Source organism: Streptomyces polygonati, assembly GCF_042650325.1.
Lineage (GTDB): Bacteria > Actinomycetota > Actinomycetes > Streptomycetales > Streptomycetaceae > Actinacidiphila > Actinacidiphila polygonati.
In genome coordinates, this window is sequence record NZ_JBHSBB010000006.1 from 1 (window position 1) to 55,929 (window position 55,929).

Annotated in this window: 47 protein-coding genes, 2 tRNA genes, 2 pseudogenes and 1 riboswitch (1 of these 52 only partly in view); of the genes and pseudogenes, 25 read left to right on the plus strand and 26 right to left on the minus strand. The window is 73.8% G+C overall.

The window, feature by feature from the left end:
* Positions 1-306: pseudogene (locus ACFO3J_RS05410) on the plus strand (hypothetical protein); the annotation flags it as partial.
* Positions 307-412: 106 nt separating this feature from the next.
* Here the strand turns inward: ACFO3J_RS05410 and ACFO3J_RS05415 are convergent.
* Positions 413-799: a hypothetical protein gene (locus ACFO3J_RS05415; protein WP_386426623.1), complete on the minus strand. Its 387-nt coding sequence runs from the start codon at positions 797-799 to the stop codon at positions 413-415.
* A gap of 86 nt (positions 800-885) precedes the next feature.
* Positions 886-2,526 (minus strand): ABC-F family ATP-binding cassette domain-containing protein, encoded by a 1,641-nt coding sequence (locus ACFO3J_RS05420; RefSeq protein WP_386426625.1) that lies wholly within the window; start codon positions 2,524-2,526, stop codon positions 886-888.
* 190 nt (positions 2,527-2,716) lie between these two features.
* On the opposite strand from ACFO3J_RS05420, the gene ACFO3J_RS05425 reads away from it, so the two are divergent.
* From ACFO3J_RS05425 to ACFO3J_RS05455, 7 genes are all read left to right on the plus strand, one after another.
* Positions 2,717-3,550, plus strand: coding sequence for a TIGR03084 family metal-binding protein (locus ACFO3J_RS05425; protein WP_386426627.1), 834 nt, complete (start codon positions 2,717-2,719; stop codon positions 3,548-3,550).
* A complete protein-coding gene (locus ACFO3J_RS05430) occupies positions 3,547-5,133 on the plus strand; it encodes an acyl-CoA carboxylase subunit beta (RefSeq protein WP_386426628.1) in 1,587 nt (528 codons plus the stop codon). The genes ACFO3J_RS05425 and ACFO3J_RS05430 overlap by 4 nt, the downstream gene beginning before the upstream one ends.
* 123 nt (positions 5,134-5,256) lie before the next feature.
* Positions 5,257-7,317, plus strand: a complete 2,061-nt coding sequence (locus ACFO3J_RS05435) for an acetyl/propionyl/methylcrotonyl-CoA carboxylase subunit alpha (RefSeq protein ID WP_386426924.1) — start codon at positions 5,257-5,259, stop codon at positions 7,315-7,317.
* A complete protein-coding gene (locus ACFO3J_RS05440) occupies positions 7,314-8,504 on the plus strand; it encodes an acyl-CoA dehydrogenase family protein (RefSeq protein WP_386426630.1) in 1,191 nt (396 codons plus the stop codon). The genes ACFO3J_RS05435 and ACFO3J_RS05440 overlap by 4 nt, the downstream gene beginning before the upstream one ends.
* 70 nt (positions 8,505-8,574) lie before the next feature.
* Complete coding sequence (locus ACFO3J_RS05445; protein WP_386426631.1) at positions 8,575-9,318, plus strand: enoyl-CoA hydratase family protein; 744 nt, start codon at positions 8,575-8,577, stop codon at positions 9,316-9,318.
* Entirely contained in the window at positions 9,306-9,932 is a 627-nt protein-coding gene (locus tag ACFO3J_RS05450; protein ID WP_386426633.1) for a TetR/AcrR family transcriptional regulator, read from the plus strand. Before ACFO3J_RS05445 ends, ACFO3J_RS05450 begins: the two co-directional genes overlap by 13 nt.
* A 264-nt stretch (positions 9,933-10,196) precedes the next feature.
* Positions 10,197-10,478 carry a DUF6343 family protein gene (locus tag ACFO3J_RS05455; RefSeq protein ID WP_386426634.1) on the plus strand — a complete coding sequence of 94 codons (282 nt, stop codon included), beginning with the start codon at positions 10,197-10,199 and terminating at the stop codon, positions 10,476-10,478.
* Positions 10,479-10,569: 91 nt separating this feature from the next.
* Here ACFO3J_RS05455 and ACFO3J_RS05460 read toward each other — a convergent pair.
* Positions 10,570-10,643 (minus strand) — tRNA-Met (locus ACFO3J_RS05460).
* Between the two features lie 168 nt (positions 10,644-10,811).
* Here ACFO3J_RS05460 and ACFO3J_RS05465 point away from each other — a divergent pair.
* Together ACFO3J_RS05465 and ACFO3J_RS05470 are read left to right on the plus strand one after the other, a co-directional pair.
* Positions 10,812-11,783, plus strand: coding sequence for a pseudouridine-5'-phosphate glycosidase (locus ACFO3J_RS05465; RefSeq protein ID WP_386426635.1), 972 nt, complete (start codon positions 10,812-10,814; stop codon positions 11,781-11,783).
* A 14-nt stretch (positions 11,784-11,797) separates the two neighbouring features.
* Positions 11,798-12,733, plus strand: a complete 936-nt coding sequence (locus ACFO3J_RS05470) for a carbohydrate kinase family protein (RefSeq protein WP_386426926.1) — start codon at positions 11,798-11,800, stop codon at positions 12,731-12,733.
* A 7-nt stretch (positions 12,734-12,740) separates the two neighbouring features.
* Here the strand turns inward: ACFO3J_RS05470 and ACFO3J_RS05475 are convergent, their stop codons facing one another.
* On the minus strand, positions 12,741-13,535 hold the full coding sequence (locus ACFO3J_RS05475; RefSeq protein ID WP_386426637.1) for an aminotransferase class IV: 795 nt from the start codon (positions 13,533-13,535) through the stop codon (positions 12,741-12,743).
* Positions 13,532-13,942: a RidA family protein gene (locus ACFO3J_RS05480; protein ID WP_386426639.1), complete on the minus strand. Its 411-nt coding sequence runs from the start codon at positions 13,940-13,942 to the stop codon at positions 13,532-13,534. The genes ACFO3J_RS05475 and ACFO3J_RS05480 overlap by 4 nt, the downstream gene beginning before the upstream one ends.
* Positions 13,943-14,560: 618 nt before the next feature.
* Between ACFO3J_RS05480 and ACFO3J_RS05485 the strand changes: the two genes are divergently transcribed.
* The 4 genes from ACFO3J_RS05485 (at position 14,561) to ACFO3J_RS05500 (ending at position 18,723) form a co-directional block, all read left to right on the plus strand.
* The gene (locus ACFO3J_RS05485) at positions 14,561-15,529 is read left to right on the plus strand and encodes an amino acid ABC transporter permease (protein ID WP_386426640.1); all 969 of its coding nucleotides are present in this window, start codon (positions 14,561-14,563) and stop codon (positions 15,527-15,529) included.
* Positions 15,526-16,302, plus strand: coding sequence for an amino acid ABC transporter ATP-binding protein (locus ACFO3J_RS05490; RefSeq protein ID WP_386426642.1), 777 nt, complete (start codon positions 15,526-15,528; stop codon positions 16,300-16,302). The genes ACFO3J_RS05485 and ACFO3J_RS05490 overlap by 4 nt, the downstream gene beginning before the upstream one ends.
* A gap of 141 nt (positions 16,303-16,443) precedes the next feature.
* Positions 16,444-17,460 carry an ABC transporter substrate-binding protein gene (locus ACFO3J_RS05495; RefSeq protein WP_386426644.1) on the plus strand — a complete coding sequence of 339 codons (1,017 nt, stop codon included), beginning with the start codon at positions 16,444-16,446 and terminating at the stop codon, positions 17,458-17,460.
* A 57-nt stretch (positions 17,461-17,517) separates the two neighbouring features.
* Complete coding sequence (locus ACFO3J_RS05500; protein ID WP_386426645.1) at positions 17,518-18,723, plus strand: MFS transporter; 1,206 nt, start codon at positions 17,518-17,520, stop codon at positions 18,721-18,723.
* Between the two features lie 39 nt (positions 18,724-18,762).
* Here the strand turns inward: ACFO3J_RS05500 and ACFO3J_RS05505 are convergent, their stop codons facing one another.
* From ACFO3J_RS05505 to ACFO3J_RS05545, 9 genes are all read right to left on the minus strand, one after another.
* Entirely contained in the window at positions 18,763-19,317 is a 555-nt protein-coding gene (locus tag ACFO3J_RS05505) for a GNAT family N-acetyltransferase (protein ID WP_386426646.1), read from the minus strand.
* Positions 19,314-20,450 carry an LLM class flavin-dependent oxidoreductase gene (locus ACFO3J_RS05510; protein WP_386426648.1) on the minus strand — a complete coding sequence of 379 codons (1,137 nt, stop codon included), beginning with the start codon at positions 20,448-20,450 and terminating at the stop codon, positions 19,314-19,316. The genes ACFO3J_RS05505 and ACFO3J_RS05510 overlap by 4 nt, the downstream gene beginning before the upstream one ends.
* Positions 20,451-20,498: 48 nt before the next feature.
* Complete coding sequence (locus ACFO3J_RS05515; RefSeq protein WP_386426649.1) at positions 20,499-22,205, minus strand: dipeptide ABC transporter ATP-binding protein; 1,707 nt, start codon at positions 22,203-22,205, stop codon at positions 20,499-20,501.
* Positions 22,198-23,187 carry an ABC transporter permease gene (locus ACFO3J_RS05520; protein ID WP_386426651.1) on the minus strand — a complete coding sequence of 330 codons (990 nt, stop codon included), beginning with the start codon at positions 23,185-23,187 and terminating at the stop codon, positions 22,198-22,200. Before ACFO3J_RS05520 ends, ACFO3J_RS05515 begins: the two co-directional genes overlap by 8 nt.
* Positions 23,188-24,267, minus strand: coding sequence for an ABC transporter permease (locus ACFO3J_RS05525; RefSeq protein WP_386426652.1), 1,080 nt, complete (start codon positions 24,265-24,267; stop codon positions 23,188-23,190).
* Complete coding sequence (locus tag ACFO3J_RS05530; protein WP_386426654.1) at positions 24,264-25,904, minus strand: ABC transporter substrate-binding protein; 1,641 nt, start codon at positions 25,902-25,904, stop codon at positions 24,264-24,266. Before ACFO3J_RS05530 ends, ACFO3J_RS05525 begins: the two co-directional genes overlap by 4 nt.
* A 201-nt stretch (positions 25,905-26,105) precedes the next feature.
* On the minus strand, positions 26,106-26,234 hold the full coding sequence (locus ACFO3J_RS05535) for a putative leader peptide (protein ID WP_386426656.1): 129 nt from the start codon (positions 26,232-26,234) through the stop codon (positions 26,106-26,108).
* A 33-nt stretch (positions 26,235-26,267) separates the two neighbouring features.
* A riboswitch (SAM riboswitch) is annotated at positions 26,268-26,375 on the minus strand.
* 115 nt (positions 26,376-26,490) lie between these two features.
* Positions 26,491-26,575: transfer RNA gene (locus ACFO3J_RS05540), tRNA-Leu, on the minus strand.
* Positions 26,576-26,707: 132 nt separating this feature from the next.
* A complete protein-coding gene (locus tag ACFO3J_RS05545) occupies positions 26,708-27,055 on the minus strand; it encodes a chorismate mutase (RefSeq protein ID WP_386426658.1) in 348 nt (115 codons plus the stop codon).
* Positions 27,056-27,169: 114 nt separating this feature from the next.
* On the opposite strand from ACFO3J_RS05545, the gene fdhD reads away from it, so the two are divergent.
* Positions 27,170-28,024, plus strand: a complete 855-nt coding sequence (gene fdhD / locus ACFO3J_RS05550; RefSeq protein WP_386426660.1) for a formate dehydrogenase accessory sulfurtransferase FdhD — start codon at positions 27,170-27,172, stop codon at positions 28,022-28,024.
* Positions 28,025-28,088: 64 nt separating this feature from the next.
* Here the strand turns inward: fdhD and ACFO3J_RS05555 are convergent, their stop codons facing one another.
* On the minus strand, positions 28,089-28,652 hold the full coding sequence (locus ACFO3J_RS05555; RefSeq protein WP_386426662.1) for a DinB family protein: 564 nt from the start codon (positions 28,650-28,652) through the stop codon (positions 28,089-28,091).
* A gap of 321 nt (positions 28,653-28,973) precedes the next feature.
* Here ACFO3J_RS05555 and ACFO3J_RS05560 point away from each other — a divergent pair, with 321 nt between their 5' ends.
* Positions 28,974-30,800, plus strand: a complete 1,827-nt coding sequence (locus ACFO3J_RS05560) for an AMP-dependent synthetase/ligase (RefSeq protein ID WP_386426663.1) — start codon at positions 28,974-28,976, stop codon at positions 30,798-30,800.
* 7 nt (positions 30,801-30,807) lie between these two features.
* Here the strand turns inward: ACFO3J_RS05560 and ACFO3J_RS05565 are convergent, their stop codons facing one another.
* The 3 genes from ACFO3J_RS05565 to ACFO3J_RS05575 are packed head-to-tail and all read right to left on the minus strand — an operon-like array spanning position 30,808 to position 38,098.
* On the minus strand, positions 30,808-32,859 hold the full coding sequence (locus ACFO3J_RS05565) for a metallophosphoesterase (RefSeq protein WP_386426664.1): 2,052 nt from the start codon (positions 32,857-32,859) through the stop codon (positions 30,808-30,810).
* Complete coding sequence (locus ACFO3J_RS05570; protein ID WP_386426666.1) at positions 32,856-37,394, minus strand: FtsK/SpoIIIE domain-containing protein; 4,539 nt, start codon at positions 37,392-37,394, stop codon at positions 32,856-32,858. The genes ACFO3J_RS05565 and ACFO3J_RS05570 overlap by 4 nt, the downstream gene beginning before the upstream one ends.
* Positions 37,394-38,098, minus strand: coding sequence for an SLATT domain-containing protein (locus tag ACFO3J_RS05575; protein WP_386426667.1), 705 nt, complete (start codon positions 38,096-38,098; stop codon positions 37,394-37,396). The genes ACFO3J_RS05570 and ACFO3J_RS05575 overlap by 1 nt, the downstream gene beginning before the upstream one ends.
* Positions 38,099-38,319: 221 nt before the next feature.
* Between ACFO3J_RS05575 and ACFO3J_RS05580 the strand changes: the two genes are divergently transcribed.
* Positions 38,320-39,051 carry a class I SAM-dependent methyltransferase gene (locus ACFO3J_RS05580; protein ID WP_386426669.1) on the plus strand — a complete coding sequence of 244 codons (732 nt, stop codon included), beginning with the start codon at positions 38,320-38,322 and terminating at the stop codon, positions 39,049-39,051.
* Positions 39,052-39,102: 51 nt separating this feature from the next.
* Here the strand turns inward: ACFO3J_RS05580 and ACFO3J_RS05585 are convergent, their stop codons facing one another.
* Both ACFO3J_RS05585 and ACFO3J_RS05590 read right to left on the minus strand, forming a co-directional pair.
* Positions 39,103-39,822, minus strand: coding sequence for a Clp protease N-terminal domain-containing protein (locus ACFO3J_RS05585; RefSeq protein WP_386426671.1), 720 nt, complete (start codon positions 39,820-39,822; stop codon positions 39,103-39,105).
* Between the two features lie 31 nt (positions 39,823-39,853).
* Positions 39,854-41,965 carry a phage holin family protein gene (locus ACFO3J_RS05590; protein WP_386426673.1) on the minus strand — a complete coding sequence of 704 codons (2,112 nt, stop codon included), beginning with the start codon at positions 41,963-41,965 and terminating at the stop codon, positions 39,854-39,856.
* Between the two features lie 128 nt (positions 41,966-42,093).
* Here ACFO3J_RS05590 and ACFO3J_RS05595 point away from each other — a divergent pair.
* Positions 42,094-42,858, plus strand: a pseudogene (locus ACFO3J_RS05595) (MBL fold metallo-hydrolase); the annotation flags it as partial.
* A gap of 122 nt (positions 42,859-42,980) precedes the next feature.
* Positions 42,981-43,679 (plus strand): DedA family protein, encoded by a 699-nt coding sequence (locus ACFO3J_RS05600; RefSeq protein WP_386426675.1) that lies wholly within the window; start codon positions 42,981-42,983, stop codon positions 43,677-43,679.
* A gap of 91 nt (positions 43,680-43,770) precedes the next feature.
* Here ACFO3J_RS05600 and ACFO3J_RS05605 read toward each other — a convergent pair whose 3' ends face one another.
* The 3 genes from ACFO3J_RS05605 to ACFO3J_RS05615 form a co-directional block, all read right to left on the minus strand.
* Positions 43,771-44,763: an MBL fold metallo-hydrolase gene (locus ACFO3J_RS05605; RefSeq protein ID WP_386426677.1), complete on the minus strand. Its 993-nt coding sequence runs from the start codon at positions 44,761-44,763 to the stop codon at positions 43,771-43,773.
* Between the two features lie 89 nt (positions 44,764-44,852).
* Positions 44,853-46,064 (minus strand): aminotransferase class I/II-fold pyridoxal phosphate-dependent enzyme, encoded by a 1,212-nt coding sequence (locus ACFO3J_RS05610; RefSeq protein WP_386426678.1) that lies wholly within the window; start codon positions 46,062-46,064, stop codon positions 44,853-44,855.
* A 127-nt stretch (positions 46,065-46,191) separates the two neighbouring features.
* Complete coding sequence (locus ACFO3J_RS05615) at positions 46,192-46,875, minus strand: HAD family hydrolase (RefSeq protein WP_386426679.1); 684 nt, start codon at positions 46,873-46,875, stop codon at positions 46,192-46,194.
* Between the two features lie 55 nt (positions 46,876-46,930).
* Between ACFO3J_RS05615 and ACFO3J_RS05620 the strand changes: the two genes are divergently transcribed.
* Entirely contained in the window at positions 46,931-48,430 is a 1,500-nt protein-coding gene (locus tag ACFO3J_RS05620) for a bifunctional phosphatase PAP2/diacylglycerol kinase family protein (RefSeq protein WP_386426680.1), read from the plus strand.
* 74 nt (positions 48,431-48,504) lie between these two features.
* Here the strand turns inward: ACFO3J_RS05620 and ACFO3J_RS05625 are convergent, their stop codons facing one another.
* Positions 48,505-49,005, minus strand: coding sequence for an SseB family protein (locus ACFO3J_RS05625; RefSeq protein WP_386426682.1), 501 nt, complete (start codon positions 49,003-49,005; stop codon positions 48,505-48,507).
* A 222-nt stretch (positions 49,006-49,227) separates the two neighbouring features.
* On the opposite strand from ACFO3J_RS05625, the gene ACFO3J_RS05630 reads away from it, so the two are divergent.
* Together ACFO3J_RS05630 and ACFO3J_RS05635 are read left to right on the plus strand one after the other, a co-directional pair.
* Positions 49,228-49,833: a GNAT family N-acetyltransferase gene (locus ACFO3J_RS05630; RefSeq protein WP_386426684.1), complete on the plus strand. Its 606-nt coding sequence runs from the start codon at positions 49,228-49,230 to the stop codon at positions 49,831-49,833.
* Positions 49,834-49,879: 46 nt separating this feature from the next.
* Complete coding sequence (locus tag ACFO3J_RS05635) at positions 49,880-50,863, plus strand: ketopantoate reductase family protein (protein WP_386426686.1); 984 nt, start codon at positions 49,880-49,882, stop codon at positions 50,861-50,863.
* Positions 50,864-50,887: 24 nt separating this feature from the next.
* On the opposite strand, the gene ACFO3J_RS05640 is transcribed toward ACFO3J_RS05635, so the two are convergent.
* Positions 50,888-52,987: a DUF5107 domain-containing protein gene (locus ACFO3J_RS05640; protein ID WP_386426687.1), complete on the minus strand. Its 2,100-nt coding sequence runs from the start codon at positions 52,985-52,987 to the stop codon at positions 50,888-50,890.
* A 226-nt stretch (positions 52,988-53,213) separates the two neighbouring features.
* On the opposite strand from ACFO3J_RS05640, the gene ACFO3J_RS05645 reads away from it, so the two are divergent.
* From ACFO3J_RS05645 to ACFO3J_RS05655, 3 genes are read left to right on the plus strand one after another with little or no spacing between them, the layout of a single operon-like run.
* The gene (locus tag ACFO3J_RS05645) at positions 53,214-53,999 is read left to right on the plus strand and encodes a maleylpyruvate isomerase family mycothiol-dependent enzyme (RefSeq protein ID WP_386426689.1); all 786 of its coding nucleotides are present in this window, start codon (positions 53,214-53,216) and stop codon (positions 53,997-53,999) included.
* Positions 54,000-54,031: 32 nt separating this feature from the next.
* Positions 54,032-54,679, plus strand: a complete 648-nt coding sequence (locus tag ACFO3J_RS05650; RefSeq protein ID WP_386426691.1) for a hypothetical protein — start codon at positions 54,032-54,034, stop codon at positions 54,677-54,679.
* A 9-nt stretch (positions 54,680-54,688) separates the two neighbouring features.
* Complete coding sequence (locus tag ACFO3J_RS05655) at positions 54,689-55,132, plus strand: ankyrin repeat domain-containing protein (protein ID WP_386426692.1); 444 nt, start codon at positions 54,689-54,691, stop codon at positions 55,130-55,132.
* A 46-nt stretch (positions 55,133-55,178) separates the two neighbouring features.
* On the opposite strand, the gene alc is transcribed toward ACFO3J_RS05655, so the two are convergent.
* Positions 55,179-55,929, minus strand: partial view of an allantoicase gene (gene alc, locus ACFO3J_RS05660; protein WP_386426694.1) — the 3' portion only. Its footprint extends 473 nt past the window's final position; 751 of the gene's 1,224 nt are visible here — the last part of the coding sequence; its start codon lies off the right edge, out of view; its stop codon occupies positions 55,179-55,181.

A 55,929-nucleotide genomic window follows, 5' to 3' on the forward strand; every position in this document is an offset into this window, starting at 1 on the left:
ACCGACACGCTCTCGCAGTCGGTGACCATCCCGGCCTCCTGCACGCAGGCGACCTTCAGCTTCTACCTCTACATCGACTCGTCGGAGACCACGACCAGCACCGCCTACGACAAGCTGACCGTCGCGGCGGGCTCCACCACGCTGGCCAGCTACTCCAACGTCAACAAGGGCACCGGCTACGTCCAGCGCACGGTCAGCCTGACCCCGTACATCGGGCAGACCGTCACCCTGAAGTTCACCGGCACCGAGGACTCCTCGCTCCAGACCTCGTTCCTGGTGGACGACACCGCGGTCAACGCCAGCTGAACCACCGGCCGACCGTATGACCCGTCATCGGCGGGTCAGTCTCCGACGGAAGGACCCGGACCGGCCCCCACTGCCGGTCCGGGTCCCTTCGTCGGCCGGGGCCGGGTCAGTTCGCCTCGACCACCCGCACGGTGACCGTCCAGCCGGCGATGGCGTGGCAGGACAGACCGCCGGGTTTCGCGCGCGGGCAGGCATGCCGGAAGCCGCTCAGCTCGGCGCTGCCGGCCCGCGCGCCGCGATAGACCCCCGGTGCGACCCGGGTGAGCGCGGCGCCCTTCTCGGCGCCGGGCTGATCACCGCGGCCGAGCGCCAGCCGCAGCGTCCGGCCGACGTCCAGGCAGACGTCGTGGGTGACACCCGGGGTCACCACGGTGTTCCCGCAGGCCGGCCGGGCCGGAGCGCTGTGCGCCGGCTTCGCCGTGCCGGCGCCGCAGCCGGCCAGCAGGAGGACGGCGGCGACCGCCGCGAGGCCGGCCGGGGTACGCGTGCGCATCCGTGTCCTCCTCCGGTGGGAACCAGGTCACGGGTTCGACGCGGCGGCGCCGTGATCGGTTCCCCCGCGGCGGCGCAGCCGCGCGTTCAGTGCTCGGTGATCCGTCCGCCGGCGACCTCGATACGGCGGGTGACCTGGACCGCGTCCAGCATCCGCCGGTCGTGGGTGACCAGCAGCAGCGTGCCCTCGTACGTGGCCAGCGCCGCTTCCAGCTGCTCGATGGCCGGCAGGTCGAGGTGGTTGGTCGGCTCGTCCAGCACCAGCAGATTGACCCCGCGGGCCTGTAGCAGCGCCAGCGCGGCCCGGGTGCGCTCACCGGGCGACAAGGTGGCGGCCGGCCGCAGCACATGGGCGGCCTTGAGGCCGAACTTCGCCAGCAGGGTGCGGATCTCGGCCGGGTCGAGCTCGGGCGCCGGCGCCCGGAAGGCGTCCAGCAGCGGTTCGCCGCCGCGGAACAGCCCGCGGGCCTGGTCGACCTCGCCGACCAGCACCCCGGGGCCGAGCGCGGCGTTGCCCTCGTCCAGCGGCAGCCGGCCCAGCAGGGCGGCCAGCAGGGTGGACTTGCCGGAGCCGTTGGCGCCGGTGATCGCGACCCGGTCGGCCCAGTCGATCTGGAGGTCGACCGGCCCGAAGGCGAAGTCGCCGCGCCGGACCCGGGCGCCGCGCAGGGTGGCCACCACGGCGCCGGAGCGGGGGGCGGCGGCGATCTCCATCCGCAGCTCCCACTCCTTGCGGGGCTCGTCCACCGTGTCCAGGCGCTCGATCATCCGATCGGTCTGCTTGGCCTTGGCGGCCTGCTTCTCGCTGCTCTCGGTCCGGGCCTTGCGGGCGATCTTGTCGTTGTCGGGCGCCTTGCGGACCGCGTTGCGCAGTCCCTTGTCCATCCAGCCGCGCTGCATCCGGGCCCGGGCCTCCAGACCCGCCCTGGTGTCCGCGTACTCCTCGTACTCCTCGCGGGCGTGCCGCCGGGCGGTCTCGCGCTCCTCCAGATAGGAGGCGTAGCCGCCGCCGTAGACATTGACCTGCTGCTGGGCCAGGTCGAGTTCGACGACCCGGCTGACCGTACGGGTCAGGAACTCGCGGTCGTGGCTGACCAGGACGGTGCCGGAGCGCAGGCCGGTGACGAACTTCTCCAGCCGTTCCAGGCCGTCGAGGTCGAGGTCGTTGGTCGGCTCGTCCAGCAGGAAGACGTCATAGCGGCTGAGCAGCAGCGAGGCGAGTCCGGCGCGGGCGGCCTGGCCGCCGGACAGGGCGTACATCTCCTGGTCGAGGCTCACCCCGAGGCCGAGCGCGGCGGTGGCCTCCTCGGCGCGCTCCTCCAGGTCGGCGCCGCCCAGGGCGAGCCAGCGCTCCAGTCCGGTGGCGTAGGCGTCGTCGGCGCCCGGCGCCTGGTCGACCAGCGCCTGGGTGGCGGCGTCGAGTTCGGCCTGCGCGGCGGCGACCCCGGTACGCCGGGCCAGGAACTCACCGACGGTCTCTCCCCCGGGCCGCCGTTCCGGCTCCTGCGGCAGATGGCCGATGGTGGCGGACGCCGGGCTGAGCCGCAGTGTGCCGTCCTCCGGCGTGGCGAGCCCGGCCAGCAGTCTGAGCAGGGTGGATTTCCCGGCGCCGTTGGCACCGACAAGACCGATCACGTCGCCGGGGGCGACGACCAGGTCGAGACCGGAGAACAGCACCCGGTCACCGTGTCCGGCGGCGAGGTTCTTCGCTACGAGGGTGGCACTCATGAGGGGCCGTATCTTATCGGCCGATCCCGCCCGGGAAAAAATGCAAGCACGCTTGATTGTTTCCCGGGGCGCTGCCAGGCTCGTCGCGCCGACCCCGCGCACCGCTCACCGCGCCCGCCCCTTCCGGCGGCGCCCCGGGCGCCGCTCCGGGCGGCGCTCGCATCGCCGGGACTCGTCCGAGGGGTGGCCGATGGCCGATCCGCAGTCCGTACGTACCGTGCTCGACGATCTGCGCGCCGAGGGCGACGCGCTGGACCGGCTGGTGGCGGGGCTCGCCCCCGCGGACTGGGCCCGGCCCACCCCGGCCGAGGGCTGGACGGTCGCCCACCAGATCGCCCATCTCGCCTGGACCGACCATCGCGCGCTGCTCGCGGTCGGCGACCCGGACGGCTTCGCGCTGGAACTCGCGACGGCGGTGGCCCACGTGGACACCCATGTGGACGACGGCGCCCGCACCGGCGCCCGGCTCCCCCCGGAGGAACTGCTGGAGCGGTGGCGGGACGGGCGGGCCCGGCTGTGGGCGGAGCTGGGTGAACAGCCGCCGGGGGTGCGATTCCCCTGGTACGGGCCGCCGATGAGCACCGGGGCGATGGCGAGCGGGCGGCTGATGGAGAGCTGGGCGCACGGCGAGGACATCGCCGACGCGCTCGGGGTGTCCCGGGTGCCCACCGCCCGGCTGCGGCACGTCGCCAGGATCGCGGTGAGCGCCCGCGACTACGCCTTCGCCGCGCACGGCCGGCCCGCTCCCGCCGAGGAGTTCCGGGTCGAACTCACCGCGCCCGACGGCTCGTTGTGGACGTATGGACCACAGGACGCGACCGGTCGGGTGTACGGACCGGCGCTCGACTTCTGCCTGCTGGCGGTCCGGCGCAGACACCGCGACGACGTGGACGTGCGGGCCGAAGGGGCGGACGCGCAGGCGTGGTTGTCGGTGGCGCAGGCGTTCGCGGGGCCGCCGGGGAAGGGGCGCGCTCCTCGGGAGGCGGGGCAGGCCCGCCCGGCCGGCGAGGGGGCGGCCGGATGAGTTCGCTCGATGTCCTCGGGGCGGAGTTCGCCGAGCGGCGGGCGGTGATGCTGGAGCGGCTGGCCGAGGTCGGGGCCGCGCACGCCGAGGCGCTGGCCGGCGGCGGCCCCGCCTACCAGCGGCGGCACCGCGAGCGCGGCAAACTGCTGGCCCGGGAGCGGATAGAGCTGCTGCTCGACCCGGACACGCCCTTCCTGGAGCTGTCGCCGCTGGCCGGCTGGGGCAGCGACTTCACCACCGGCGCCTCGATCGTCACCGGCATCGGGGTGATCGAGGGGGTCGAGTGCCTGGTGACGGCCAACGACCCGACCGTACGCGGCGGGGCGAGCAATCCGTGGACGCTGAGGAAAGCGCTGCGGGCCAATGAGATCGCCGCCGCCAACCGGCTCCCGGTGGTGAGCCTGGTGGAGTCCGGCGGGGCCGATCTGCCCAGTCAGAAGGAGATCTTCATACCCGGCGGCGCCCTCTTCCGCGATCTGACCCGGCTGTCGGCGGCCGGGATCCCCACCGTGGCCGTGGTGTTCGGCAACTCGACGGCCGGCGGGGCGTATGTGCCGGGCATGTCGGACCACGTGATCATGGTCAAGGAGCGCTCCAAGGTCTTCCTCGGCGGTCCGCCGCTGGTCAAGATGGCCACCGGCGAGGAGAGCGACGACGAGTCGCTGGGCGGCGCCGGCATGCACGCCCGGGTCTCCGGCCTCGCCGACTACTTCGCGGTGGACGAGCCGGACGCGCTGCGTACCGCCCGCCGGGTCGTCGCCCGGCTCAACTGGCGCAAATCCGGACCCGATCCGCGCCCCGACCCGCTCCCGCCGCTGTTCGACGCCGAGGACCTGCTGGGCATCGTGCCCGGCGACCTGCGGACCCCCTTCGACCCGCGCGAGGTGATCGTACGGATCGCCGACGGCTCGCAGTTCGACGAGTTCAAGCCGCTGTACGGGCCGAGCCTGGCGACCGGTTGGGCTGAGGTCCACGGCTATCCGGTGGGCATCCTGGCCAACGCGCGGGGGGTGCTGTTCAGTCCGGAGTCCCAGAAGGCCGCGCAGTTCATCCAGCTGGCCAACCAGCGCGATATTCCACTGCTGTTCCTGCACAACACCACCGGCTACATGGTGGGCCGCGAGTACGAGCAGGGCGGCATCATCAAGCACGGCGCGATGATGATCAACGCCGTCTCCAACTCGCGGGTCCCGCACATCTCGGTGCTGATGGGGGCGAGTTACGGCGCCGGGCACTACGGCATGTGCGGCCGCGCCTACGATCCGCGCTTCCTGTTCTGCTGGCCGAGCGCCAAGTCGGCCGTGATGGGCCCGGCGCAGCTGGCCGGGGTGCTCTCCATCGTGGCCCGCCAGTCGGCGCTGGCCAAGGGCCGGCCCTACGACGAGGCGGGCGACGCGGCGCTGCGGGAGATGGTGGAGCGGCAGATCGAGGCGGAGTCGCTGCCGATGTTCCTCTCGGGGCGGCTCTACGACGACGGGGTGATCGACCCCCGCGACACCCGTACGGTCCTGGGCCTGTGTCTGTCGGCCGTGCACGGTGCCCCGGTCGAGGGCGCGCGCGGCTTCGGCGTCTTCCGGATGTGAGGTGCGGCGATGGTGAGTGATGAGGGCGGGCGTGCCGCGGGGGCGGGTGCCGCGCCGGAGGTCGCGGCGGACGCCGTGGTGCCGGGGTCCGGGGCTTTTGCTCCGGAGCGGCCCGGGCCGGCGGTGATCCGGTCCGTGCTGGTCGCCAACCGGGGGGAGATCGCCCGCCGGATCTTCCGCAGCTGCCGGGAGGCGGGCATCGCCACGGTGGCCGTCTTCTCGGACGCCGACGCGGACGCGGCCCATGTACGGGAGGCGGACGCGGCCGTACGGCTGCCGGGCAGCGCTCCCGCCGACACCTATCTGCGGGCCGATCTGCTGGTGGCGGCGGCCCGGGCGGCCGGGGCCGACGCGGTGCACCCCGGCTATGGATTCCTCTCCGAGAGCGCGGAGTTCGCCCGTGCGGTGACGGCGGCGGGCCTGGTGTGGATCGGACCGCCCGCCGAAGCGGTGGCCGCGATGGGGTCCAAGACCCGGGCGAAGGAGCTGATGGCGGCGGCCGGTGTCCCGCTGTTCGCCGCGCTCGACCCGGCGGCGGTCACGGCAGCCGAACTGCCGGTCCTGGTCAAGGCGGCGGCGGGCGGCGGCGGGCGCGGGATGCGGGTGGTGCGCGAACTGGCCTTGCTCCAGCGGGAGTTGGCGGCGGCGCGGGCCGAGGCGGCGGCGGCCTTCGGGGACGGCGAGGTGTTCGTCGAGCCGTACGCGGAAGGCGCCCGGCACATCGAGGTGCAGGTGCTCGCCGACCGGCACGGCACCGTATGGGTGCTGGGCGAGCGGGACTGCTCGCTCCAGCGCCGACACCAGAAGGTGATCGAGGAGACCCCGGCGCCGGGCCTCGCCGAGGAGGTGCGGCGCACGCTGCACGAGGCGGCGGCCCGCGCGGCCCGCGCGATCGGTTACACGGGCGCGGGCACGGTGGAGTTCCTGGTCACGGCCCCGGCCGGCGACTCGGCGTCACCCGGCTCGGGACAGCCCTGCTTCCTGGAGATGAACACCCGGCTCCAGGTCGAGCATCCGGTGACCGAGTGCGTCACCGGGCTCGATCTGGTGGCCTGGCAGATCCGGATCGCCGAGGGCGAAGCCCTGCCGCCGCGACCGCCCGAGCCGCACGGCCACGCCGTCGAGGCCCGGCTGTACGCGGAGGACCCGGCCCGTGGCTGGCAGCCGCAGGCAGGACCGCTGTATCTGCTGGACGTCCCGGGCGTGGACACCGAGTTCGCGGTCGCGCCCGGGCGCCCGGCGGGACTCCGGCTGGACGCCGGGGTGACCGGCGGCGAGGAGATCGGGGTGCACTACGACCCGATGCTCGCCAAGGTGATCGCCTGGGCGCCCACCCGGGCCGAGGCCGTGCGCCGGCTCGCGCACGCGCTGGAGCGGGCCAGGCTGCACGGGCCGGCGACCAACCGCGGCCTGCTCGTACGGGCGCTGCTGCACCCGGAGTTCGCGGCCGGGCGGCTGGACACCGGCTTCCTCGACCGCCACGCGGACGCGCTGGGCGTGGGGCGGGCCGGCGGCTCCGGGGAGGAGCCGTCGGAAGGGGCCTCGGGCGGATCGCCCGGCGGGCCCTCGCCGGCCGAGCGGTTCGCGGTGCTGGCCGCCGCGCTGGCCGACGCGGCCCGGCGCACGGCGTCGGCGACGGGGCCGGTGGCGGTGCGGCTCGGCGGCTGGCGGAATGTCCCGTCGCAGCCGCAGACGAAACGCTTCCGGGGCGAGCCGGGCGGCTGGGAGCACGAGGTGCGCTACCTGCTGCACCGCGGTGTGCTGTCCGCCGACGAATACCCGGGCCTGGCCCTGGTGTCGGCCGCCGCCGACCGGGTGGTGCTCGACATCGCGGGTGTGCGGCGGTCGTTCGGCGTCACCGCGTACGCCGAGCGGGTGTTCGTCGATGCGCCGTTCGTCTCCCTCGCGCTGACCGCTCTCCCCCGGTTCACCGACCCGCGCGACCGGGCCGTACCGGGTTCGCTGCGGGCGCCGATGCCCGGCACCGTCATCCGGGTCGGTGAGTCCCGGGCCGGTGACCGGGTCGCGGCCGGCCAGCCGCTGCTGTGGCTCGAAGCGATGAAGATGGAGCACGTGATCACCGCGCCCGTCACCGGGACGCTCACGGAGCTCACCGCCGAGGTCGGCCGCCAGGTCGAAGTCGGCGCCGTACTGGCCGTCGTCAAGGAGGAATCAGGACCATGAGCACCGTCCGGGGCACCTTCGACAGCGCACTGCTCGAAAGCGAGGAGCGGCGCGCGCTGCGCACGGCCGTCGGCGATCTCGCCCGCCGCTACGGCCGGGACTACTTCACCGCGACCGTCCGCGCGGGCAAGCAGACCGACGAGTTGTGGCAGGAGGCGGGCCGGCTCGGCTACCTCGGGGTCAATCTGCCCGAGGAATACGGCGGCGGAGGCGGCGGACTCGCCGAACTCTCCATCGTGCTGGAGGAGTTGGGCGCGGCCGGCTGCCCGCTGCTGCTGATGGTGGTCTCCCCCGCCATCTGCGGGACGGTGATCGCCCGCTTCGGCACCGAGGAGCAGAAGCAGCGCTGGCTGCCGGGCATGGCCGACGGCTCGCTGCGGATGGCCTTCGGCATCACCGAACCCGACGCCGGCTCCAACTCGCACCGCATCACCACCACCGCGCGCCGCGACGAGGCGACCGGCGGCTGGCTGCTCACCGGCCGCAAGGTCTTCATCTCCGGGGTGGACACCGCGGACGCCACACTGATCGTCGGCCGCACCGAGGACGCCCGCACCGGCAAGCTCAAGCCGTGCCTGTTCATCGTGGACCGGCAGACGCCCGGCTTCGAGTACCGCCAGATCGAGATGGAACTCGCCGCGCCCGAGAAGCAGTTCCAGCTCTTCCTGGACGATGTGGCGCTGCCCGCCGAGGCGCTCGTCGGCGACGAGGACGCGGGGCTGCTCCAGCTCTTCGCCGGGCTCAACCCGGAGCGGGTCATGACCGCCGCCTTCTCCATCGGCATGGGCCGCTACGCGCTCGGCAAGGCCGTCGAGTACGCCGGCGGCCGCCAGGTCTGGGGCACTCCGATCGGCGCCCACCAGGCCATCGCGCACCCGCTGGCCCAGGCCCATATCGAGCTGGAACTCGCCCGGCTGATGATGCAGAAGGCCGCCTTCCTCTATGACGCGGGCGACGACATGGGCGCCGGCGAGGCGGCCAACATGGCGAAGTACGCGGCGGCGGAGGCCGGGGCGAAGGCCGTCGACCAGGCGGTGCACACCCTCGGCGGCAACGGGCTGACCGCGGAATACGGTCTCGGCTCGCTGCTCACCGCGTCCCGGGTGGGCCGGATAGCGCCGGTCAGCCGGGAGATGATCCTCAACTTCGTCTCGCACCACACACTGGGCCTGCCCAAGTCCTACTGACCGGACCGGACCGCTCTCCCTCCCCGTTCCCGTCCCCCGTCCCATTCTTCTCGCCGACAGGAGTCCACACGTGACGACCGCACCGCTGGTGCGCCGGGAGCACGACCGCGGCGTCGCCGTCCTCACCCTCGACTCCCCGCACAACCGCAACGCGCTGTCGGCCCGGCTGGTGCGTGAACTCACCGGGGAACTGGCCGCGGCCGCCCGCGACACCGCGACCCGGGCGATCCTGCTCACCCACACCGGCGGCACTTTCTGCGCCGGCGCCGATCTGCGGGAGGCGGGCGCCGCCGCCGACGGCCCGCGACAGCTGGTGGACCTCCTCCGGGCGATCGCGGAGACACCCAAGCCCGTGGTGGCGGCGGTGCGCGGGCACGCCAGGGCGGGCGGTCTGGGGCTGATCGCCGCCTGCGACATCGCGGTGGCCACCGCGGCGGCGACCTTCGCCTTCACCGAGGTCAGGCTCGGTCTGGCCCCCGCGGTCATCTCGCTGCCGGTGCTGGCCCGGGCCGATCCGAGGGCGGTCGCGCGGTATTTCCTCACCGGCGAGACGTTCGGCGCCGACGAAGCGGTGGCCATGGGGCTGGTGACCGCCCCCGAGGAGGCGCTGGAGGCGATCCTGGCCGGGCTGCGGGCGGGTTCCCCCCAGGGGCTCGCCGAGTCGAAGGCGCTCACCACCGGCCCGCTGCTCGCCGCGCTCGACGAGCGGGGCGCCGAGGTGGTCGAGGTCAGCGCCCGGCTGTTCGGCTCCGCCGAGGCAGCCGAGGGCATGCGGGCCTTCCTGGACAAGCGGAAGCCGTCATGGACGCCGTGACCGACCGCGCCCCGAAGCAGGACCGCAGCCGGGCCACCCGGCTGCGGATCCTGGAAGCGGCCGTGGCCTGCCTGGCCGAGCGCGGCTGGTCCGGCAGCACGCTCGCGGCGGTCTCCGCCCGGGCCGGCGTCTCCCGGGGCGCCGCCCAGCACCACTTCCCGACCCGCGAGGAACTCTTCACCGCGGCCATCGCGCATGTGGCCGAGCAGTGGCTGGCCGCGGTACGGGACCGGGCCGCCGCCCTCCCCCGCGAGGGCCCGGACCGGACGTTCGCGGTCGTGGACATGCTGGTGGCCGTCCACACCGGCCCGCTCTTCCGGGCCGCGCTCCACCTGTGGGTCACTGCCGCCGAGGAGGAGGCACTGCGCCCCCGGGTGCGCTCCCTGGAGTCGCGGATCGGCCGCGAGGCCCATCGGCTGGCGGTGGAGTTCCTCGGCGCGGACGAGTCGGTGCCGGGCGTCAGGGAGACCGTGCAGGCCACCCTCGACATGGCCCGCGGCCTGGGCCTGGCCAATCTGCTCACCGACGATTCGGCCCGCCGCGCGCGGGTCGTCCGCCGCTGGGCGCGGATCTTGGACGCGACGCTGTACGGGGCGCAGGGCGGAGGCCACTGACCGGCCGGAACGGTCCGTCCGGGGCGGCCGGCCCAGTATCCGGCCTGCGTCCCCGCCGCCGGTGTCCGCGCCCCGATCCCGTCCCGGGTGTCGGGCCCGATGTCGAGGTCTGCCTCCGGGAGGATTTTCCATGATTTTTCCCGGTTTCCGGGCCGTTTTACCCGCTCGGCGCGGATGCCGGGGCCGCCGACCGGGCAGGCGCGAGCCGAGGAGGTAGCGCTCGGCGGCGACCGGGCCGATGCTGGAAGCAGGGAGATGGCGCCTATGCGCAGAAGCGGATCAGAACCTACTCAGGCCCGCAGCCCACTGCGGCTGCGGCTGGGGCTGGCCCTGCTCGGAGTCGTCTGGGGGGTGGCGGCGGCGATCGGCTTCGGTTTCGGCGACGAACCGGGCTGGGCGGCCGTCTTCGCCGTGATCGGGGCACTGGCGGCGATCGACGCGGTGCTGGTGATCCGGCACTTCCGCCAGGGCTCCCGCTATCAGCCGGGCCGCGATGTCCCGCCCTTCCACCCGCGCTCCCGCCAGCGGGACAAACACCGGCGCTGAGCGGGCGGGCAAGCCCCCTCGACCGACCGGCTCGACCGGCCCGCGCGACAAGCGAAGGGCCCGGCGCACTGGCGCCGGGCCCTTCCTTTTGTAGCGGGGACAGGATTTGAACCTGCGACCTCTGGGTTATGAGCCCAGCGAGCTACCGAGCTGCTCCACCCCGCGTCGGTGAACACCACACTACGGGGTGCCCACGCGCAAACCAAATCGATTCCCTTTTCGCCGCATTTCGGCAGCGGATGGTGCCTCCGAGGAGCGTCCGGGCGCGGACACGAGCCGGGGTGCCGCCCCGCCCGAGGTTTGGCGGGGGCCGTGACGTGCCAGTTAAGGGCCATGACCACTGAACGATCCGTACCGCTCCCGACGGCGCGCCCGATAGCCCACAGCCCGGCCCTGGCCCTGTCCGAGGAGGTCGCCGAGGCTCTCGCCCGCCGTGCCCCGGTGGTGGCCCTGGAGTCCACCATCATCTCGCACGGCCTGCCCCGCCCCCGCAACCTCCAGGTCGCCCGCGAGCTGGAGCGGATCGTCCGGGACGCCGGCGCGGTGCCGGCCACTGTGGCGGTGCTGGACGGGGTGGCGCGGGTGGGGCTCGGCAAGGACCAGGTGGAGCGGATCGCGGAGGACCCGTCGCTGCGGAAGCTGGGATTCCGCGATCTGGCGCCGGCCCTGGCGGCGGGCGCGAGCGGGGCGACGACGGTGTCGGGCACGGCGTTCCTGGCCGCGCGGGCCGGGATCAGGGTGTTCGGCACCGGCGGCCTGGGCGGGGTGCATCGCGGCTGGGTGAGTGTCCAGGACGAGTCGGCCGACCTGGGGCTGCTGGCCAGGACCCGGATCACCGTGGTCTGCGCGGGTGTGAAGTCCATTCTGGACGTGCCCGCCACCCTCCAGCGGCTGGAGACCCTCGGCGTGGGCGTCCTCGGCTACGGCACCGACCGCTTCCCCGGCTTCTACCTCACCGACTCCGGTGAGCCGGTGGACTGGACGGCCGGCGATCCCGAGCAGGTCGCGGCGGTGATGGCGGCGCAGGACGCGCTCGGCGGGCACGACTCGGCGCTGATCGTCGCCAATCCGGTGCCCAGGGAACTGCAACTCGACCCGGCGCTGCACGACCGGGTGCTGGCCGACGCGCTGGCCGCCGCCGACCGGGACGGTGTCAGCGGTCAGGCGATCACCCCCTTTCTGCTGGCGTATCTCACCGAGCACACGCGGGGCGCCTCGCTGGAGGCCAATCTGGCGGCCGTACGCGGCAATGTGGCGCTGGCGGCGGAGATCGCGGTGCGGTGGTCCCAGCGGCCGTCGGCGTGAGCGGCGCGGGCGGCGTGCCCGGACTCGCGGCCGCGGTCGGGCCCACGGCGCCGGGTGAGCCGGAACGCGCGCTGCTGGTCGTCGGCGATGTGGTCACCGACGTGGTCGCCCGGCACGCCGAGCCGCTGGCCCCCGACACCGACACGGCGGCCCGTATCGCGCTGCGGCCGGGCGGTGCGGGCGCCAACGTGGCCTGCTGGGCGGCTCGTTGCGGCGCGCGGGTACGGCTGCTGGCGCGGGTCGGCGCGGACAGCGCGGACTGGCACCGGGCCGCGCTGCGTGCGGCGGGCGTGGACCCGGTGCTGCGCGTCGATCCCGAGCTGCCCACCACGGTGGTGATCGCGCTGGTGGACGCGGCGGCCGAACGCACCCTGGTCACCGACAGCGGCGCGTCCCTCCGCCTCGGCCCGGCGGACTGGACCGAGGATCTGCTCGACGGCGCCGGGCATGTCCATCTGTCCGGCTATCTGTTCTTCTCCGCGCCGGGCCGTGAACTGGCCGCCGTGGTCGCCAAGGCGGCGCGCGCCCGCGGCCTCCCGGTGAGCGTCGACCCGGCGTCGGCGGGCTTCATCCGGCGGCTCGGGGTGCCCCGCTTCCTCGACGCCGTCGCCGGTACGGATCTGCTGCTGCCCAACGAGGCGGAGGCCGCCCTGCTGTCCGGGCGGGCCGAACCGGCGCGAGCGGCGGCGGAGTTGAGCGCCCGCTGCGGCGCCGAGGTGATGGTGACCCTGGGCGCGGGCGGCGCGCTGGCCGCCGCGCACGGGCGACTGACCGCCCGCGCACCGGCCGTACCGGCGAGCGCGGTGGACACCACCGGCGCGGGCGACGCCTTCACCGGCGGCCTGCTGGCCGCCCGGCTGTCCGGCGCCGACCTGCCCTCGGCCCTGGCCGCGGGCTGCCGCGCGGGTGCGGCGGCCGTGACGGTGGTGGGCGGACGGCCGCCCTCCTGATCTTCCGTCAGATCGGGTCCCACGGGGCCGCTTCGTACAACGACTCGACCCGGGCCAGCAGTTGGGCGTCGATGGGTACGGTGGTGGCGTCGATACCGCTGACCGCCACCGTCCCGCGCGAGTTGCCGACGAAGGCGCCGTCGTAGCCTCCTACATCGGCGAGCCGCACCGGGCGGGTGGTCTGCGGGAGGCCGGCCGCGGCGAGTTCGCGTTCCAGCACCTGGAGGGTGACGCCCCGCAGCAGCGGAGCTTCCGGCCAGACCACGGTGTCGCCCGCGATGAAGCCGATGTTCGTGACGGCGCCCTCGGAGATCGTGCCGTCCGGGCCGGTCAGCAGCGCCTCCTGGAAGCCCTCCGCCTCGGCCTGCCGCACGTAGTAGCCCTGGCCGAAGCCCCCGACGTGCTTGAGGTGCGCCACCGGCCGCTGATAGGGGACGGACTTGAGGCGGTACGGCCCCACCGGCTCTGGCACCGGTGGCCGCACCGCGACCAGGACCGCGACGGGCGAGCCGGGTCCCTCGACCGGCTGAAAGACATTGACCCGCACCGACCCGTCGGTGTGTCCGGCGGACGCCAGGGCGTGCCGTACCAGCGCCCGGACCCGTTCGCCGTCCAGTCCGCCGCCGAACAGTTCCCGGGTCGCCCCGTCCAGCCGCGCCAGATGGAAGCCGAGCCCGCGGACCCGGCCGCCCCGCACCTGCATCGCGGTGAAGTGCCCGTAGCCGCCCAGCACGGGCGCCATCGCCGCCACGGTGGCGGCCTCGCCGTCGATCTCGATCAGCGGTCCGGAACCCGGCGTCATCCCGCCGCCGCCGCGGTCAGATCCAGCTCGACCAACTGCCCCTCGAAGCCGAGCCGCACCACCCCGAGCAACGTACTGGCCGTACTGAACGCCTCCCCCAGCGGCGAGGCGTTGAGCGCGTCCCACACCGCCGACAGTGTCTCCCGGTCCTCGCCGACCACGTAGATCACCGACCTCAGCACATCCCCGGGTCCCGCCCCGGCCGCCGCCAACGCCACCATGGCGTTGGCCGCCACCTGCCCGGCCTGCACGACCGGATCCCCCGGGCCGACCAGCACCCCGTCCTCGTCCAAAGGGCATTGCCCCGCCAGATACGCGACCGGGCCCGCCGCCGCCACCGTCACATGGTGATATCCCGGCGTCGGATGCATCCCCGCCGGATTGAGCTTGACGATCTTCGCCTTCATACCGCCGAGTCTTCCGCACGCCCCGCGCCCGCGCCCACCGCTTTTCCCGGGCCCCGCGCGGGGCATCCCGGGAGACAAAAGGCTCTTTCGGCCTCGCACTGTTGCGTGCGTATGAACATCCTCGCCACAGCCGGGCGGTGCGGGCGACCGGCATGACATGGTTCTCCGAGTTCGTCTGCTTTACCGCGCGGAACGATGTCGCGCGGGTCCGAAAGGCGACCGGTCGGCGCGCCGGCAGCGGTGCGGCCCGGACGGTGAGCCGGCTGATGGACATGTGCCCGATGTGAGGCCCCGCGGGGCGTGACGAGGTGGAGGCGGCGATGTACGCAGGTCCGGGGATGGCTGCTTGGCGGCGGCACGGCCGCGCGGCGGCGTACCTGAACCTGTGCGTCGACCTGCTCCGTGTGAACAGCGCGCTGTGTACCGCCGGCGGCGACCCGCGGCGGAGCTGACCGCTTCCGCCTGACGCCGCCCCGTTCTCCGGGGCGGCCGGTAGTTCCGCGGCCCTCCGCCCCGCGAGGGCCGGTCGCCCGATCCCGCACCGATCCCATGCCGTGGCCGACGTGGGTACCGCCGCCGCCTCGGTGGCCATGGCGCACAGATTTCCGGAGCCCTCTCATGAGTGAAGACCTCGGCACTGTCGTGTCTGCCGACACGACAGTGCCGCCCAGACCCCCCTCGGCGCAGTCCGTGCTTCCGCTGCGCCACCCCGGCCGGTGGCTGGCCACCGCCGTCGTGCTGGTGCTGGTCGCCCAGGCCGCCCACGGCCTGGTCACCAACCGCTTCTACCAGTGGGACCGGTTCGGGTACTGGTTCGTGCGCCCGGTGATCACCGACGGTCTGTTCATCACGCTGGAGGTGACCGCCTACAGCGCCGTGCTCGGGCTGCTGGGCGGCATCGTGCTCGCGCTGTGCAGGCTGTCCCGCAATCCCGTTCTGCGGGCGGTGAGTTGGCTCTACATCTGGCTGTTCCGCTCGGTGCCGCTGATCGTGCTGCTGCTGTTCCTCTACAACTTCAGCGCGCTCTACCACACGTTGAGCGTCGGTGTTCCGTTCGGACCGGCGTTCGCCCGGTTCGACGAGTCGCGGCTGGCCACCGACATGGTGGTGGCCGTCGTCGGGCTGAGCCTCAACGAGGCGGCGTACGCGGCCGAGGTGGTGCGGGCCGGCATCCTCTCGGTCGACCAGGGCCAGCACGAGGCGGCCGCCGCGCTCGGCCTGCCCAAGCGCTACCAGTTCGCCCGCATCGTGTTCCCGCAGGCCCTGCGCGCCATCATCCCGTCGTATGTGAACCAGCTGATCGGCCTGGTGAAGAGCAGCTCGCTGGTCTTCTACGTATCCCTGCTCGACCTGTTCGGCTCGGTGCAGAGCATGGGCAGCACCTACCCGGGGGACATCGTGCCGCTGCTCCTGGTGGCCACCACCTGGTATGTCGTCCTCACCAGCATCGTCTCCGTCGTGCAGTTCTACGTCGAGCGGTACTACTCGCGCGGCGCCCTGCGCACGGTGCCGCCGACTCCGCTGCAGAAGCTGCGGGCGGGCCTGCGAGACCTGCGCGCCCGGGTGCAGAGGGAGGCGGCGCTGTGACCGCCCCGACGCGCTCCGCCGCGGTCGAGGTCCATGACGTGCACAAGTGGTACGGCGCGAACCGGGTACTGCGAGGCGTCAGCCTGACGGTGCGGCCCAGCGAGGTCATGGTGATCCTCGGGCCGTCCGGTTCCGGCAAGTCCACCCTGCTGCGGGTCATCAACCATCTGGAGAAGCCGGAAGTCGGATACGTCAGCCTGGACGGCGAGCTGATCGGCGTACGCCGGCAGGGCGAGCGGCTCAAGGAGCTGAGCGAGCGGGCCATCCTCGGCCAGCGCACCCGGATCGGCTTCGTCTTCCAGAACTTCAACCTCTTCCCGCACATGACCGTGCTGGCCAATGTGGCGGCCGCCCCCGCGGCCACCGGTCTGCTGCGCAAGGCCGAGGCGGAGGAGCTGGCGCGCACGCTGATCGCCCGGGTGGGTCTGGCCGACAAGACCGACGCCTATCCGCGGCAGTTGTCCGGTGGTCAGCAGCAGCGGGTGGCCATCGCCCGTGCCCTCGCGCTGCGGCCCGAGGTCATCCTGCTGGACGAACCGACCTCGGCGCTGGACCCCGAACTGGTCGGCGAGGTGCTGTCCGTCATCAAGGACGTGGCGCGCGGCGGCACCACGCTGGTCGTCGTCACCCACGAGATCGGCTTCGCCCGCGAAGTCGCCGACCGGGTGGTCTTCATGGACGGCGGCCTGATCGTCGAGCAGGGTTCACCGGCCGAGGTGCTGGACAACCCCCGGCACCAGCGCACCCGGGAGTTCCTGAGCAAGGTGCTCTGAACCTCCGCGCGGCCGACCCGGCCGTCCCGCCGGCCTCCGGCCGACCGGGTGCTTCACCCACCCCACGTTCCATCGCCCTTCCCCACCATCACCCCTGCGCGGCCGTCCCGGCTCGCGCACCCTCACTCGAGAAGGACAGCCATGCCCAGCTTCCGCAGCAGGCTCATCCAAGGCCTCACCGCGAGCACCGCCGTCGCCGCCCTCGCCTCCGGACTGGCCGCTTGTGGAGGCGACAGCAGCGCGTCCACCTCGTCCGCCGCCGGGTCCGGAGTGGTGACCGTCGGCGCGTTGTCCAACGGCGCCGCCGTGCAGACCGACCTCAAGGTCTCCGAGGTGGCGTCCCTGCACGCCGAACTACCACCGGCCGTGGCCAAGAGAGGCAAGCTGGTCATCGGTATCGGCGCGCTGCCGACCGGATCGGCGCCGCTGAACTACATCGGCAGCGACCAGAAGACGATCACCGGCGTCGAGCCCGATTTCGGGCGTCTGGTGGCGGCGGTCCTGGGTCTCAAGCCCGTGGTGACGAACGCGACCTGGGACAACCTCTTCGTCGGCATCGACAGTGGCAAGACCGATGTCGGTTTCTCCAACATCACCGACACCGAGGAGCGCAAGAAGAAATACGACTTCGCGTCCTACCGGCAGGACAACCTCGCCTTCGAGGTATTGGGCAGCAACGCCTGGAACTTCGACGGCAACTATCTGAACCTCGCCGGCAAGACGGTCGCGGTCGGCGCCGGCACGAATCAGGAGAAGATCCTCCTGGAATGGCAGACGAAGCTCAAAGCGCAGGGGAAGAACCTGACCGTGAAGTACTACCCCGACAACAACAGCACCTATCTGGCGCTGTCCGCCGGGAAGATCGACGCCTTCTTCGGCCCCAATCCCAGCATCGCCTATCACGTCATCCAGGACGCCAAGACGACCAACCCGACCCGCAACGCCGGTAAGTTCTCCGGTGCCGGGGCGTCACTGCAGGGTCTGATCGCCGCCACCACCAAGAAGGACAGCGGACTGGTCAAGCCGGTCGCCGACGCGATCAACTACCTCATCAAGAACGGTCAGTACGCGAAGTGGCTGGCCGCCTGGAACCTGTCCAACGAGGCGGTCAGCACCTCCGAGATCAACCCGCCCGGGCTGCCGATCACCAACTCCTGACCCGCCACCGACCAGGCGCGGGGCCCCGCTGACCGCCCCGCGCCGGAGACCGGACCCGTGACCCCGTCCGTGACAGCCGTCCACCGCCCGCCGCCCGCCACCGTGCGGCGGCGGGCGGTGGCGGGCACGATGACCGCCGCGTTCGGCGGCTTCGCGAGCTTCAACCTGCTGCTGTCCGCGGTGCCCGCGTACGCGGTGCGCAACGGCGCGGGGCCGGTCGGCGCCGGGGCGGTGACCGGTGTGCTGATGGCCACCACCATGGTCGTACAGCCCCTGACACCGCGGCTGTTCGCCCGGCTCGGCCGGCGGCGGTCCCTCGCGCTGGCCGGCGCGCTGCTCGGGCTCCCCTGCCTGGTGATGCTGTTCCCGGCCGCGTCCGGTCTCGCGCCGGTGATCGCCTCGACCGCGGTGCGCGGGCTCGGCTTCGGCGTCTTCGTGGTCGCCGGGGTGACCTTCACCGCCGAGTTGTTCCCGCCGAGCGCCCGGGGCCGCGCGATCGGCTGGTACGGCGCGGTGGTCGGCGCGGCCGGCATCCTCGGCGCGCCCCTCGGCCTCACCCTGGCCCGGCAGGGCGCCTACCCGGGCGACTTCGTGCTCGCCGCGGCCACCGCCGCGCTGGTCGTGGCCGGCTCGCTCGGTTTCCCCCAAGGGCCGCCCGCCGCCGCCGCGCCGGCCGACATCGCCGCGCCGGCCGGCCGCCGGACCCGGCCCGTACGGGGCGCGCTGCGGCCGCTGGCGGGTCCGCTGCTGGTCGAGGGCGCCACCACCATCGCGTACGGCGTCGTCTTCACCTTCCTGCCGCTGACCGCCTCCGCGGCGCCGGGCGCGCTGCTGGCCGCCCAGGTCGCCTCGCTGCTCGCCCGGCTCGGCTCGGGGCGGCTGGTCGACCGCCACGGCGGCCGTCGGGTGCTGGGCCCCGCCGTGCTGACCGCCGCGCTCGGCGCCGCCGCCGGAGCGGCGCCGCATCACCCCGCGATCGTGCTGGCCGGCAGCGCGCTGTTCGGAGCGGGCTTCGGTGTCATCCAGAACGCCACCTTGGTGCTCATCATGCGGGCGGCGGGCGACACTCCGGCCGGGCTCGGCCTGGCCAGCGTGTCGTGGAACCTCGCCTTCGACGGCGGCACCGGCCTCGGCGCCCTCGCGGGCGGCCCGCTGCTCGCGCTCGGCGGCCCGGCGGCGCTCTTCCCGGCCACCGCGGCCCTGCTGGCCGCCTCCTTGCTGGCGGGCAGGACCAGGGCGGCCGGCGTCGGAGCCGTACCGTGACGGCGGCCCGGCCGGCTCAGGGCCCGGTCACGGTGGCGTTCACGGCTTCCTCCCGAAGTCGACGCGCGGGGTGGGCCTGAAATCCTCCGGACGGACCGGCGCCTGCCCGGGCAGCGGCTTGGCGAAGGGCAGCGGGCCGCCGAGCGACTCCGGATCGGCGGCCAGGTCGAACAGCGCGGTGTAACCGGCCGCCAGGTACAGCCCCTTGGCCTCGGGCTGGCGCGGCCCGGTGGTGAGGTAGACCCGCCGGTAGCCGGCCGCCGCGGCGGCCTGTTCCAGCTCGGCGACCACCCGCCGGGCCAGGCCCTCGCGGCGGTGCGCGCCGTGCGTCCAGATCCGCTTGAGTTCCGCCGTCTGCTCGTCGTAGCGGCGGTAGGCGCCCCCGGCGACGGGCTCACCGGCCCGCAGCAGCAGGAGCAGCAGCCCGCCGTGCCGCGGCTCGAACTCCTCGGCGGGATAGCGGGCCATCTCCCGGCCGACCGCGTTCAGTGCGGGGTAGCGGGCGGTGTACTCGTCCTGGAGCCCGCGCAGCAGCGGCTGGACGAGGGGATCGGTCAGCGCCGCCGCACGTACCTCGTCGACCGGCGTCGTCACCGCAGCGCCCCCTCGAAGGGGGCCGGGTCGGCCGCCGCGGCGGCGGCCTTGGCGGCGTCGCGTCTGGCGACCTCCTCGCGGACCAGCGGGATGACATGGCGGCCGAAGTCGATGGCGTCGCCGAGCAGGTCGTAGCCGCGGGCGGAGATGATGTCCACGCCGAGGTCGTAGTAGTCCAGCAGGGCCGCGGCCACCGTCTCGGGGGTGCCGACCAGGGCGTTGGAGTTGCCGGCGCCGCCGGTCGCGGCGGCGGTCGGCGTCCACAGCGCGCGGTCGTAGCGCTCGCCCCGGCCGGCGATGGCGACCAGCCGCTGCGAGCCGGCGTTCTCCGGTTCCTGCCCGCCGCGGCGGCTCCATGCCCCCGACGCGCGGCGCTCCTTGATGGCGGCGACCGTGCGGTAGGCCTTCTCCCAGGCCAGTTCCTCGGTGGCGGCGATGATCGGACGGAAGGCGACCTGGATCCGGGGCGGCCGGCTGCGCCCGGCGGCGCTCGCGGCCGCCTTCACCGCTTCGATCTGCTGGGCGGTCTGCGCCAGCGGCTCGCCCCACAGGGCGTAGATGTCGGCGACGGCGCCGCCCGCGGCGTAGGCGGCCGGGGAGGAGCCGCCGAAGGAGATGTCGGGGCTGGGCTGCTGCACCGGGAAGACGTCGGCGACGAAGTCGGCGAACCGGAAGTGGTCCCCCTGGTGGTCGAACGCCTCGTGCTCGGTCCAGACCCGCCGCACGATCTCGATGTACTCGCGGGTACGGGTGTAGCGCTCGTCCTTGGTCAGGAAGTCGCCCTCGCGCTGCTGCTCGTGGTCGTTGCCGCCCGTGATGAAGTGGACGGTGAGCCGGCCGTCGCTGATCTGGTCCAGCGTGGCGAACTCCTTGGCGGCGAAGGTCGGGTAGGAGACATTGGGCCGGTGCGCCAGCAGGATCTGCAGCCTGCTGGTGTTCGCCGCGATGTAGGCGGCGGCCGTGCCCGGTTCGGGCGAGCCGGAGCCGTAGGCGAACAGGACGCGGTCCCAGCCGTGGTCCTCGTGCGCCCGGGCCAGCCTGAGGGTGTAGTCCTTGTCGAAGGATCCCGCGCTGCGCGGGGTGGTCTCCGAGCCGTCGTTGGTGGCGGCGATACCGAGGAATTCGACGGGCATGGTGGAGCCTTTCTGTACGGCGTCGGTCAGGTGGGGCGGCGGGATCGGTCACGGTCCCGGGGAGCCCCGGTCGAGCGCGGTCAGGTTCTTGCGGCGGGCCTGCCGCTCGGGGTCGGGGAGCGGCAGCGAGCTGATCAGCCGCCGGGTGTAGTCGGCCCGGGGGGAACCGAGTACCTCGGCCGTCGTGCCGCTCTCGACGATCCGCCCGCGGTGCAGGACGGCCACCCGGTCGGCGACCTGCTCGATCACGGCCAGGTCGTGGCTGATGAACAGGGCGGCGAAGCTGCGTTCGCGCTGCAGTTCGGCGAAGAGTTCCAGCACCCTGGCCTGGACGGACACGTCCAGGGCCGAGGTGGGCTCGTCGGCGATCACCAGTGCGGGACGCAGGGCCAGTGCCCGGGCCAGCCCGGCGCGCTGCCGCTCCCCGCCGCTGAGTTCGTGCGGGTAGCGGGCGCCGTGGCCGCGCGGCAGGCGCACCGAGTCGAGCAGCGACTCGACCTCGGCCCTTACCGCCCGGGCTTCGAGGTCCCGCCGGTGGACGGTCAGGGGTTCGCCGACGGATTCGGCGATGGTCAGCAGCGGGTTGAAGCTGGTCGCCGGGTCCTGGAAGACGAAGCCGATCTGCCCGGCCCTGCTGCCGGCCGTGGCGCGCCGTAGCCGGCGCCGCCCCCGGCCGGTGCCCAGCGGTTCGCCGAGTACGGTGAGCAGGCCGGCGCTGACGCCGGTCAGTCCGGCCACCGCGCGGCCGATCGTGGTCTTGCCCGATCCGCTCTCCCCGACCAGGCCGAGCACTTCGCCGGGGCGGATCTCGAAGCCGACCCCGTCCACCGCGCGGAAGGACGAGCCGCCCAGCCGCCCCGGGTATTCGACGACCAGCCCGGTGGCTTCGACCACGGGCGCCTGCCCCGCGCCGTCCGCGCCCGGCGCGGGCCGGGCGCGCGCGGTCGCGGGATTGCCGAAGTCCGGGACCGCGGACAGCAGTTCGCGGGTGTAGGGGTGCGTGGGCGCGGCGAACAGCCGGCGGACGGGCGCGTTCTCCACGATCCGGCCCTGTCGCATCACCGCGACCCGGTCGGCGAGGTCGGCGACCACGCCCATGTTGTGGGTGATCAGCAGGACGGCCGCGCCGAAGTCGGTACGGCAGCGGTGCAGCAGTTCCAGGATCTCGGCCTGCACGGTGACGTCGAGCGCGGTGGTCGGCTCGTCGGCGATGATGAGCCGGGTGCCCAGGGCGAGGGCCATGGCGATGACGGCACGCTGCTTCTGCCCGCCGGACAGCTGGTGCGGGTAGTGGTCCACCCGCCGCTCGGGCTCGGGGATGCCGACCCGGTCGAGCATCTCGACGGCCAGTGCGCGGCGCTCGGCGCGGGTGCCCCGCCCGTGGGCCCGCAGTCCCTCGGCGAGCTGCCAGCCGATGGTGAACACCGGGTTCAGCGCGGTGGACGGCTCCTGGAAGACCATCGCCGCGCGGGTGCCCCGCAGGGCCCGCAGCCGGCCGGCCGGGGCGGTGAGCACATCCTCGGCCGGGTCCGTCTCGCCGTCCCCCAGCAGCACCCGGCCGCTGGTGGCGGCGGTCGGGGGCAGCAGCCCGAGGACCGACTTGGCGGTCACGGTCTTGCCGCTGCCGCTCTCGCCGACCAGGGCGAGCACCTCACCGGGCTCGACCGACAGGCTGACCCCCTGGACGGCGGGCGCCGGTCCGGCGTCGGTGCTGAAGGAGATGTGCAGGTCCTCGATCCGCAGCAGGTCAGTCATGGACGGCGCCTCCGTCCGGGGTCGGCGCGGCGCCGGCGCGCGCCGGGCCGCGGCGGCGCAGCCGCGGGTTGGCCAGATCGGTGAGGCTCTCGCCGAGCAGGGTGGTCCCCAGCACGGTGAGGACGATCGCCAGGCCCGGCGGCAGCGCGGTCCACCAGATGCCCGAAGTGACGTCCGCCACCGACCGGTTGAGGTCGTAGCCCCATTCCGCGGCGGAGTTGGGCTCGATACCGAAGCCCAGGAAGCCCAGGCCGGCCAGGGTGAGGATGGCCTCCGAGGCGTTGATAGTGAAGATCAGCGGCAGTGTGCGCAGCGAGTTCCGCAGCACATGCCGGGTCATGATCCGCCAGGTGCCGGTGCCGATGACCCGGGCGGCCTCGACGAACGCCTCGGACTTCAGCCGGGTCGCCTCGGCGCGCACCACCCGGAAGTACTGCGGGACGAAGGCCACCGCCACCGAGCAGGCCGCCGAACTCAAGCCCCCGACCAGGCTCGACTGCCCGCCGCTGATCACGATCGACATGATGATGGCCAGCAGCAGCGAGGGGAACGCGTACATCGCGTCGGCCGCGCCGACCAGCAGCCGGTCCAGCCAGCCGCCGAGATAGCCGGAGACCAGGCCGAGCAGGACCCCGGCGAAGACCGAGAGCACCAGCGCGCCGACGATGATCTCCAGCGCCGTCCTGCTGCCCCACAGGGTCCGGGACAGCACGTCGTAGCCGGCGATGGTGGTGCCCAGCGGATGAGCGCCGCTGGGGTGCTGCTGCGATCCGAACAGCCGCCCGCCGCTTTGCAGTTGGGCGTATCCGTAGGGCGCGAGCAAGGGGGCGGACAGCGCGGCCAGCACGAAGATCCCGGTCAGGACCGTGCCGGTGAGCAGCATCGCGCGCTGCAGCCCGGCGACGCCGCGCAGCCGGCCCGGCAGGGGGCTCCGGTGTCGGCGCGGCGCGGCGGCCGGCCGGTCGAGAAGGTCGTCGGCCACTCAGTACCTCACCCGGGGGTCGATCAGCGCCGCCGCGATGTCGACGAGGAAGTTGGTCAGCGCGACGACGACAGCGAACAGGGCCACGATCCCCTGCACCGCGGCGTAGTCACGCACCGTCAGATAGTGCGCCAGTTCATAGCCGAGGCCCTTCCACTCGAAGGTGGTCTCGGTCAGCACGGCGCCGCCCAGCAGCCCGGCGACCTGGAGTCCCAGCACCGTGACCACCGGGATCAGCGCCGGGCGGGTCGCGTGCCGGGTCACCAGCCGGAAGCGGCCCACGCCGCGGGAGCGGGCGGCCTCGATGTAGTCGGCGGACAGGGTGCCGATCAGATTCGTCCGGACCAGCCGCAGCAGTACCCCGGCGACGAGCAGCCCGAGGGTGATGCCGGGCAGCACCGCGTGCCGCAGTACGTCGGCCACCGCGGACCCGTCGCCGCTGCGGATCGCGTCGATCAGATACACGCCCGTGCTGCTGGTCTGATTCCCCAGTTCGAGCTGGACGCCGATACTGGACCGCCCGGAGACCGGCAGCCAGCCGAGCCGGACCGCGAAGACGAGTTTCAGCAGCAGCCCCAGGAAGAAGACCGGGGTCGCGTAGTTCAGGATCGCGAACAGCCGCAGCGCCGCGTCGGGAGCCCGGTCCCGGTAGGCCGCGGCGACCATGCCGAGCGGCACACCGACCGCCAGCGCGACGATCATGGCGTAGCCGGCCAGTTCGACGGTCGCCGCGCCATAGGTGCGCAGCACCTGCGACACCGCCTGGTTGTCGGTGGCGGTCCGGCCGAAGTCCCCGCCCGCCAGCGCGCGCAGATACTCCAGGTACTGGGTGAGCAACGGCCGGTCGTAGCCCGCCTGGTGGAGTTTGGCGTGCAGCTGCGAGGGAGTGAGCCGGTCGCCGAAGGCGGTGGTGATCGGGTCTCCGGTGGCGTGCATCAGGAAGAAGACCACGCTGACCAGGACCAGCACCGTGGGGATCATGAGAAGGAAGCGGATCACCAGATAGCGCAGGAGTCCGTTCCCGGTGGCGCCGCCGGACCGGCCGACGGCGCCGGGAGCCTCCTGGATGAGGGCGCTCATTTCTTCGCGAGCTCCGCCCAGCGGAACTGGTAGGCGCTGTCCAGCTCGGCCGGCACGCCGCTGACCGAACTGCGGGTGACGATCGCGGTGGAGCCCTGCAGCAGCGGCAGCAGCGGCACGGTGGCCGCGACCTTGTTCTGCACCTGCTCGATCACCGCGGTGCGGTCGGCCGGATCGGTGTCGGTCTCCTCCTTCTTGATCAGCGCGAGTACGGCGGGATCGGCGTATCCGTTGTTCACCCAGCTGTTGGCCGCGTAGAAGGAGGCGAGATAGTCGTCGGCGTCCAGATAGTCGGCGTACCAGCCGAGTTGGTAGAGCGGATACAGATCGGCGACGCGGTCGGTGCCGTACTGCGCCCACTCGGTGGACTGCAGCTTGACCTTGAACAGCCCGGTGGCTTCGAGCTGGGTCTTGATCAGGGCGTACTCGTCGGCCGAGGACGAGCCGTAGTGGTCGGTGTTGTACTGCAGGCTGAGGGTGACCGGTGTGCTGACCCCGGCCGCCGACAGGACCTTGGCCGCCGCGGCCTTGTCCGGACCGCCGTGCTGGTCGCCGTAGAGCGCCTTGAGCGAAGGGGTGGCGCCGGTGATGCCGTCCGGGACGGAGGTGTACAGCGGCTGGAAGGTGTTCTTGTAGACCTGCGAGGCGAGTTGCGCCCGGTCGACGGAGTCGGCGACCGCCTGCCGGACCGCGAGCGCCTTGGCGGGGTCGGCCTGCTTGGTGGCCGAACCGTAGGGCTGGGTCTTGAAGTTGAAGACGATGAACCGGATGCCGTTGCCGGAACCGGTGTGTACGACGATCCCGCTCTTGGTGGAGAGGTCCTGCAGGTCGGTGACGGTCAGCGTGCGGTAGACCGCGTCGATGGCGCCCTGCTGCACATCGAGCTTCAAGTTGCTGGCGTCGGTGTAGTACTTCAGCTGGACGTGCGCGGTCTTCGGGGTGCCGAGCAGTCCCCGGTAGGCGCTGTTGGCGGTGAAGGAGACCAGCGAGTTCTTGTCGTAGCTGTCGACCGCGTAGGGGCCGTTCCACGGCTTGGCGGCCACCACGGCGGTGTCGTCCAGGATCTTGTCCGCGGGGAAGACCTGTTCGTCGGCGATGTAGCCGGCGTTGGTGGACAGGACTTGCGGAAATAAGGTGTCGTTGGCCGACTTGAGGGTGAAGACGACCGTGGTGGGGTCCGGGGCCGCGGTCGAGGCGAGGTTGTAGAGCAGCGAGGCCGGGCCGTTCTTGTCGGCGATCCTGAGCTGCCGGTCGAAGCTGAACTTCACGTCGGACGACGTCAGATCATGCCCGTTGGCGAATTTCAGGCCCGCCTTCAGGGTGACGGTGTACTCCTTGGGCCCGGTCAGCTCGATCGCCGAGGCGAGGTCCGGCGCCACCTCCGACGAGCCGTTCTTGGCGCTGAGCAGCGTGGCGTACACCTCGCTCTCGATCGTTCCCGATCCGGCGTCCCAGGACCCGGCCGGGTCCAGGCTGGTCACCTGGTCGGTGGTGCCGATGGTGAGGGACGCGGCCGAAGTCCCGGCGGGAGTGCCGTCGTTCTTCGCGCTGGTGCAGGCGGTCAGGGCCACCAGCGCCGCCGTGCCGAGGGACAGGGCGGCGAGGCCGTGCCGGACAGGTCTGAGCTGACGGGGCATCAGGTTCTCGTTTCCGGGTAAGGGAGGGACGCGAGCGCGCCGGGCAGGGTGCGGGGCGTCGCGACGGAGGATCACTCGGCGGGTCGGCGGCACTGCCGACCGGTCGTCACCTGGGACAGAGCGAACCGCGCACCGTCGACCGGGCGACGTGGCGGTGAGATGGGGGTGAGGGTGGGGGTGGAACGGAGTGCGGGTCCGGTCTCAGCGGACCGGGCACGGCCTCGGACACAGGGCGCTGCTCACCCGGAGCAGATCGACGTGCCGGCGCACGACATGCAGCTCGAAGGACCCGTACGGGTGGAACGTGCTGTCGGAGCATCTCTTGCGCACGTGATCACCCCCGTGTTCATCCGGCCCCGCGGGGCCTCGCGCTTACAGGACGTCGTCCTGTCGGGTCGTCACCTGGAGCACCCCACCGCGATGGAGGGTTGCCGGTCAGCAAACCAGGGTTTCACGCTGACGCTCATAACCGGGGATCACGCTAACCGCTCGACGGCATTTAGACAATGGTGCCGAGCTGGCCGGGAAGTGTCCTCGGCCCTGCCGGCGGGGGGAAAACGAAACACCCCCGCACGGGGAAAAACTGTGTCCGAGGGGGGACTTGAACCCCCACGCCCGGTAAAGGGCACTAGCACCTCAAGCTAGCGCGTCTGCCATTCCGCCACCCGGACCAGGTAGCCCGCCGCGACCCTGAAGTCGCGGTGGCAGGGACACGATACCAAGGATTGACGGCGGTCCTCACCTGGGATTCCGGCGCCCGGGCAAGGGGATCGGGCGCGGGGTGCGGGAAGGGACGGCCCGGGTCAGGAGGGGTCGGCGGGGCGCGGGCGGGCGGCGATGGCGCGGTGGTGGCGCACGACCTCGTCGATGATGAAGTTGAGGAACTTCTCGGCGAAGGCGGGATCGAGGCGCGCGTCCATGGCCAGCCGGCGCAGACGGGCGATCTGGTCCGCCTCACGGGCCGGGTCGGCGGGCGGCAGGTGGTGGGCCGCCTTGAGCTCGCCGACCTCCTGGGTGCACTTGAAGCGCTCGGCGAGAAGGTGGACGAGAGCGGCGTCAAGGTTGTCGATGCTGCCGCGCAGGGCCCGCAGCTTCTCCAGTGCCTGCTCGTCGCCCATCAAGGTGCCCTCGGCGCTCGGCTGGTCGTTCATCTCGCTCTGCCATTCTGGTGAGTCGGTGGGTACCGCTGCGCGGCCCACCTCACCCTATGACACGCTGCTGTGACGGCAGCGACCGCACAGTGAGACGACCGGGGCTGGTGAGACATGGGACGAGTCACCGAACGGCGGCGTGTACTGCGGATCAGGGACGGTGCCGCCGGGCACCGGGCGGACACGCTGGTGGCCGAGGAGCCGCTGGAAATCCGCCTGAACGGGCGTCCGTTGGCCATCACTATGCGTACTCCGGGTGATGACTTCGCACTGGCGGTCGGTTTCCTGGTGAGCGAGGGGGTGCTGGCGGCGGCCGACGAGGTGACATCGGTGGTGTACTGCGCCGGCGCGACCTCCGACGGGACGAACACGTACAACGTGGTGGATGTCACGCTGGCGCCCGGAGTGCCGATGCCGGACATCACACTGGAGCGCAACGTCTACACCACCTCCTCCTGCGGGCTGTGCGGCAAGGCCAGCCTGGACGCGGTGCGCACCGCCACCCGGCTGCCGATCGCCGAACCCACCGGCCGCTGGCTCACCCCGGCGCTGCTGGCGACGCTGCCCGACCGGCTGCGGTCGGCGCAGGCCGTCTTCGACCGGACCGGCGGCCTGCACGCCGCCGCGCTCTTCACTGCCGGGGGCGAACTGCTCGACGTCAAGGAGGACGTGGGGCGGCACAACGCGGTGGACAAGCTGGTGGGGCGGGCGCTGCGGGACGGTCTGCTGCCGCTGGCCGACCGCATTCTGATGGTGTCCGGGCGGGCCTCCTTCGAGCTGGCGCAGAAAGCGGTGATGGCCGGCATCCCCGTGCTGGCCGCCGTGTCGGCGCCGTCCTCACTCGCGGTGGACCTGGCCGCCGAGTCCGGTCTCACCCTGGTCGGCTTCCTGCGGGGCAGCTCGATGAACGTCTACGCGGGCGAGAGCCGGATCGCGCTGCCGGCCGCGCAGACCGAACCGGCGGGCTGAGCGGGCTGAGCGGGCCGGCGGCCGACCGGGCGGGCGGGCCGCGAGTGGACGGCGGGTGCGGCGGTCAGCGGCCCGCCGCCCCGTCGTGCAGCTCGCGGAGGATGTCGGCGTGGCCGGCGTGCCGCCCCGTCTCCTCGATCATGTGCACCAGGATCCAGCGCATCGACGGCGGGGCGGTCTCGCGCAGCGAGCGCGCGCCGGGCCGCCCGAGGTCGTCGCAGCCGGCGATCACCGTGTCGGCCCGGCGGATCGCGTCCCGGTAGGCGGCGACCACGCCCGCGACGGTCTCGCCCTCGGCCGGCGTGGCGTCGTCGTCCCAGCGCTCGCGGTCGGGGCCTTCGTACGCCCAGACGAACCAGTTGAGTTCGACCGCGGCGAGATGCCGGACCAGGCCCAGCAGACTGGTCCCGGACGGTACGGCCGGGGTGCGCGCGGCGGCGTCGGGGACGTCCTCGACCTTGCGGACGACGGCTTCGCGCAGGTAACCGAGGAAGGTCAGCAGGGTCGCCTTCTCATCGGCCTCGACCTCCGGCGGGCGCAGGTCGGCGGTCCCCGGCCCGGCCGGTGACGGGTCGGGCGCACGCGTCGCGGTCCCGGTCGGCTCGATCGTTCGGCTCATGTCGGTCATCACGCCACGCTACCGGGGCGGCGGCCCGCCGCGCCCGCCGCCCGGCGAGCACCGGGGCCCCGGTGACCACGGCGCTCACGGCGGGGGCCGGTCATGGGCCGGATGGAGCGACCGTGACCGGGCGGCGCAGATTTCGTGCAGATCCGTGACCGCCCGCCGGCCCCCGGCGCGCCGGGAGGCGCCGCGGCCCCTTGTCAGGCCCGGGATGCGCGACTCACCAGTACAAACGTCCGAAAAATCGGTTACCACCGCACCTCTCCCGCTGACTCCGGAGATCGGATACCTTACGGGCCCCGCGGGAGTCCCCTAGGAGAACACCAGTTGCGTCAGTTCACTGTTCCCCCACTGGTCACGGCACCACAGGCAGGAGGCTTGGCGGACGCCGTGTTCGGCAACGCGTCGCAGAGCCCGGACGCCGTAGTGCTCTGCCGCGCGGACGGACAGGGCGGCTGGGTCGATGTGACGGCGTCCGAGTTCCGCGATCAGGTCCTCGCGGTGGCCAAGGGGCTGCTGGCGCAGGGTGTGCGGTTCGGTGACCGGGTGGCGCTGATGTCGCGCACCCGCTACGAGTGGACGCTGTTCGACTTCGCACTGTGGGCGGTCGGCGCCCAGTCCGTGCCGGTCTACCCGACGTCCTCCTCCGACCAGGTGCGGTGGATGCTGCACGACTCGGGCGCAGTCGCCGCGATCGTGGAGCACGAGGACCACGCGATGACGATCGGCGCCGCCGTGGACGAGCTGCCGCGGCTGACCCGGCTGTGGCAGCTGGACGCGGACTGCGTGGCCGAGTTGTCCGAGGCCGGCCGGCATCTGGGCGACGACGTGGTGGAGCGGCACCGGCTGGCGGTGACCCCGGACGCGATCGCGACCGTCATCTACACCTCGGGCACCACCGGGCGGCCCAAGGGCTGTGTGATCACCCACGGCAATTTCATGGCCGAGACCGACAATGTGGTGGCCCGCTGGGAGCCGGTCTTCGCCGACAAGCCGAGCGAGGTGCCGTCCACCTTGCTGTTCCTGCCGCTGGCCCATGTCTTCGGCCGCATGGTGGAGGTGGCCTGCGTACGGCACCGCATCCGGCTGGCCCACCAGCCGAGCATGGTCGCCGCCGATCTGATGCGGGACTTCGCCTCCTTGCGGCCCACTTTCGTGCTGGCGGTGCCGTACGTCTTCGAGAAGGTCTTCCAGGCCGCCCGCCACAAGGCCGAGGCGGGCGGACGGCTCGCGGTGTTCGACAAGGCGGTGGAGGTCGCGGTCCGGCACGCGGAGGCGACCGAGGCGCGGGCGTTCGACACCGGGCCCGGGCCCAGCCCTTCGCTGCGGATGCAGCACCAGCTCTACGACAAGCTCGTCTACAGCAAGGTGCGCGACGCGCTCGGCGGCCGCATCCGGCACGGCATCTCGGGCGGCTCGGCGATGGAACGCCGGCTGGGCCTGTTCTTCTGCGGCGCCGGCGTCACCATCTACGAGGGCTACGGCCTCACCGAGTCCACCGCGGCGGCCACCGCGAACCCGCCGGAGCAGACCCGGTTCGGCACCGTCGGTCTGCCGGTGCCGGGCACCACGGTGCTGATCGCGGACGACGGGGAGATCTGGCTGAGCGGCGGCCAGATCTTCGGCGGCTACCTCAACGACGAGAAGGCCGGCGGCGAAGTGCTGCGGGACGGCTGGCTGGCCACCGGCGACCTCGGCGAGCTCGACGAGGACGGCTATCTGACCATCACCGGCCGCAAGAAGGAGATCCTGGTCACCAGCGGCGGCAAGAGCGTCTCCCCCGGCCGGCTGGAGGACCGGGTACGGGCCCACCCGCTGGTCGCGCAGTGCATAGCCGTCGGCAACAACCGCCCGTATGTGGCGGCGCTGGTCACCTTGGACCACGAGGCGGTGACGCACTGGCTGACGATGCGCGGCAAGCCGGCCATGACCCCGGCGGAGCTGGTCGGGGACCACGAGCTGGAGAGCGAGATCCGCCGCGCGGTGGTGGCCGCCAACACCCTGGTCTCGAAGGCCGAGTCGATCCGCACCTTCCGCATCCTGCCCGCGCAGTTCACCGAGGCGCACGGCACCCTCACCCCGTCGCTGAAACTGAAGCGGCGGGCGATCGAGAGCGCGTTCGCGTCCGAGGTCGAGGCGCTGTACGGCGCCTGACGGACCGTCAGCTGTCGTCCTCGGGGCCGGCCGCCCTCCCCGGAGCCCAGCGGTCCTGGCACAGCTCGCGGACGGTCCGCTCCCGCGCGGCGCCCGGCCGGAAGCCGTACGGCGGCTCGGACGCGGTCCAGGTGCCGCCGTCCAGCCGGACGGTACGCAGCGCGAAGGCGTGGGCACCACCCTCCCGGGCCACGAACAGCTCGTTGTAGCCGTTGCGTTCCTCGGTCTCGCTGGTGGCGAGCGCGGGCGCGCCGGCGATCCGCATGGTCCACGGCGGGTCGAGGCCGAGGATGCGTTCGGCGGCGGCGAAGGCGAGGTGGGTGTGGCCGTGCAGGACGAGCGCGGTCTCGGCGGCGGACAGCGCGCGCTTGACCTGGCCCGCGTTGACGATCCCGGAGTACGGCGCCACTTCGACGGTCGGCACCGGTGACGGCGGGTGGTGCAGGGCGGCCACCGTGACGTAGCCGGTCTCGGCGGCCAGCCGGTCCAGGACACCGCGGGCCACCAGACCGGGGTCGAGGTGGTCCGGCTCGGGCAGTGGTTGGCCGGATGCGGGGTGCTCGGGCTGGGGGTGCTCGGGCTCGGAGTGCTCGGGCTCGGAGCGGTCAGGGCTCACGGTGGGCGCCCGCCCCGGCTCCGGGTCCGGGACCCCCCGGTCCTCACCGCCCGACTCGGCGGTGCCGAGCAGGGCGAACCGCAGTCCGACCTCGGGGAAGGTGATGTAGAGCCGCCGGGCGCCAGGATCGGCCTCGTGCAGATCGGGGTGCGGGTAGTCCCTGAAGGTGTCGGCGAACCACTGGTGCCGGGCCTGCGGCGACGGGTCCCGCACCAGATTCCAGGACACGTCGTGATTGCCGCCGACCAGCAGGACGCGCGGGGTGCCGGCCGGCAGATCGCGGTGGTCGGCCAGCAGCTGTTCCAGCGCGCGCAGCCAGACCAGGGCCTGCTCGCCGTTCTCGTCCAGCGGGCGGTCCACCACGTCGCCGGTGACGACCACCAGGTGCGGGGCGCGGCCGTGCTCGGCCAGCTGCCGTACGTGCTGGAGGTAGCTGTCCATCGGGCTGCCCGCGCCGGTCTTGGTGGCGATCGCCAGGGCGCCGGGGGCCTTGTCCTTGACATCGACGTTCTTCCGCATGCTGCCGCCGTGGTGCAGGTCGGAGATGTGGTGGATCCGCAGCACCTCCGGCAGGTGGTGGGCGAGCACCGGGTCCTGGGCCAACCGCAGGCGCTCGGTGAGGCCGTCCGGCGGGAGTTCGGCTGCGGGTCCGGTCAGCCCCGCGTCCCGCCAGCGCCCGGCCCGCAGCCGGGCCCGGTGCTCGGGCGCCAGGCCGTTGTGGAACCACTGCTCGATGTAGACATGGTGGCCGCCGAGAGCCTCCTCCGCCGCGGCTCGCAGCAGCGCGGCCGGATCGTCCAGCCGGCCGGGCCGCTCCTCGGCGCTCCGCAGGGCGAGTTCGAGCAGGAAGGGGGTGTGCAGCCAGGCGGGTTCGTGCTCGCCCAGCCAATGGATCAGTGCCGGGGCCCAGTCGGGGGCGCGGGCCGCCATCCGGGCCTGCTCCACGGCGTCCAGCGGTGGCGCCGACCGTACGTCCTTCGGGCCGTCGGGGCCCAAATGGGCGATGAGCAGGTCGTGTTCGGCGGGGGTGGCGAGGACCACGGCGGTGCCGCCCGCCCGGTGCACCCGGTCCAGGCACTCGGCGAGCCCGGCCGCCTCCAGGCCCCCGGCCGCCAGCGCGGGCTCGTCCACGATCAGCAAGCCGCCCGCCCGCACCGGGAGTTCGGCGGCCGGGTCGGTCAGCCAGGGGAATCTGGCGGCCCGGATCGCCGGGGTGGCCGCCCGCAGGTCGACCAGCGTGGTGGTGCCCGGCGGCCGGGCGTGGGCGATGCCCCTGGCCAGCCAGGTCTTGCCCGCCCGGCGCGGCATGACCACCAGCCAGGCCGCGCTGTTGGGCGGGCTGGCGTCGAGCAGCGGCCGGACCCAGCCGGGCGCCGCCCACCCCTCCCCCAGCCTGATGTCCAGCGCGGGATCGTAGGCCTGGCTGGGCCGGAAGGCGTTCATCCGGACATTCCTCCGTCACGCAGCGAGTTCTCGTTCCTGGCGATCCACTCCAGCAGTGGCGGATCGTGCAGCCATACCTCGCCCGGCCCCAGCAGCCCGACCTCGCGCAGCTCTTGGCGCTGCGCCGGAGAGGGCGCGGCGGGCAGTTCGCCGGGGGCGGAGAGCAGCGCGGCCATGCCGGCCCGCCCGATCTCGGCCCAGCGGGCCCTGAAGTGCTGGCTCCATTCGTCGAGCAGCCGGTAGGTGATGAGGTCGCGCAGCGCGGAGGCGCTGGTCAGCGGCGCGAGGTCGTTGTCCTGCACGGCGCGCACCACCGCGTCGCCGACCGCCTGGAGATAGAACGGCCAGGTGCCCACCGATTCCACGATCCGGGCCGCGGTGGTCTCCCGGGGCAGATTGACCCCGAGGTTGGCGGCGGTGCCGGTGAGGAAGTCCAGCGCGTCGCCGACCTTCAGCGGGCCGAGCGAGCGGGCGTTGACGTCGTTGCCGAAGCTCGATCCCGGTACGGTCAGCGCCTGGCGTACGACGGACTGCCAGTCCTTCTCGGTGCCGGTGTAGACCAGCCAGGCGCCCGCCTGGCCGAGGTCGCGCAGCCAGGAGACGGCGGCCGGGGCGTAGCCGGCCAGCCGGCCCACCTCGTCCAGCAGGAACATCAACCGCCCGGCCCCGATGCCGGAGGCGGCCTTGTCCAGCAGCGCCTCGGCGGGCCCGGCCGCGCCGCGTACGCTCCGGTCCAGCAGTACGGCCAGCGCGTCGGGGCTGTCGATCGCGGAGCTGGGCTGCGGTACGACGAGCCGGTGCACCGCCTGGAAGCCGTCGGCGACCAGCCGCCGGTGCAGTTCGTTCAGCACCCAGGACTTGCCCGCGCGCCGCGGCCCGAGCAGCGCCGCCGAGGTGCTGGAGGTGTACCGGTCGCGCAGCCAGGCCAGTACGTCCTCCCGGCCGACCGGGCGGCCGGTGCCCGCGCCGACCCGGAACTGGTCGGCGGCCTTGGGGGTGTCCTCGATCCGGAACGGCCGCCGGGTCTCCGGCACGCCGCTGTCCCGGTCCCGGACCTGCTCGGCGAGCCGGTCCAGCGCGTCGGTCTGCCCCCGGCGGCTGGGACCGCCGTCCAGCAGCGCGACCTGGATCTCGACACCGCTGCCGGGGCGGAAGGCCCGGCCCGGGGTGAGGCTTCTCGGGAGCAGCTCCGGATCGATCACGCCGTGGCGCGAGAGGAGTTCGTACCGCTGCGACGTCTCGGCGGACAGGCCGAGCAGCAACCGGTCCCGCACCGCGAGGTCCCGCCGGACCGGGGAGAACCGCCCGAGTGAGGTGGTGACGACGACCCGTACGCCCACGTCCGCGCCGTCCCGGATCAGCGTCGTCAGGTCGAGCATGAAGTCGGACGTCGAACTGGAGGCCGGCATCAGCTCCCAGTGGTCGACCAGCAGCACCAGATACGGCAACCGCTGGGCGGTCGGCACCGCCTGGCGCTGGGCGGCGAGATCCGCGAAGCCGCCGGCGGCCAGGGTCTGCCGGCGCGTGTAGACGGTGGCGTTCAGGTGGCCGAGCAGCCGCCCGATGCGGTCCGGCTGATTCTGCCCGGCCACCGCTCCGCAGTGCGGCAGCGCGGTCAGGGCCAGCAGGGCGCCGCCGCCGCAGTCGATGCCGAACAGATGGACGTCGGCGGTGCTGTGCTGCCGGGCGACGGCCGCCGCGAAGGTGCGCAGGAATTGGGAGCAGCCCGAGCCGCGGATGCCTTCGACGAACAGCGAGCCGGTGCCGGCCAGGTCGAACAGGGCCGGCTGCGGGGCGAGTTCGTCCAGCGCCTGCTCCCAGCCGTAGGCCACCGGCGCGAGGTCGCGCCCGCCGGCCGGGGCCGGGATCTCGCTCAACGGGACGACGGTCGGCAGCGGCGGGGGCAGCGGTCCGGGCGGGGCGGCCACGCCGAGGTGCCGGGCGGCCGAGGCGACCGCCTCGACCAGCCGGTCCAGGTCGGTGGGTCCGTCCGGGTCCGCGAAGGAAGGGGTCGGGCTCGGTATCGAGCCGTCGGGCATCAGTTCGGCGATCTCCACCCCGTGCGACCGGGCGGTGCCGGGGCCACCGAGCCGGGCGGTCTGCATCTGCGCCAGGTCGTCGGCGCCGGTCCTGACGAAGGCGCGGCCGGGACTGGCCGGGGAGATGCCCAGCGCGTCCGGGGCGTCGATGACGTCCCTGCTGTCGCCGGCGTTGATGACACGCAGGGCGACCCGCAGATTGGTGGCCGCCCTGATGTCCGGAGAGAGCACGCCCGCGGAGCGCTGGGTGGCCAGGACGAGGTGGATGCCGAGCGAGCGGCCCCGGACGGCGGTGGCGACCAGGCCCTCGATCAGGTCGGGCAGTTCACTGGCCAGCGCCGCGAACTCATCGACCACGAAGACCAGTCGGGGCAGCGGCGGCAGGTGCCCGCGCCGGTCGCGCAGCGCCTGGTAGTCGGCGATGTCCCTGGCGCCGTATTCGCTCAGCAGCGACTCCCGGTCGCGCAGCGCCGCCGCCAGCCGGCCCAGGATGCGCCGGGCCTGCTGGCTGTCGAGGTCGGTGATGACGCTGGTGACGTGTGGCAGGGCGGCGAGCCCGCCGAAGGCGCTGCCGCCCTTGTAGTCCACCAGCACGAACAGCATCTCGTCCGGCCGGTTGGCCACCGCGAGCGAGCCGATCCAGGCCCGCAGGAACTCGGACTTGCCCGAGCCGGACGTGCCGGCGACCAGTGCGTGCGGTCCGTCCCTGACCAGGTCGAGTTCGAACGGCTGCCCGCCGGCCAGCCCGACGGCCACTTTGGTGGCGCGCGGCACCACCTCCCAGCGCGTCGCGATCAACTCGGGCTCCGGGTCCGCCAGACCGAGCAGCTCCAGCAGTGGCACCGCCTCGAAGTCCCGGGCCTGCTCCTCGGCCGCCGCGTCGCGCAGCGGCGCGAGCAGTCGGCCGAGCTGCTCGAACCACGGCGGCGCCGGCAGATCGGGGAGGAAAGCGGTCGGCGCGGCGCCCTCGGTCGCGGCCTGGATCGTCCGTTTCTCCAGATCGACGACGGCCGCGCAGCCCGCGGGCAGTTGCTTCGGCTCGGACTCCAGGCAGACCACGTACACGCCTGCGGCCGGTCCCTCCCTGAGCAGCGTCGAGATACCCGGCAGGGTGAGGCGGCGGCGGGCGCCGTCGAGGACGAGCAGCACGCCGGCGCTGCCTCCCGCGCTGTGGCGGCCGCTCCGGCGCCGTTCGGCGACCAGCTTGAGCAGGCGGCCGACCTGGTAAGTCTGCTCGGAGGGGTCGGCGAAGACTCGGGGCGTGTCCCGCTCCTCAGGTCGGGAGACGGGGCGCGGCAGCCACCGCAGCCAGCTCCACCGGGCGGCCCCTTCGGGATCGGTGAGGACCTGGACGGAGAGGTCTTCCGGGCTGTGCAGGACGGCGGCCTGCGCGGCGAACCAGGAGGCGAGCAGGCGCGGTCCCTCGTCCGGACCGGTCACGCCGAGGACACCGAGCTGGGGCATCGACAACCGGGCGGACAGCAGCAGCAGTTGCTCGGCCGGGTAGGACAGCGCCGACCGCCGGACCGGGTCGACGGCGCCCTGGGGGACAGCCATCACGGACAGGCCGCAGCGCAGTGCCAGGAAGTCCGGTTCCGCCGGACGCCGTTCCCACAGTCGGCCGCCGCCCAGGCCCGCGATCGACAGCAACGCCGCCGGGCCCGGGGACGTGTGACGGTCCCCGGTGATCTCCCGGACGGCCGAGCCGATTGCGATCACTTTGCGTACGGACCGAAGCGGGAGGAGCAGCTCGGCAATGAGCTGGCTCGTGTTCCGTGGCGGCGTGTCTGCCGCCCGCGCCCGTCCAGGGGCGGGGATGCCGGTGATCACCTGCTGTCGCGGTGTGCGGCGGACCAGTCGGCTGCCTCCGGGGCCTGCCGCGGCGCCCTCGAACGGAGCGAAGGTCACCGTAGGCGCCGGTGTCCGGTGGAACTCCAGGACGCGGCCGCCCACGAGCAGGGGTTCACCCTCGTTCCACGGCCTCCATCCCGTGACCGGTCGCCCGCCCAGCATCACAGGGCTCCGCCCCGACGCCGAGACGAGCACCGGGCCGTCGGCGGGAACGCGGACGCGGGTGCCCGATTTCGCGGCGATCAGCAGGTCGACCGGGGCTTGTCCCGGAGCCGGGACACGGTAGGGGAAACGGGTCAGGCTCCCCAGGTCCTGTCCAGCGACCGTCAACAGTTCGAAAACGCCGTCCTCTTCCGCTGGTTCACCACGCAGCGGCCCGCCGAACCCGACCCTTACCCCGTCGCGCAGCGGCGAGTCGGCGAGGAGCATGCGGCCCGGCAGCGGCCCGCTCGCCGTATGGAGCGAGGGGGCTCGGCCCAACCGAAGCCTGCCGCCCGTCTCCTGACGGGAAACCGACTGGGGCGGAGCCCCCCACTCCCGCGTGAACCGCACGGCGATCCGTGCCAGCGGTGTCGACTCCGGCGCGGTCAGGGCGATGTCGTGCTCGGTGCCGTCGGGCAGCACCACGGTCAGCAGCCTGCGCATCAGACCCCCTGAGCCCGATCCGCCGCCGGCAGGCTGCCCTGCTCCTGGAGTTGGCGGGTGCGGGCGCTGAACTCGGCCTGCCAGTCGGCCGTCTCGGATTCGATCTCGCTGCGCACCGCGGCGACCAGTCGGCCGATGAGGGCCAACTGCCGCTCGATCTCGGCGGGTTCGAGCGGACCGTGGGTGCGGGCCCCGGCCGGTCCGGCCCGGATGACGTCGGTGGCCCATTCCAGCCGGACCGCGTTGAGTTCACCGCGCAGCGAGTGCGCGACCGCGATGTCGCGCATCCAGGTGGAGGACAGTCCGAAGAAGTGGTCGAAGCCCTTGCAGCCCGCGGCGACGGCGAGCAGCACATAGCCCCAGCCCTGTCCGGAGCCGCCGGCCGCGGCCGTGCCGAGCGGGACGGCGGTGCCGGCCACCGCGAAGGCGATGGCCAGTCCCTGGAGCACCCGGGAGCCGGTGCGCTTGCGCTTCTTGTCGCGCAGATACCAGTCCATGGCGTCCTCGGCGCTCTGCTCGGCCCACGCGCGCAGCCCGGCGAGCGCTTCGCGCTGGGCGGCCGGGTCCTCGGCGCTGATCACCGGGAAGGGCCGCAGCGCGAGGTCCCTGGGGTGTTTGGGACGCCGACCGGTCCGCGGTCCGTTGCCCCCGGTCGTTCCCGTCGCCCCCGCCGGCGCCGCCGCCCGGCCGTCCGGATGTGCCATCGGCCCCCCGCTCCCCTCACGGCTCACGCGCCGCCACGGATCGTGAGGTTATCGGCTCGGACGGGCGGAGGGCGCCCTAACGGGACGATCGGCCCGGCCGACACCGATCCGGGGCACGGCGGGAGGACCGAATCGTGAAGTTTACGTACGCCCCACTCCGTAACCGGCTCGCAAGACGCCGGGGCGAGCACTGTTCATGTGGGCGCCATAGCATCTCCCGCATGCTGGACTACGACGTCGAGGCGGCGCGTTACGACGCGACGCGCGGAGGCGTGCCGAGGGCGCGCTCCGCGGCACGGGCGATTCTCGCGCTGGTGCCCGAGCGGGCTCGCAGCCTGCTGGATGTGGGGTGCGGTACCGGTCTGGTCACCGAGCGGCTGATCCGCCCGGGGCTGCGGGTGTTCGGGGTGGACTGCTCACCCGCCATGGCGCAGATGGCCGCCGGGCGGCTGGGCTCGGGGATGATCCTGGGCAACTGCCACCGGCTGCCCTTCGCCGACGACTCGCTGGACGCCGTCACCTCGGTCTGGCTGCTCCACCTGCTGCCGGACGCTCCCTCGGTGATCGCGGAGTGCGCCCGGGTGCTGCGGCCCGGCGGCCTGTTCGTGACGACCGTCGACAAGGGCGCCGGGCACGGGACGGACAGCGATGTGGAGGAACTGCTCGCGCCCTACCGGAAGCGCAAGGCGTACGACGCGGCGACGCGGGTGCTGGCGGTGGCCTCCGAGCACGGGCTGCGGCGGGTGGGCGAAGCCCGTTTCACCGGGCACGGGCAGGGCCGGTCGCCGGCCGGCACCGCAGGGGACGTGGCCCGCGGCCACTACGCCTCGGCGCTGACCCTGGACGAGCGGCAGACGGACGCACTCGTGGCGCGGCTGTCGTGCCTGCCCGATCCCGAAGTGCCGCGCGCCGATCCCGTATACAGACTGCTCGCCCTGCGCAAGGAAGCCTGAGCCGCACCTCGGGCGCGCCGCGCGCCGCGCCCGGCCGGGGACGGTCCCGGCTCACCCGCTCAGCCGGGAGAGTTCCGCCACGACCGCCTCCTCGACGCGCTGGTGGGTGACGCCGAGCGCGGTGAGCGCCAGGGCGGTGGGATCCTGCTCGTCGCTGAGCACACCGAGCAGGATGTGCTCGGTACCGATGTAGTTGTGGCCCAGGCGCAGCGCCTCGCGGAGCACCAGTTGCAGGGTCTTCTTGGCTGCGGGGCTGATCGGCAGATGCCCGCGCAGCGGCTTCTTCTCGGTACCGGGGGTGGCGACGGCGGCCCGCACGGTGTCCGCGTCCACGCCGAGGCCGGCGAAGACCCGGGCGGCGAGGGTGTCGGTCCCGCCCAGCAGGCCGAGGATCAGGTGCTCGGGTCCGATGGCGCTGTGCTTGGCCTTGCGGGCCACTTCCTGGCCCTCGGCGATGGCCTTGCGGGCCCGGGGGGTGAAGCGGGTGAAGCTCGCCTCCAGGGAGAGGAGTTCCAGGTCTTCGGGCAGCTTGGGCACGAAGCGCTTCTGCGCGGCCTGCTTGCTGACCCCCATGTGGCTGCCGATGTCGGTCCAGGATGCGCCGGCCCTCCTGGCCTGGTCCACGAAGTGGCCGATGAGGTGGTCGGCGACCTCGCCGACGTGGTCGGCCACGCTCATCGCGTGTTCGAGGTCCTGGAGCGGGTCGCTGCCCGGGTTCTGCTGCTTGACGTAGTCGATGAGGTCGTCGAGTCGCACCGGTTGCTGGGTCATACGTCAACGATAGGTTGACGATCGGGGACCGTCAACCCAGGGTTGACGATGGAGTCCTCGACCCGTCCCGCGCCGGCGGCAGCGGGTCGCGGTCCGGCTCCGCGCGGGGCCCGGCGAGCCAGCCGCCGAAGAGCGAGTGCAGCGCCTCCGCCCCGGTCAAGGGCTCCTCGGGAAGCGGGAGTTCGGCGGGATGGAGCAGGAAGGGACGGCTTTGCGGGCCGCCGAGACCGCCGTGCGAGCCGGCCTGCTCCTCGAAGGCGTACACCGCGCCCGTGACCGGGTCGCAGGCCGAATTGATCATCAGGTCCGCGACATGCGGGAAGCCGTCCGTGCGCAGTACGGCCGCCGCCGCGCCCTCGCCGAAGGGGGCCAGCGGATCGGGCCCCACCACCCGGCCGGTGGCCACTTCGTGCTCACCGCCGCCGGGTCCCAGCACCAGCGGCCCGCGTTCGGCGCTGTTGACCAGGACGAAGCCGATCCCGGGGTGTCCGGTGAGCAGGTCCAGCAGATCGGGGCTGCGGCGGCGGATCTCCTCCAGGGTGGCCCGTCCCCCGATGTCGGGGAAGGTGACCAGGCCGAGATTGCCCGAGGCCAGCACGATCGGCTCGGACGTCGGCCCGGCGCACTCCGCCTCCTCCGCCCGCCGCCCCCGCTCGGGCCTGCGCAGCGCGGCGCGGGCCGCCGTCCTCGCCTCCGCGCCGCCCTTGCCCCGCGCCCGCCGCCCGTGCTCGACGAGCCCGCACCCGCTCCGCACCAACTCCCGCAGCCGCACCCCGTACGCGCCCTCGAAGGTCTCCCCGCCGCTCTGCCCGTGGTCCGACAGCAGCACGATCCGGTAGGGGCGCGGAGCGTACCGGGCCGCGTCCGCGATCATCCGGACCGAACCGTCCAGCCGGGTCAGCACCTTGCGGGCGTCCTTGCTGTACGGGCCGGAGTGGTGGGCCACTTCGTCGTAGGCCACCAGGTCCGCGTACACCGCGGAGCGCCCGGCCAGCATGTCGCCGATGACCGCCGCGACCGCCACGTCCCGCTCCACGACGGTGGCGAACGCGCGCAGCAGCGGATACAGCCCGCCGCGCTTGATCCGCGGCCGGTCCCCGCGTATCCGCGCCGCCGAGGACTCCAGGATCTCCCGGCCGACCTCCGCGCTGAACGACCAGGCGGTGCGCACCGCGTTGGCCGGGTCGGAGAAGTAGGCGAAGTAGCCGGAGCGCGGCCGGTTGAAGGTCCCCGCGCGCACCGCCACCGACATCACCAGCGCGGACTGCTCGGCGCCGCCGCTGAACAGATTGCCGCGGCTGGCGCCGTCCGAGGCGAGCAGGCCGGGCGATCCGGTACGCGCCACCGCGCGGCGCTCCAACTCGGCGGCGCTGGACGGGCGGTTGCAGACCATGACCTGCCCGGTCTCCTTCTCGTACCAGCGGAAGGCGGGCACATCGTGGTTACTGCCCTGGAGGATGGCGAGTTGGCTGGCGCCGGTCTGGCTGCTCCAGTCGGTCCGCCACGGGGTGAGCCGGTGGGTGCCGCCCAGCCAGTGGGCGACGGTCGGCATCGCGGGCGGGGTGCAGGTCAAGGCGTCGTGCAGCACATCGTGGCCGACGCCGTCGAGTTGGAGGAAGACGGTGCCGGGGGCGGTGGGCGGCGGCGGGTCGCCCGCGTGCCGCCGTCGGCGGCCGGCCAGCCGGGCCAGCCGGCGCCCGTAGACGGCGTCGTCGCGTACCGCCAGCGCGGTGCTGGTGGCGGAGGAGGCGGCCGACATCACCGCCGCGATCACCACCGCGGTCGCCGGGGCCACCTCGCCGCGGCCGTCGGGGACGAGTCGCAGCGCGATCAGCAGCAGCGAGCCGTTGAGGAAGAACACCAGCGCGCCGAGCAGCAGCGCCGGCACCAGCAGCAGGGCGCGGACCAGCAGCGGCCACACCAGCGCGCTCAGCACACCGAAGGCGCCCGCGCCGGCGCCGGCCGTCAGCGCTATCCGGGTGGGGCTGTCGCCGCCGGGCGCCTCGATCGTGAAGTCGGGGAGGATGCCCGCCAGTAGGGCCAGGGTCGCCGAGGAGACCGCCCACACCACCAGGACCCGTCCGACGGTGCGCAGGGCGCTCCGGCCGGCGGCCCGTCTTCGACTCTCTCCCGGCTGAGGCACCCCTCCAGCCTGCCATATCAGCAGGTCCGGTCGGCTCCGGGCCCGCGGGCCCGCGGCCGGGCGAGGGCATACCCTCGGGGCTTACGGCAGGTGCCGCCCGGGCGCCGGCCGGTGAAGGGACGGGCGCGGTGGCGGTGGAGATCACGTGGTGGGGTCATGCCACGGTGACCGTGCGGGATTCCGGGGTACGGGTGCTGACCGACCCGCTGTTCGCCCGGCGGCTGGCACATCTGCGCAGGCGGCGCGGCGCGGTGCCGCCGCCGGTCGCGGCCGAGGCGGACGTGGTGCTGGTGTCGCATCTGCACGCCGACCATCTGCACCTGGGCTCGCTGCGGCGGCTGGCCCGGGGGACGACGGTGCTGCTGCCGGCCGGCGCGCTCGCCGCGGTGCCGGGCCTGCGGCGGCTGCGCGAGCGGTTGCGGCTGGTGGAGGTGACGGCCGGCGACGTACTGGAGTTCGGGAAGCTGACGGTCCGGGCGGTGCCCGCGGCGCACGACGGGCGGCGGCTGCCGTACGGGGGGCAGCGGGTCGCTGCGCTGGGCTATCTGCTGACGGGCGAGGCCCGGACGTATTTCGCCGGGGACACCGGGCTGTTCGACGCGATGGCCGAGGCGGTCGGACCGTGCGACATCGCGCTGCTGCCGGTGGGCGGCTGGGGGCCGTTCCTCGGCGCCGGGCATCTCGACCCGGAGCGGGCGGCGCGGGCGCTGGCCGAACTGGCGCCGCGGGCGGCGGTGCCGGTGCATTACGGCACCTACTGGCCGATCGGGCTGGACCGGGTCCGGCCGCATGAATTCCACTCGCCGGGCGAGGAGTTCGTCCGGCTGGCCGCCCGGCTCGCCCCGGGGGTGTCGGTGCACCCGCTGGACCACGGGCAGAGCGTGCTGGTCGAGGACACCGCGCGGCACAGCGCCGTCGGCCCGGCGAACGGCGAGCACCGGGAGCACCGGGAACACCGGGAACATCCGGAAAGCCGCCAGGGCCGGGACAGCGGCACCGGACGGGAGAGCGCCGGATGATCGGCCTGCTGGCGTCGGCGGCGGCGCATCAGCAGTCGTCGGGCGGTGCGACGCAGGCGGTCGGCTATCCGACGCTCTTCCTGCTGGTCGTGCTCGGGTCACTGGTCCCGGTGGTGCCGACCGGGGCGCTGGTGTCCGGCGCGGCCGTGGTCGCCTTCCACGACACCGAACCGGTGTCCCTGGCCCTGGTGTTCGCGGTGGCCTCGGTCGCGGCCTTCATCGGTGATGTGGCGCTGTACTGGCTGGGATCGCGCGGGGCCCGCTCACGCGGCGGCTCCCGCTGGCTGCACCGGCTCCAGCAGCGGGTGGACGCGGGCACGCTGGAGCGGGCCGAGCGCCGGCTCGACCGGCACGGCGCCGCGGTGCTGGTGCTGTCCCGGCTGATCCCGGCGGGCCGCATACCGGTGATGGTGGCCTGCCTGCTGGCGGAGATGCCGCTGCGGCGCTTCGTGCGCGGCGATGTGGTCGCCTGCCTGGCCTGGGCGGCGGCCTATCAGGTGATCGGCGTCCTCGGCGGCTCGCTGTTCCCCGAGCCCTGGCAGGGAGTGGCCCTCGCGGTGGGCCTCACCTTCGCCATCGCGGCGGGACCGGCGGTGGTACGGCGCTTGCGCGGGCCCGGAAAGGGTGCGCAGGCGGGTCCCGGAGCGGGTCCGGCGGGGCGTCCGGAGACCGAACCGCCGGTGCCCGCGCCCTGAGCGCGGCCGGAGTCCCGGCGTGTCCGGCACGTCCTGCGGGGTCAACTCCCCTGCTCCGGGGTCCGGTCGGCGCCTCAGTCGCCCAGCATCCTCAGTCCCCCAGCACCCGCGATCCCCCCACCGGCAGGTCCCACAGGGCGCCGCGCGCCAGCTCCGCCGCCGTCCAGGCCGCGTGCAGGCGGCGCAGCGGCTCCAGCGGGGGTTCGCTGGACAGCAGGAAGGTGGCCCAGTGCATGGGGGCCATCGCCGCGGCGCCGAGGTCGAGGAACGCCTGGACGGCCTCCTCCGGGTCGGTGTGCACAGGCTTGAGCATCCCGCGCGGGGCGTACGCGCCGATGGGCAGCAGGGCCAGCCCGATCCCGGGGTGCGCGCGGCCGATCTCGCGGAAGCACGGGCCGTAGCCGCTGTCCCCGGCGAAGTAGACGCGCGGCCCGGCGCCGTCCGACAGCACCCAGCCGCCCCACAGTGTTCGGCAGCCGTCGGTCAGGGCGCGCCGGCTCCAGTGGTGGGCGGGCACGAAGTCGAAGCGCACGCCGGCCAGTTCGGCGGACTCCCACCAGTCCAGTTCGGTCACCCGGGTGAAGCAGCGCCGCCGGAACCAGCCGCCGAGTCCGGCCGGCACGAACATCGCGGTGTCGCGCGGCAGCCGCTTGAGGGTGGGCGCGTCCAGGTGGTCGTAGTGGTTGTGGCTGATGACGACCGCGTCGACCGGCGGCAGCGCCGACCAGGGCACCCCGACCGGGGTGATCCGGGCCGGGGTGCCGGGGATGCGCCGCGACCACACCGGATCGGTCAGTACGGTCAGCCCGCCGATCCGTACCACCCAGCTGGCGTGTCCGGCCCAGGTCACACTGACCGTGTCCGGTCCCGCCTGCGGTACCGCCCCGTCCGCCACCGGCAGCAGCGGCACGTCCTTCAGCGCGTCGGCGGGCGGCCGCACCACGCACTCGCGCGCCACCCGGACCAGGTCCCGTGCGGCGGGCAGCGGTTCGGTGAGCCGGTCGGTGAAGGAACGCGGCCAGACGCGGCGCTCGCCCAGCGGACGGGGACCGGCCAGAGCCCGGCGCTCGGTCTGGTGGGTCATCACGCCTCCCTTACGGCGCGGGCCGCCCCGCGGGCAGGCCGGAGCTGTTCCGGTGCTTCGCCGGGTGCCGCACGGACGAAGACGCCCGCTCAGCCACGGCGCACCCGCAGCGGGGAGTCGGCCGGGCCGCCGCCCGCCGCCTCCCCCTCCGGCTCGGTGAAGGCCGCGCCGAGGGCGGCCAGCGCGGCGGCCACGTGCGGGACGGCGACCGGATCGGCGGCGGCCAGCGCGGTACGCCGCTCGGTCTCGGTGCCGCCGTTGAGCGCGCCGGTGTCGATCCGGACCCTGGGCTCCAGCGGGTCGTCGCCGAAGCGCTGCCCGCCGAGCACGCGCCGGCCGAGGACGGCGGTCAGCCGCGCCTCCAGCACCGCGGCCTTCATACCGGGCGCGCCGAGCATCGGGTAGAGCTGGAAGCCGGCCTTCGGCGGCCGGCAGACGGCCCCGGCCTGGACGATCGCCCGGTAGGCGGCGGCCGCCACCCGGGCGTGCAGCCGGTTCGCCGCCGCGCTGCGGTCGGTCACCTCGGGCGGTTCGGTCAGGACGTGGGCGGTGGCGGCGCCGGCCGGCCCGGGCAGCACAGCCCGCAGGACGGCCAGCACCTCGACCGCCCGCTGCCGCCAGGCCGCGCCGTGGCCGGTGCCGGGGAAGCGGGCGAGCGCGGCGGGTACGGACGCCGGGACGAGGGTCGCGCCCAGGTCGGTGAGCACCACGGTGTGGTCGGGCAGCATCTCGGCCGGGCTCAGCAGCACCGTGTGGTGGTGGTGCAGGGTGTCGCTGTAGGTCTCGTCGGAGACGATCAGCAGCCCGGCCTCGGCCGCCGCCTCGCAGGTCTCGTGCAGCAGCTCGGGCGCGGTGACGGTCCCGCTGGGGTCGTCCACCGCGGACAGCAGCAGCAGCCGGGGGTCGGCGCCGTCCGCGCGGGCCCGCCGTACCGTCTCCAGCAGCGCGAAGGGGTCCGGCACGCCGCCGCCCTCGGCGGCGGTGGGCACCGTGTGGACCCGGCGGCCCAGCAGCCGGGCGACGGGGGCCTGCCAGGCGGCGGCCGGACGGGCCAGCACCGGATCGCCGTCCACCGCGGCCAGCAGCGCGAGCAGCAGCGGCTCCGCGCCGGGCGCGGCCAGTACGTGGCCGGTGTCGGCGGCCAGGCCGCGGCGGGCCCAGTAGCCCTCGGCAGCGGCGAGCAGGCCGGGTCCGCCGCCGGGAGGCTGCGGTCCGGCCGCGGGGTCGAGATGCGCGTCCCAGTACGTGGGCACCGGCAGACCGGGGTCGGGCCGCAGGTCGTACGGGAGGGTGAGCCGCATTCCGCACCTCCGCTGCATGGGGGCCCCACCAGCGTGCGGGCCGTAGGGACCAGCTTCCCCCGGCGCGCGCTTTCCCGCAGCGCGAGCGGGCGCGGCCGCCCGCTCCGGGAAGTGCCGCTCCCGGCGGTCAGGACCCCAGCAGCCCGGGCAGCTTCCGCATGTCGTCGAAGACCGTGGTGTCCGGTCCTTCGAGCCAGGCGGCGGGGGTCAGGCCGCCGTAGTAGCCGTAGGAGCGCATGCCCGCCGCGCGGGCCGCCTCGACGCCGTAGCGGCTGTCCTCGACGACCAGGCAGCGGGCCGGTTCGACGCCGAGACTGCGGGCGGCGTGCAGGAACAGGTCCGGTGCGGGTTTGCCGCGGGCCACGTCGGCGGCGCTGAAGACACGCCCTGCGAAGCGTTCGTAGAGCCCGGTGAGGCCGAGGGTGTGACGCAGTCCCGCGTGGCTGGTGCTGGACGCGACGCAGCTGGGCAGGGTGAGCGCGTCCAGTGCCTCGACCACGCCGTCCACCGGGGTGAGTTCGCGTTCGAACGCCTCGCGGTACAGCCGCCGGTACGGCGTGTCCCAGCCGTCGGGCAGCGCCCGTCCGAGATAGCGCTCGATGTCGGCGGTCATGTCGGCGAAGGAGCGGCCCACGAACCGCTCGACGATCTCCTCCTCGGTCAGCGGCCAGCCGAGGGCCGCGAGGACGTCGACGTCGACCTTGACCGCGATCTTCTCGCTGTCGACGAGCACCCCGTCGCAGTCGAAGATCACCAGTTCCGCCGCTGGCCACTTCTTCCGCCGGTCCCGCGGCTGGTTCTCGCTGCTCACCCGGGGAGAGTACAGCGGCCGCTTGGCGGCGCTGGCGCAGGGTAATCGGACGGTCATGACGTATCCCTGGAAAAGCTGGGACAGGGCGCTGTTCGCCCATGTGGCGAGCCGGCACTGGCCGGGCGCCGAGCCGGTGCTGCCCCGGTTGAGCCGGTCCGCCAACCACGGCCGGCTGTGGTTCGCGGTGGCGGCCGGCATGGCCGTCACCGGCGGCAGGAGCGGCCGGCGGGCCGCCGCGAGGGGGCTCGGCTCGCTGGCGCTGGCCTCGCTGACCGCCAACACGGTCGGCAAGGGCGCGGTGGGCCGGGCCAGGCCGATACTGGACGCCGTTCCGGTGATACGGCGACTGCACCGGCAGCCGGTCACCTCCTCCTTCCCGTCCGGCCACTCCGCCTCCGCGGCGGCCTTCGTCACGGGCGCCGCCATGGAGTCCAGCGCCTGGGGCACCGTGCTCGCGCCGGTGGCCGCCAGCGTGGCCTTCTCCCGGGTCTACACCGGCGTGCACTACCCCAGCGATGTGCTGGTGGGCTGCGCGCTGGGGGTCGGCGCCGCGCTGACCGTACGGGCGCTGCTGCCGCCGACCTCGGCGCAGCCCGAGCCCGGTCCGGCCACCCGGGCGCCGTCACTGGAGGAGGGCGGGGGCCTGCATGTCGTGGTCAACGCCGCCTCCGGGCCGCCACCGCTGCTGATGACGCCCGCCGAGCGGATTCGCACGGTGCTCCCGCAGGCCTCGGTCACCGAGCGGACCGAGGACGAGGATCTGGGCGAGCTGCTGGAGAAGGCGGCCCGCTCCGCGCTGGAGGCGGGCGGCGCGCTGGGGGTGTGCGGCGGCGACGGGACCGTGGCGCGGGCCGCCGCGATCGCGCTGCGGCACGAGCTGCCGCTGGCGGTCTTCCCCGGCGGCACCCGCAACCACTTCGCGCTCGACCTCGGCTTCGAGTCGGTGGAGGACACCGCGGTCGCCGTGCTGGCCGGCCGGGCCTCGACGGTGGACGTGGCCCGCTACACCGACGCGGTCAGCGGCGAGAGCGCGCCCTTCCTCAACACCTTCAGCATCGGCTCGTACCCGGATCTGGTACGTGTCAGGGAGCGCTGGTCGCGGCGGGTGGGCAGCTGGCCGGCCAGTGTGCTGGCGGCGGTGCACGTGCTGCGGACCTGCTCGCCGGTCGATGTGGAGATCAACGGCCGGCCCCGGTCGGTGTGGCTGCTGTTCGCCGGGAACTGCCGGTATTCCAGCTGGGGTCCGGCGCCGGTACGGCGGCGCGACCTGTCCGACGGCGCGCTGGACGTGCGGATCGTGGACGGTGGTCCCTTCGCGCGCACCCGGATGATGGGCGCCGCGCTGACCGGTGTACTGACCGGTTCGCCGGTGTACTCGGTGGCGGTGGTCCCCCGGCTGCGGGTGCGCGTGCCGGGCGAGGGCGTCCATCTCGCCTATGACGGCGAGGTGGCGACCGCGCCCGGTGAGCTGGTGCTGGACAAGGTGCCGGGGGGCCTGGTGGTCTACCGGGGCGGGCGGCGCGGCGGACGGTCGCAGCGGTCGAAGCGGACCTGACGGCGCCGGGACCCGGCCCCCTGGCAGGGGGCCGGGTCCCGGCGGCTCGTTCCGGTCCGGTCCCGCTTCCGGTGTCAGGTGCCGCCCACGAGGCCGGCCAGCGCCTTCACACCCTCGCCGGAGATGCTCAGCGCGTCCGGGCTGCCGGTGTCGATCGACAGGATCAGCTCGTCCGACGGCCAGGCGCCGCTGAGCGCCGCGAGCTGCACCAGCCGGTAGCGGCGGGTGGTGGGCAGCGCTTCGGCCATCCGGGTCTCGGAGGTGAAGACCGGGACCAGCTGCCGGCCGTCGTCCTGCTCGTAGACCGGGAGCTGGATCTCACGGGGCGGTTCGGCGGCGGCGGAGCCGTCCGCGCCGCCCGGGCCTTCCAGGCTCTCCGGGCCCGCCGTGTTCCCCGGGCCCTGCGGGTCCTCCGGGAACTCGTCGAGGGCCGGGACCGGCAGCAGGACCTCGCTCACCGCGAGGGTGCTGAGCGCGATGACGTTCTCGCTGCCTTGGGCTATCTCGTGCAGGGCGCGCTGTGCCGGGGGCAGGGCGCCGTCGGGGTTCATGCCGTCCGGGTTGATGTCGGTCATGCCGGTTTCCTCTCGCCGCGTCGCTTCGAGGTCGGGTCTTCCGAGATCGGGTGTCCGAGGTCTGGGTAGAGGTCGCTCAACGGTGCCGCTGTGGGTCCTCCGGGGCCGCTGAGACTGTCGAGGTGGCTGAACCCGGCGCGTACCCGGAGCGCCGCCGACCATGCCGTCCGGCGGCCGAAAACGCTTTGACCTCATCCGGAGCCGGCCGGTTACCGTGCCCGCATGGTCGCCAAGAGCGTGTCGCCCGTTGTCCTCCATGGCCGCTTCGTACGCCTGGAGCCGCTCGATCCCAGCGGCCACGCCGCCGATCTCTTCGCGGCGGGCGGCGGTGACGAGGAGGTGTGGCGCTGGCTGCCGGCCGAGCCGCCCCGCAGCGAGCGGGAGCTGCGCGCGCTGGCGGCCGGGGTGGTCGCCGCCTCCGAGTCCGCGGGCGGGCTGGCCTTCGCGGTGGTGGAGCGGGCCGGCGGCCGGGCGATCGGCTGGAGCACGTACCACGATGTGAGCACGGTCGACGAGCGGCTGGAGATCGGCTGGACCTGGTACGGCCGGGCACACTGGCGCACTGCGGTCAACACCGAGTCCAAGCTGCTGCTGATGACGCACGCCTTCGAGGAACTCGGCATGGGCCGGGTCGCCTGGAAGACCGATCTGCTCAACACGCGGTCGCAGCAGGCCATCGCCCGGCTGGGCGCGGTGCGCGAGGGTGTCTGGCGGCGCCACCGGCTGCGTTCGGACGGGGTGACCTGGCGGGACAGCGTCTTCTTCTCGATGCTCGCCGCGGAGTGGCCGGACGCCAAGGCGAGACTCGCCGCCCGGCTGGCGGCCTGAGCGGGGGGCTCGGCGGGCCGGTGGGGACATGTGCGAGCCTGCCGGTATGCGATACATCATCATCGGCGCGGGGGCGGTCGGCGGGACGATCGGCGGACGGCTGTTCGACAGCGGTCGCGAGGTCGTCCTGGTGGCTCGCGGCGCCCATGGACGAGCGCTGCGGGAGCGCGGACTGCGACTGGAACTCCCCGACGGCACGCGGGAGTTGGCAGTACCGGTGGCGGACGGTCCGGAAGAGCTGACGCCCCGCGACGACGATGTCCTCGTACTGGCGGTCAAGACCCAGGACACCGCGGGCGCGCTGGAGGTGTGGGGTGGGTACGGCGACCGGCCGGCGGTGGTGTGCGCGCAGAACGGGGTGGAGAACGAGCGGCTGGCGCTGCGCCGCTTCCGTGATGTGCACGCCATGTGCGTCTGGCTGCCTTCCGGTCACCTCGAACCGGGGGTGGTGCAGGCACCGTGCGCGCCGCTGACCGGGATCCTGCATCTGGGGCGCTACCCCTCGGGCGCGGACGCGACGACGGTACGGATCGCGGCCGACCTGGCCGACTCGGGGTTCGGGGCCCCGGTCAGGGAAGAGGTCATGGCGTGGAAGTACGCCAAGCTGCTGGCGAACCTGGGCAACGCGGTGGACGCCGTGTGGGGAGGGACCGGGGGCGACCGCGCGGCGGAGCTGCTCGACCGGGCCGGGGCGGAGGGCACGGCGGTGCTGGACGCGGCGGGGATCGCGTACATCGGTGAGGAGGAGCGGGCCCGGGAGCGCGGTGACAAGCTGCTGGTCCAGCCGATGAAGGGTGCCGCGCGGGGCGGCGGTTCGTCCTGGCAGAGCCTGGTGCGCGGGACGGGCTCGATCGAGACCGACTATCTGAACGGCGAGATCGTGCTGCTGGGCCGCCGGGTGGGGGTGCCGACACCGGTCAACGAGGCGTTGCAGCGGCTGGCCAACGTGTTCGCGCGGGAGCGCCGCCGGCCGGGTGAGCTGACGGACGACGAGCGGGCGGCGCTCCTGGGATCGCTGCCGGAGGCGTGACGCGCCGCCGGGTCTGCCGGGCGGTTACTCCTCCGCCCCCATCCGGAAGTCGTAGGCGGCGGGCAGCGGGTGCTCGGCCCGGGCGCGGGCCCGGACGGTGTCGTCCACCGGTCCGTCGCCGGCCAGCAGCGCTTCGGCCACGGCGTACCAGGTCTCGCTGAGTTCGAGCGCCCCTTCCCGCAGGTCAGCCACCTCGAAGCCCTGGTCGAACAGGGCGCGGGCGCCGGGCGCGTCGCCCCGGGCGAGCGCGGTCCCGGCCCGCAGCAGCCGGACGCGGCCGCTGTCGAACGGCTCGCCGCCCCCGGCCGCCGGCTGGGTGAGGACGCGCTCCGCGTCGTCCGCGCGACCGGCCGCCAGCAGGGCGGGCACCGCCTCCCGCAGCAGGGCGCGCTGGACGGCCCGGGCCTCCTCGGCGGTGTCCTCGGTCCAGTCGGTACGGTCGAGGAAGGCCGTACTCAGGCAGTCGTACGCGGCCAGATACCGTTCGGCGGCCCGCCGGGTCTCCCCCGCCTCGGTCTCGGCGACCGCCAGGGCGCGCAGGGCCCACGGCGAGAGATGGGCGGCCAGCGAGCGCTCCCAGCTGCGGACCGCCTGGGCGCGGTCGCCCGCGGCCCATTGGGCGATGCCGAGGTGGTAGTCGCGGAACCACGCGTCGCCGGGGCGGGTGTCGGCGGATTCCAGCAGGTCGCGCCACTGCGGGGAGACCGGGCCCGGGCCGGGCGCGGTGTCGGCGGGCGGCCGCGGGAAGACGCCGGTCAGCAGCAACTCCAGCCAGGGCCGCTGGGCTTCGCCGAGCGTGTCGGCCGGGAAGGGCGTGCCGGGCAGGTCGTGGTGGCCGCGTTCGGCCTCCAGGGCGCCCCAGCCGGAGCCGGCCGCCAGGATCTCCTTGGGCTCGGCGTCGGCGACGTCGAGCCACCTCGCGCAGGCGGCCTCGACGGTGGCGCGCGGGAGGGCTGCTTCCAGGGCGCGGGCGGCCTCGGCGCGGGCCGCCGCCCAGTCCGGGCCGTGGACGAGCGCGGGATCGGCTGCCAGCGGGCCGTACGCCTCCAGCCAGCAGAAGGAGGAGTCGGCGGGCATCGGGATGTGTTCGAGCTGGGTACGGGCCAGGCCGGCCTGGATCTCCAGATAGCCGCCGGTGCCGGGTTCGGTGAGCCACTCCTGCCAGCGCCGGCCGCCACGGCCCTGGCCCCACCGGAAGAGCTTGCGGCCGCGCAGGAGGTCGGTGGAGGTCTGGACGAGGCCGCGGCCGGCGCCGTCGAGGGCGGTGATCCAGCGGCGGTCGTCGTCCCGGATGTCGAAGAAGTGGTCGGCGGCGTGTTCGGAGCGGGTGGTGTAGGTGAGGTCGGGGCTTTCCCCCTGGCCCGGGTGGTCTCCCGGCCCTCGCCGGTCTTCCGGGCCTCGCGGGATGGGCACATGGCTGAGGGTCCGGGTGTGGCCGAGGTGCCAGGCGGCGTCGGCGGGGGCCAGCACCCGGGTCTGCTCGGTCTCGGGCACCGCGATGTTGGACCACCAGTAGGCCGGGACGGTGCGGTCGTGCGGATTGCGGACGCGGACGCCGACGTGGAGGAAGTCGGATTCGGCGGGCAGCCACAGGTCGATCTGGAAGGGCAGATCGCGCAGCCGCTCCCATTCCCACAGGCGCAGCATCTCGCCGCCGTCCGGGGCGGGGACGCGGGCGGCGTGCAGCGGGGCGCAGGTGTGCGCCCAGTGGCCGGTGGCGCCGAGGTTCCATTCGACCCCGCCGGAGAACCAGGCACCGGCGAGCGCGAAGCCGGCGGGCTGGAACACCGGGTTGCGGTAGAGCAGTTCACGTCCGGTCGGCTTGTGCAACAGGGAGTACAGCCGGCCGCCGAGGCCGGGCAGGACGGTGGCGCGGACCCGCTCGTTCTCGATGACGAGCGCGTCGAGGCGGGTCGGCGCGCGGTCGCGTCCGTAGCCGTCCAGCATCCGGACCGGAGTCAAGGACCGCAGCGGGGCCCAGCCGATCTGCCGGGCCATGTCGGCGGGCAGTCCCCCGCGGTCGCGCGGTCCCGGCCGGTGGATGCCGTCCGGCGGGCGCAGGGCGGGCAGCGGGTTCTCCGGGCCGAGCGGGGCGGCCGGAAGACTCAGGTCGGTACGTCGCACGGTCGTAGCCAAGGCCACCTCATCCTGCCGCGGGTGGCCGCCTCTGCTGCGGCGGCCGGCTGATGACCATGGAACAGCTTTCCCGGCCGGCTGACCAGTGCCCGTCGTCGTCCGGATCACCCGAAGGGCGGGGCCGGACGGGCGGTTGACGGGGCGTCGGGACCTCGGCGCGATGACGATTCCGCGCTCGGGTCGGATGTCGGTGGTCGCTGCTACAACGGACGCCATGACGACTTCGCACGCCCCGCTCCCGGGAACGCCTTTCGCCGACCGGCTGGCACTCATCGAGGAGCGCTCCGCCGCGTTCCGCGCCTGCGTGGAGTCGGCGGACCCCGGGGCGCGGGTGCCGGGCTGTCCGGACTGGACGACCCGGGAGCTGGCGGCGCATCTGGGCCGGGTGCAGCGGTTCTGGGCGGCGGTGGTCGCGGCGGGCCCCGCGCGGCGCCCGCCCGCCGAGGGGGCGGCGGGGGACGGCGGGCCGCCGGAGGAGCTGCTCGCGTGGTCGGCGCGGTCAACGACGCTGCTGCTGGACGCCCTGCGGGCGGCCGGTCCGGACGCCGTCTGCTGGACGTGGTGGGCGGAGTCGGGCCATCCGGCCACTGCGGGCGCGGTGGCCCGCCACCAGGTGCAGGAGGCGGCGGTGCACACCCGGGACGCGCAGGAGGCAGCGGGCGCCGCCCAGCCGCTTCCGCCGCAGGTGGCGCTGGACGCCCTGGACGAGTTCCTGCATGTCGGCTTCGGCTCGATGGACGGCTGGCCGCACTCGCCCGCCCGTGTCCTGCTGGCCACCGACGAGGGCCCGTCCTGGACGCTGATCCTCGACTCGACCGGTGCCTCGGCGATACGCGGCGGTACGGGCGGGCGGCCGCGGCCGGGCGCGGCCCTGTCCGGCCCGGCGAGCGAGCTGCTGCTCGCCCTCTACCGCCGGGTCCCGTGGGACGGCCCCGCGCTGCGGATATCGGGGGATCAGGATCTCGTACGGCAGTTGGTGGTCTGGCCGCCGCTCGGTTGAGGACGTACCGTCCTGACGGAGGGGTGATGCCCATGTCAGGTCGAGGGTGGCGAGCGGCCGGAGTGGCGGCCGGGGCGCTGGCGTTGCTCGCCGGCTGCACCGCCGGCGGTTCGGAGCCGGCCGACAAGGCGCCGCCGGCCGTGGCCTCCGCTCCCCCGCCGGTGGGCAGCATCGCGCATCCGCGCCCGGTGGAGTGCGTCGAGGGCACCAGCACCTACCGGCCGCCGACGGCGGCCCACGGCGCTCCAGCGAAGTCGGGAGCCCCTTCGGGCCCGGCCTCGGCCGCGCCGCCCGCCTCCAGGAACGATCTGTCGGCCGGCGGCCTGATCCTGCACGGCGCCGCGGCGCTGGCCGACGGTGACCAGCAGGCCCGCGGGGTCCACAACGCCGACGGCTGGCACTACCGCGTCGACTCCGAGGTCCAGGACTCCCGGCCGGTCACCGTCACCATCGGGGCCGAACAGCGTGCGAGGGTCGGTCTGCAGTACGGGATCGGCTACGGCATGTCCCCGGCCCCCTCGGTGTCCTTCCACGGCTGCCCCGGCGCCTCCACCGTCTTCATCGGCGCGTTCTTCGTGGCCGGGGACGGGCGCGCCTGCGTACCGCTGGACGTCCGGGTCGGCGACGGTCCCTCGCGGCGTGTGGTGATTTCCTTTTTCGACGGTCGCTGCCCTGCGTAGGGTGGGGCCATGACCGAGCCCACCCCCGATCCGACCCCTGGCACCGGCCCCGCGAACGACCCGGCCGGCGCCCCCGATCCCGAGCTCGTCGAGTTCGCGACCCGGCTCTTCGACCTGGCCCGGCAGGGCGACGCGGCCCAGCTGGCCGCCTATGTCGACGCCGGGGTCTCCGCGAATCTCACCAACGACCGCGGTGACACACTGCTGATGCTCGCCGCCTACCACGGGCACGCGGGGGCGGTGCGCGCGCTGCTGGAGCGCGGCGCCGAGCCGGACCGGATCAACGACCGGGGGCAGTCGCCGCTGGCCGGCGCGGTCTTCAAGGGCGAGCAGGACGTGATCACCGCGCTGCTCCAAGCCGGCGCCGACCCCACCGCGGGTACACCCTCGGCCGTCGACACCGCCCAGATGTTCGGCAAGGACGAACTGCTGGCGCTCTTCCGCGGCGAGTGACCCCTCGTCAGGGCTTCCGGGCTTCCGGGCTTCCGGCCGCGGCTCGCTAACTGATCGCCCCGGTCCGTTCGGCCAGCCGCGCCGCGCCCCCGGGAGTGAGGGAGCCGTGCAGCCGCAGCCGGGAGATGCCGCCGTCCGGGAAGATCTCGATCCTGGCGTGAGTGGCGGGCAGCCGGTCGACCAGGAAGCGGTGCAGGGTGTCGGGCTGGAGGCGGACCCGGGGCAGCAACTGGACCCACGCGCCGTCGGCGCCGTCGCGTACCGAGAGCGACGCCCAGCCCGCGGCGTTGCCCTTCAGATAGGCGGTGTCGATCTCCACGGCCCGGATCCGGCCCTGCTCCACCAGCCGGTACTGGATCCAGTCGTGCCCGCTGTCGCGGCGGCGGCGAGTCTCCCAGCCCTCGTCCATCCTGCCGGAGCGGCCCGGCAGGATGGTGTGCTCCGGCGGCGAGTAGAAGCGGTCGGAGGCGTCTTCCACCATGCCGCCGTTCTCCAGCGCGACCAGGTCGAAGGTGCCCAGTTCGGCCAGCCAGCCCGGATCGGGGACCACTTCGCCGGGAACCCGCAGCCGGGCGATGCCGCCGTCGGGATGCTGGCGCAGCCGCAGATGGGTGAAGCGGCGCTCCAGGTGGACGGTGAAGGCGTTCTCCGCGTGGCCGCCGATCTCGGTCCGGGGAATCAGCGGGGTCCACTCCACCTCCGGGTCGAGCAGGTCCCCGGGTGCGGCGGACAGGGAGTGGGAGGCCGCCTCCACCGAGACGGCCCGCGGGTAGTTGCCGCGGAAGTGCGCGGTGTCG

Excerpts from the sequence above, each read along its gene's own strand:
- ACFO3J_RS05415 (WP_386426623.1), bottom strand. The coding sequence starts at position 799 with ATGCGCACGCGTACCCCGGCCGGCCTCGCGGCGGTCGCCGCCGTCCTC.
- ACFO3J_RS05420 (WP_386426625.1), bottom strand. The coding sequence starts at position 2,526 with ATGAGTGCCACCCTCGTAGCGAAGAACCTCGCCGCCGGACACGGTGAC.
- ACFO3J_RS05425 (WP_386426627.1), top strand. The coding sequence starts at position 2,717 with ATGGCCGATCCGCAGTCCGTACGTACCGTGCTCGACGATCTGCGCGCC.
- ACFO3J_RS05430 (WP_386426628.1), top strand. The coding sequence starts at position 3,547 with ATGAGTTCGCTCGATGTCCTCGGGGCGGAGTTCGCCGAGCGGCGGGCG.
- ACFO3J_RS05440 (WP_386426630.1), top strand. The coding sequence starts at position 7,314 with ATGAGCACCGTCCGGGGCACCTTCGACAGCGCACTGCTCGAAAGCGAG.
- ACFO3J_RS05450 (WP_386426633.1), top strand. The coding sequence starts at position 9,306 with ATGGACGCCGTGACCGACCGCGCCCCGAAGCAGGACCGCAGCCGGGCC.
- ACFO3J_RS05455 (WP_386426634.1), top strand. The coding sequence starts at position 10,197 with ATGCGCAGAAGCGGATCAGAACCTACTCAGGCCCGCAGCCCACTGCGG.
- ACFO3J_RS05465 (WP_386426635.1), top strand. The coding sequence starts at position 10,812 with ATGACCACTGAACGATCCGTACCGCTCCCGACGGCGCGCCCGATAGCC.
- ACFO3J_RS05475 (WP_386426637.1), bottom strand. The coding sequence starts at position 13,535 with ATGACGCCGGGTTCCGGACCGCTGATCGAGATCGACGGCGAGGCCGCC.
- ACFO3J_RS05480 (WP_386426639.1), bottom strand. The coding sequence starts at position 13,942 with ATGAAGGCGAAGATCGTCAAGCTCAATCCGGCGGGGATGCATCCGACG.
- ACFO3J_RS05485 (WP_386426640.1), top strand. The coding sequence starts at position 14,561 with ATGAGTGAAGACCTCGGCACTGTCGTGTCTGCCGACACGACAGTGCCG.
- ACFO3J_RS05495 (WP_386426644.1), top strand. The coding sequence starts at position 16,444 with ATGCCCAGCTTCCGCAGCAGGCTCATCCAAGGCCTCACCGCGAGCACC.
- ACFO3J_RS05510 (WP_386426648.1), bottom strand. The coding sequence starts at position 20,450 with ATGCCCGTCGAATTCCTCGGTATCGCCGCCACCAACGACGGCTCGGAG.
- ACFO3J_RS05515 (WP_386426649.1), bottom strand. The coding sequence starts at position 22,205 with ATGACTGACCTGCTGCGGATCGAGGACCTGCACATCTCCTTCAGCACC.
- ACFO3J_RS05525 (WP_386426652.1), bottom strand. The coding sequence starts at position 24,267 with ATGAGCGCCCTCATCCAGGAGGCTCCCGGCGCCGTCGGCCGGTCCGGC.
- ACFO3J_RS05530 (WP_386426654.1), bottom strand. The coding sequence starts at position 25,904 with ATGCCCCGTCAGCTCAGACCTGTCCGGCACGGCCTCGCCGCCCTGTCC.
- ACFO3J_RS05545 (WP_386426658.1), bottom strand. The coding sequence starts at position 27,055 with ATGAACGACCAGCCGAGCGCCGAGGGCACCTTGATGGGCGACGAGCAG.
- fdhD (WP_386426660.1), top strand. The coding sequence starts at position 27,170 with ATGGGACGAGTCACCGAACGGCGGCGTGTACTGCGGATCAGGGACGGT.
- ACFO3J_RS05555 (WP_386426662.1), bottom strand. The coding sequence starts at position 28,652 with ATGACCGACATGAGCCGAACGATCGAGCCGACCGGGACCGCGACGCGT.
- ACFO3J_RS05565 (WP_386426664.1), bottom strand. The coding sequence starts at position 32,859 with ATGAACGCCTTCCGGCCCAGCCAGGCCTACGATCCCGCGCTGGACATC.
- ACFO3J_RS05570 (WP_386426666.1), bottom strand. The coding sequence starts at position 37,394 with ATGCGCAGGCTGCTGACCGTGGTGCTGCCCGACGGCACCGAGCACGAC.
- ACFO3J_RS05575 (WP_386426667.1), bottom strand. The coding sequence starts at position 38,098 with ATGGCACATCCGGACGGCCGGGCGGCGGCGCCGGCGGGGGCGACGGGA.
- ACFO3J_RS05580 (WP_386426669.1), top strand. The coding sequence starts at position 38,320 with ATGCTGGACTACGACGTCGAGGCGGCGCGTTACGACGCGACGCGCGGA.
- ACFO3J_RS05585 (WP_386426671.1), bottom strand. The coding sequence starts at position 39,822 with ATGACCCAGCAACCGGTGCGACTCGACGACCTCATCGACTACGTCAAG.
- ACFO3J_RS05600 (WP_386426675.1), top strand. The coding sequence starts at position 42,981 with ATGATCGGCCTGCTGGCGTCGGCGGCGGCGCATCAGCAGTCGTCGGGC.
- ACFO3J_RS05605 (WP_386426677.1), bottom strand. The coding sequence starts at position 44,763 with ATGACCCACCAGACCGAGCGCCGGGCTCTGGCCGGTCCCCGTCCGCTG.
- ACFO3J_RS05610 (WP_386426678.1), bottom strand. The coding sequence starts at position 46,064 with ATGCGGCTCACCCTCCCGTACGACCTGCGGCCCGACCCCGGTCTGCCG.
- ACFO3J_RS05620 (WP_386426680.1), top strand. The coding sequence starts at position 46,931 with ATGACGTATCCCTGGAAAAGCTGGGACAGGGCGCTGTTCGCCCATGTG.
- ACFO3J_RS05625 (WP_386426682.1), bottom strand. The coding sequence starts at position 49,005 with ATGACCGACATCAACCCGGACGGCATGAACCCCGACGGCGCCCTGCCC.
- ACFO3J_RS05630 (WP_386426684.1), top strand. The coding sequence starts at position 49,228 with ATGGTCGCCAAGAGCGTGTCGCCCGTTGTCCTCCATGGCCGCTTCGTA.
- ACFO3J_RS05635 (WP_386426686.1), top strand. The coding sequence starts at position 49,880 with ATGCGATACATCATCATCGGCGCGGGGGCGGTCGGCGGGACGATCGGC.
- ACFO3J_RS05645 (WP_386426689.1), top strand. The coding sequence starts at position 53,214 with ATGACGACTTCGCACGCCCCGCTCCCGGGAACGCCTTTCGCCGACCGG.
- ACFO3J_RS05650 (WP_386426691.1), top strand. The coding sequence starts at position 54,032 with ATGTCAGGTCGAGGGTGGCGAGCGGCCGGAGTGGCGGCCGGGGCGCTG.
- ACFO3J_RS05655 (WP_386426692.1), top strand. The coding sequence starts at position 54,689 with ATGACCGAGCCCACCCCCGATCCGACCCCTGGCACCGGCCCCGCGAAC.